The 55,529-nt window shown below is 42.1% G+C and carries 70 protein-coding genes, 1 rRNA gene, 1 pseudogene and 2 other annotated features (1 of these 74 running past the window's edge); all 72 genes and pseudogenes read left to right on the plus strand.

Translation table 11 applies throughout. The annotated features are described in order from the left end of the window. Positions 1 to 9 precede the first annotated feature (9 nt). Positions 10 to 125: ribosomal RNA gene (gene rrf, locus ACLGGR_RS18130) — 5S ribosomal RNA — on the plus strand. 177 nt (positions 126 to 302) lie between these two features. Further along, a complete protein-coding gene (locus ACLGGR_RS18135) occupies positions 303 to 767 on the plus strand; it encodes a CtsR family transcriptional regulator (RefSeq protein WP_003217184.1) in 465 nt (154 codons plus the stop codon). 14 nt (positions 768 to 781) lie between these two features. Further along, entirely contained in the window at positions 782 to 1,339 is a 558-nt protein-coding gene (gene mcsA / locus ACLGGR_RS18140) for a protein-arginine kinase activator protein McsA (protein ID WP_024425862.1), read from the plus strand. Positions 1,340 to 1,343: 4 nt separating this feature from the next. Then, complete coding sequence (mcsB, locus tag ACLGGR_RS18145; protein WP_323650726.1) at positions 1,344 to 2,435, plus strand: protein-arginine kinase McsB; 1,092 nt, start codon at positions 1,344 to 1,346, stop codon at positions 2,433 to 2,435. Further along, a complete protein-coding gene (clpC, locus tag ACLGGR_RS18150) occupies positions 2,432 to 4,867 on the plus strand; it encodes an ATP-dependent protease ATP-binding subunit ClpC (protein WP_048240170.1) in 2,436 nt (811 codons plus the stop codon). The genes mcsB and clpC overlap by 4 nt, the downstream gene beginning before the upstream one ends. A 94-nt stretch (positions 4,868 to 4,961) precedes the next feature. Next, the gene (gene radA, locus ACLGGR_RS18155) at positions 4,962 to 6,341 is read left to right on the plus strand and encodes a DNA repair protein RadA (RefSeq protein ID WP_025092231.1); all 1,380 of its coding nucleotides are present in this window, start codon (positions 4,962 to 4,964) and stop codon (positions 6,339 to 6,341) included. Positions 6,342 to 6,343: 2 nt separating this feature from the next. Continuing rightward, positions 6,344 to 7,423 carry a DNA integrity scanning diadenylate cyclase DisA gene (gene disA, locus ACLGGR_RS18160; protein WP_024425581.1) on the plus strand — a complete coding sequence of 360 codons (1,080 nt, stop codon included), beginning with the start codon at positions 6,344 to 6,346 and terminating at the stop codon, positions 7,421 to 7,423. Positions 7,424 to 7,576: 153 nt separating this feature from the next. Continuing rightward, positions 7,577 to 8,677 (plus strand): PIN/TRAM domain-containing protein, encoded by a 1,101-nt coding sequence (locus tag ACLGGR_RS18165; RefSeq protein WP_041084746.1) that lies wholly within the window; start codon positions 7,577 to 7,579, stop codon positions 8,675 to 8,677. Between the two features lie 13 nt (positions 8,678 to 8,690). Next, positions 8,691 to 9,380 (plus strand): 2-C-methyl-D-erythritol 4-phosphate cytidylyltransferase, encoded by a 690-nt coding sequence (ispD, locus tag ACLGGR_RS18170; protein ID WP_003217158.1) that lies wholly within the window; start codon positions 8,691 to 8,693, stop codon positions 9,378 to 9,380. A gap of 3 nt (positions 9,381 to 9,383) precedes the next feature. After that, the gene (gene ispF / locus ACLGGR_RS18175; protein WP_003216928.1) at positions 9,384 to 9,860 is read left to right on the plus strand and encodes a 2-C-methyl-D-erythritol 2,4-cyclodiphosphate synthase; all 477 of its coding nucleotides are present in this window, start codon (positions 9,384 to 9,386) and stop codon (positions 9,858 to 9,860) included. 94 nt (positions 9,861 to 9,954) lie between these two features. Then, positions 9,955 to 11,406: a glutamate--tRNA ligase gene (gene gltX / locus ACLGGR_RS18180; protein ID WP_323650731.1), complete on the plus strand. Its 1,452-nt coding sequence runs from the start codon at positions 9,955 to 9,957 to the stop codon at positions 11,404 to 11,406. After that, positions 11,406 to 11,636 (plus strand) — a binding site (T-box leader). (Overlaps the previous gene by 1 nt.) An 82-nt stretch (positions 11,637 to 11,718) precedes the next feature. Continuing rightward, on the plus strand, positions 11,719 to 12,372 hold the full coding sequence (gene cysE, locus ACLGGR_RS18185) for a serine O-acetyltransferase (protein WP_034283914.1): 654 nt from the start codon (positions 11,719 to 11,721) through the stop codon (positions 12,370 to 12,372). Beyond that, a complete protein-coding gene (cysS, locus tag ACLGGR_RS18190; protein WP_034283904.1) occupies positions 12,369 to 13,769 on the plus strand; it encodes a cysteine--tRNA ligase in 1,401 nt (466 codons plus the stop codon). Before cysE ends, cysS begins: the two co-directional genes overlap by 4 nt. 3 nt (positions 13,770 to 13,772) lie before the next feature. Further along, a complete protein-coding gene (locus ACLGGR_RS18195; RefSeq protein WP_024425587.1) occupies positions 13,773 to 14,204 on the plus strand; it encodes a Mini-ribonuclease 3 in 432 nt (143 codons plus the stop codon). Beyond that, the gene (rlmB, locus tag ACLGGR_RS18200) at positions 14,188 to 14,937 is read left to right on the plus strand and encodes a 23S rRNA (guanosine(2251)-2'-O)-methyltransferase RlmB (protein WP_024425588.1); all 750 of its coding nucleotides are present in this window, start codon (positions 14,188 to 14,190) and stop codon (positions 14,935 to 14,937) included. Before ACLGGR_RS18195 ends, rlmB begins: the two co-directional genes overlap by 17 nt. A gap of 2 nt (positions 14,938 to 14,939) precedes the next feature. Further along, on the plus strand, positions 14,940 to 15,452 hold the full coding sequence (gene rae1 / locus ACLGGR_RS18205) for a ribosome-dependent mRNA decay endonuclease Rae1/YacP (RefSeq protein WP_024425589.1): 513 nt from the start codon (positions 14,940 to 14,942) through the stop codon (positions 15,450 to 15,452). Positions 15,453 to 15,515: 63 nt separating this feature from the next. Then, entirely contained in the window at positions 15,516 to 16,172 is a 657-nt protein-coding gene (sigH, locus tag ACLGGR_RS18210; RefSeq protein WP_008345424.1) for an RNA polymerase sporulation sigma factor SigH, read from the plus strand. Between the two features lie 76 nt (positions 16,173 to 16,248). Continuing rightward, entirely contained in the window at positions 16,249 to 16,398 is a 150-nt protein-coding gene (gene rpmG / locus ACLGGR_RS18215) for a 50S ribosomal protein L33 (RefSeq protein WP_008356502.1), read from the plus strand. 34 nt (positions 16,399 to 16,432) lie between these two features. Beyond that, positions 16,433 to 16,609 carry a preprotein translocase subunit SecE gene (secE, locus tag ACLGGR_RS18220; RefSeq protein ID WP_008345422.1) on the plus strand — a complete coding sequence of 59 codons (177 nt, stop codon included), beginning with the start codon at positions 16,433 to 16,435 and terminating at the stop codon, positions 16,607 to 16,609. A gap of 171 nt (positions 16,610 to 16,780) precedes the next feature. Beyond that, positions 16,781 to 17,314: a transcription termination/antitermination protein NusG gene (nusG, locus tag ACLGGR_RS18225; RefSeq protein ID WP_003217197.1), complete on the plus strand. Its 534-nt coding sequence runs from the start codon at positions 16,781 to 16,783 to the stop codon at positions 17,312 to 17,314. A gap of 171 nt (positions 17,315 to 17,485) precedes the next feature. Beyond that, on the plus strand, positions 17,486 to 17,911 hold the full coding sequence (gene rplK, locus ACLGGR_RS18230; protein ID WP_003216956.1) for a 50S ribosomal protein L11: 426 nt from the start codon (positions 17,486 to 17,488) through the stop codon (positions 17,909 to 17,911). A 99-nt stretch (positions 17,912 to 18,010) separates the two neighbouring features. Continuing rightward, positions 18,011 to 18,709 carry a 50S ribosomal protein L1 gene (gene rplA / locus ACLGGR_RS18235; RefSeq protein WP_003217271.1) on the plus strand — a complete coding sequence of 233 codons (699 nt, stop codon included), beginning with the start codon at positions 18,011 to 18,013 and terminating at the stop codon, positions 18,707 to 18,709. Positions 18,710 to 18,758: 49 nt separating this feature from the next. Next, positions 18,759 to 18,899 (plus strand) — a sequence feature (ribosomal protein L10 leader region). Positions 18,900 to 18,968: 69 nt separating this feature from the next. Next, positions 18,969 to 19,469, plus strand: coding sequence for a 50S ribosomal protein L10 (rplJ, locus tag ACLGGR_RS18240; RefSeq protein ID WP_041084739.1), 501 nt, complete (start codon positions 18,969 to 18,971; stop codon positions 19,467 to 19,469). A gap of 48 nt (positions 19,470 to 19,517) precedes the next feature. Further along, positions 19,518 to 19,883, plus strand: coding sequence for a 50S ribosomal protein L7/L12 (gene rplL / locus ACLGGR_RS18245; RefSeq protein ID WP_008345418.1), 366 nt, complete (start codon positions 19,518 to 19,520; stop codon positions 19,881 to 19,883). Positions 19,884 to 19,979: 96 nt separating this feature from the next. Beyond that, complete coding sequence (locus ACLGGR_RS18250) at positions 19,980 to 20,585, plus strand: class I SAM-dependent methyltransferase (RefSeq protein ID WP_142946785.1); 606 nt, start codon at positions 19,980 to 19,982, stop codon at positions 20,583 to 20,585. Between the two features lie 254 nt (positions 20,586 to 20,839). Then, positions 20,840 to 24,421, plus strand: a complete 3,582-nt coding sequence (rpoB, locus tag ACLGGR_RS18255; protein ID WP_007496297.1) for a DNA-directed RNA polymerase subunit beta — start codon at positions 20,840 to 20,842, stop codon at positions 24,419 to 24,421. A 61-nt stretch (positions 24,422 to 24,482) separates the two neighbouring features. Then, on the plus strand, positions 24,483 to 28,082 hold the full coding sequence (gene rpoC / locus ACLGGR_RS18260) for a DNA-directed RNA polymerase subunit beta' (protein ID WP_410973640.1): 3,600 nt from the start codon (positions 24,483 to 24,485) through the stop codon (positions 28,080 to 28,082). 145 nt (positions 28,083 to 28,227) lie between these two features. Further along, positions 28,228 to 28,476 (plus strand): 50S ribosomal protein L7ae-like protein, encoded by a 249-nt coding sequence (locus ACLGGR_RS18265; protein WP_024425593.1) that lies wholly within the window; start codon positions 28,228 to 28,230, stop codon positions 28,474 to 28,476. A gap of 113 nt (positions 28,477 to 28,589) precedes the next feature. Beyond that, positions 28,590 to 29,009, plus strand: coding sequence for a 30S ribosomal protein S12 (gene rpsL, locus ACLGGR_RS18270; RefSeq protein ID WP_003216962.1), 420 nt, complete (start codon positions 28,590 to 28,592; stop codon positions 29,007 to 29,009). A 122-nt stretch (positions 29,010 to 29,131) separates the two neighbouring features. After that, on the plus strand, positions 29,132 to 29,602 hold the full coding sequence (rpsG, locus tag ACLGGR_RS18275; RefSeq protein WP_003216884.1) for a 30S ribosomal protein S7: 471 nt from the start codon (positions 29,132 to 29,134) through the stop codon (positions 29,600 to 29,602). A 54-nt stretch (positions 29,603 to 29,656) separates the two neighbouring features. Continuing rightward, positions 29,657 to 31,735 carry an elongation factor G gene (gene fusA / locus ACLGGR_RS18280; RefSeq protein ID WP_048240166.1) on the plus strand — a complete coding sequence of 693 codons (2,079 nt, stop codon included), beginning with the start codon at positions 29,657 to 29,659 and terminating at the stop codon, positions 31,733 to 31,735. A 118-nt stretch (positions 31,736 to 31,853) separates the two neighbouring features. Next, positions 31,854 to 33,044 (plus strand): elongation factor Tu, encoded by a 1,191-nt coding sequence (tuf, locus tag ACLGGR_RS18285; RefSeq protein WP_142946783.1) that lies wholly within the window; start codon positions 31,854 to 31,856, stop codon positions 33,042 to 33,044. A gap of 109 nt (positions 33,045 to 33,153) precedes the next feature. After that, positions 33,154 to 34,113, plus strand: a complete 960-nt coding sequence (locus ACLGGR_RS18290) for an alpha/beta fold hydrolase (RefSeq protein ID WP_410973641.1) — start codon at positions 33,154 to 33,156, stop codon at positions 34,111 to 34,113. A 218-nt stretch (positions 34,114 to 34,331) separates the two neighbouring features. Further along, the gene (rpsJ, locus tag ACLGGR_RS18295) at positions 34,332 to 34,640 is read left to right on the plus strand and encodes a 30S ribosomal protein S10 (protein ID WP_003156464.1); all 309 of its coding nucleotides are present in this window, start codon (positions 34,332 to 34,334) and stop codon (positions 34,638 to 34,640) included. Positions 34,641 to 34,677: 37 nt separating this feature from the next. After that, positions 34,678 to 35,307 carry a 50S ribosomal protein L3 gene (rplC, locus tag ACLGGR_RS18300; protein ID WP_024425597.1) on the plus strand — a complete coding sequence of 210 codons (630 nt, stop codon included), beginning with the start codon at positions 34,678 to 34,680 and terminating at the stop codon, positions 35,305 to 35,307. Positions 35,308 to 35,334: 27 nt separating this feature from the next. Then, positions 35,335 to 35,958: a 50S ribosomal protein L4 gene (rplD, locus tag ACLGGR_RS18305; RefSeq protein WP_007496312.1), complete on the plus strand. Its 624-nt coding sequence runs from the start codon at positions 35,335 to 35,337 to the stop codon at positions 35,956 to 35,958. Beyond that, positions 35,958 to 36,245 carry a 50S ribosomal protein L23 gene (gene rplW, locus ACLGGR_RS18310; RefSeq protein ID WP_142946781.1) on the plus strand — a complete coding sequence of 96 codons (288 nt, stop codon included), beginning with the start codon at positions 35,958 to 35,960 and terminating at the stop codon, positions 36,243 to 36,245. Before rplD ends, rplW begins: the two co-directional genes overlap by 1 nt. Before the next feature lie 28 nt (positions 36,246 to 36,273). Continuing rightward, entirely contained in the window at positions 36,274 to 37,107 is an 834-nt protein-coding gene (gene rplB / locus ACLGGR_RS18315; RefSeq protein WP_024425599.1) for a 50S ribosomal protein L2, read from the plus strand. Positions 37,108 to 37,164: 57 nt separating this feature from the next. Next, a complete protein-coding gene (rpsS, locus tag ACLGGR_RS18320; RefSeq protein WP_410973642.1) occupies positions 37,165 to 37,443 on the plus strand; it encodes a 30S ribosomal protein S19 in 279 nt (92 codons plus the stop codon). Positions 37,444 to 37,460: 17 nt separating this feature from the next. Then, the gene (gene rplV / locus ACLGGR_RS18325; RefSeq protein WP_007496316.1) at positions 37,461 to 37,802 is read left to right on the plus strand and encodes a 50S ribosomal protein L22; all 342 of its coding nucleotides are present in this window, start codon (positions 37,461 to 37,463) and stop codon (positions 37,800 to 37,802) included. A gap of 3 nt (positions 37,803 to 37,805) precedes the next feature. Continuing rightward, positions 37,806 to 38,462 (plus strand): 30S ribosomal protein S3, encoded by a 657-nt coding sequence (rpsC, locus tag ACLGGR_RS18330; protein WP_003217241.1) that lies wholly within the window; start codon positions 37,806 to 37,808, stop codon positions 38,460 to 38,462. A 1-nt stretch (position 38,463) separates the two neighbouring features. Next, on the plus strand, positions 38,464 to 38,898 hold the full coding sequence (gene rplP / locus ACLGGR_RS18335) for a 50S ribosomal protein L16 (protein WP_003156478.1): 435 nt from the start codon (positions 38,464 to 38,466) through the stop codon (positions 38,896 to 38,898). Continuing rightward, positions 38,888 to 39,088, plus strand: coding sequence for a 50S ribosomal protein L29 (gene rpmC / locus ACLGGR_RS18340; protein WP_003217155.1), 201 nt, complete (start codon positions 38,888 to 38,890; stop codon positions 39,086 to 39,088). Before rplP ends, rpmC begins: the two co-directional genes overlap by 11 nt. 25 nt (positions 39,089 to 39,113) lie before the next feature. Further along, the gene (gene rpsQ / locus ACLGGR_RS18345; RefSeq protein ID WP_012008705.1) at positions 39,114 to 39,377 is read left to right on the plus strand and encodes a 30S ribosomal protein S17; all 264 of its coding nucleotides are present in this window, start codon (positions 39,114 to 39,116) and stop codon (positions 39,375 to 39,377) included. 39 nt (positions 39,378 to 39,416) lie between these two features. Next, the gene (gene rplN, locus ACLGGR_RS18350) at positions 39,417 to 39,785 is read left to right on the plus strand and encodes a 50S ribosomal protein L14 (protein WP_003216882.1); all 369 of its coding nucleotides are present in this window, start codon (positions 39,417 to 39,419) and stop codon (positions 39,783 to 39,785) included. Positions 39,786 to 39,820: 35 nt separating this feature from the next. Next, on the plus strand, positions 39,821 to 40,132 hold the full coding sequence (gene rplX, locus ACLGGR_RS18355; RefSeq protein ID WP_008356538.1) for a 50S ribosomal protein L24: 312 nt from the start codon (positions 39,821 to 39,823) through the stop codon (positions 40,130 to 40,132). A gap of 25 nt (positions 40,133 to 40,157) precedes the next feature. Continuing rightward, a complete protein-coding gene (gene rplE, locus ACLGGR_RS18360; RefSeq protein ID WP_003217159.1) occupies positions 40,158 to 40,697 on the plus strand; it encodes a 50S ribosomal protein L5 in 540 nt (179 codons plus the stop codon). A 22-nt stretch (positions 40,698 to 40,719) separates the two neighbouring features. Further along, on the plus strand, positions 40,720 to 40,905 hold the full coding sequence (gene rpsN, locus ACLGGR_RS18365; protein ID WP_008356542.1) for a 30S ribosomal protein S14: 186 nt from the start codon (positions 40,720 to 40,722) through the stop codon (positions 40,903 to 40,905). Positions 40,906 to 40,936: 31 nt separating this feature from the next. Continuing rightward, entirely contained in the window at positions 40,937 to 41,335 is a 399-nt protein-coding gene (gene rpsH / locus ACLGGR_RS18370) for a 30S ribosomal protein S8 (RefSeq protein ID WP_007496327.1), read from the plus strand. Positions 41,336 to 41,366: 31 nt separating this feature from the next. Beyond that, positions 41,367 to 41,903: a 50S ribosomal protein L6 gene (gene rplF / locus ACLGGR_RS18375; protein ID WP_142946780.1), complete on the plus strand. Its 537-nt coding sequence runs from the start codon at positions 41,367 to 41,369 to the stop codon at positions 41,901 to 41,903. Between the two features lie 32 nt (positions 41,904 to 41,935). After that, on the plus strand, positions 41,936 to 42,298 hold the full coding sequence (gene rplR / locus ACLGGR_RS18380; RefSeq protein ID WP_008356544.1) for a 50S ribosomal protein L18: 363 nt from the start codon (positions 41,936 to 41,938) through the stop codon (positions 42,296 to 42,298). A 24-nt stretch (positions 42,299 to 42,322) separates the two neighbouring features. Further along, positions 42,323 to 42,823, plus strand: a complete 501-nt coding sequence (rpsE, locus tag ACLGGR_RS18385; protein WP_007496332.1) for a 30S ribosomal protein S5 — start codon at positions 42,323 to 42,325, stop codon at positions 42,821 to 42,823. A 13-nt stretch (positions 42,824 to 42,836) separates the two neighbouring features. Beyond that, positions 42,837 to 43,019, plus strand: coding sequence for a 50S ribosomal protein L30 (gene rpmD / locus ACLGGR_RS18390; protein ID WP_003217067.1), 183 nt, complete (start codon positions 42,837 to 42,839; stop codon positions 43,017 to 43,019). 30 nt (positions 43,020 to 43,049) lie between these two features. Beyond that, positions 43,050 to 43,490, plus strand: coding sequence for a 50S ribosomal protein L15 (gene rplO, locus ACLGGR_RS18395; RefSeq protein WP_003216888.1), 441 nt, complete (start codon positions 43,050 to 43,052; stop codon positions 43,488 to 43,490). Position 43,491: 1 nt separating this feature from the next. Beyond that, the gene (secY, locus tag ACLGGR_RS18400) at positions 43,492 to 44,784 is read left to right on the plus strand and encodes a preprotein translocase subunit SecY (RefSeq protein WP_047203799.1); all 1,293 of its coding nucleotides are present in this window, start codon (positions 43,492 to 43,494) and stop codon (positions 44,782 to 44,784) included. 55 nt (positions 44,785 to 44,839) lie between these two features. Beyond that, entirely contained in the window at positions 44,840 to 45,493 is a 654-nt protein-coding gene (locus tag ACLGGR_RS18405; RefSeq protein ID WP_034283883.1) for an adenylate kinase, read from the plus strand. Further along, positions 45,490 to 46,236, plus strand: coding sequence for a type I methionyl aminopeptidase (map, locus tag ACLGGR_RS18410; protein WP_003217210.1), 747 nt, complete (start codon positions 45,490 to 45,492; stop codon positions 46,234 to 46,236). The genes ACLGGR_RS18405 and map overlap by 4 nt, the downstream gene beginning before the upstream one ends. 45 nt (positions 46,237 to 46,281) lie before the next feature. Continuing rightward, positions 46,282 to 46,571: pseudogene (locus ACLGGR_RS18415) on the plus strand (KOW domain-containing RNA-binding protein). Continuing rightward, a complete protein-coding gene (infA, locus tag ACLGGR_RS18420) occupies positions 46,549 to 46,767 on the plus strand; it encodes a translation initiation factor IF-1 (protein WP_003217190.1) in 219 nt (72 codons plus the stop codon). Before ACLGGR_RS18415 ends, infA begins: the two are co-directional and overlap by 23 nt. Before the next feature lie 31 nt (positions 46,768 to 46,798). Further along, entirely contained in the window at positions 46,799 to 46,912 is a 114-nt protein-coding gene (gene rpmJ, locus ACLGGR_RS18425; protein ID WP_003156543.1) for a 50S ribosomal protein L36, read from the plus strand. A 21-nt stretch (positions 46,913 to 46,933) separates the two neighbouring features. Then, positions 46,934 to 47,299, plus strand: a complete 366-nt coding sequence (rpsM, locus tag ACLGGR_RS18430) for a 30S ribosomal protein S13 (RefSeq protein WP_003217023.1) — start codon at positions 46,934 to 46,936, stop codon at positions 47,297 to 47,299. A 20-nt stretch (positions 47,300 to 47,319) separates the two neighbouring features. Beyond that, entirely contained in the window at positions 47,320 to 47,715 is a 396-nt protein-coding gene (gene rpsK, locus ACLGGR_RS18435; RefSeq protein WP_003217231.1) for a 30S ribosomal protein S11, read from the plus strand. Positions 47,716 to 47,890: 175 nt separating this feature from the next. Next, positions 47,891 to 48,835: a DNA-directed RNA polymerase subunit alpha gene (locus ACLGGR_RS18440; protein WP_003217009.1), complete on the plus strand. Its 945-nt coding sequence runs from the start codon at positions 47,891 to 47,893 to the stop codon at positions 48,833 to 48,835. A 75-nt stretch (positions 48,836 to 48,910) separates the two neighbouring features. After that, the gene (gene rplQ / locus ACLGGR_RS18445; RefSeq protein ID WP_003216944.1) at positions 48,911 to 49,273 is read left to right on the plus strand and encodes a 50S ribosomal protein L17; all 363 of its coding nucleotides are present in this window, start codon (positions 48,911 to 48,913) and stop codon (positions 49,271 to 49,273) included. Between the two features lie 124 nt (positions 49,274 to 49,397). Continuing rightward, a complete protein-coding gene (locus ACLGGR_RS18450; RefSeq protein WP_008356549.1) occupies positions 49,398 to 50,240 on the plus strand; it encodes an energy-coupling factor ABC transporter ATP-binding protein in 843 nt (280 codons plus the stop codon). Then, complete coding sequence (locus tag ACLGGR_RS18455) at positions 50,216 to 51,085, plus strand: energy-coupling factor ABC transporter ATP-binding protein (protein ID WP_046314386.1); 870 nt, start codon at positions 50,216 to 50,218, stop codon at positions 51,083 to 51,085. Before ACLGGR_RS18450 ends, ACLGGR_RS18455 begins: the two co-directional genes overlap by 25 nt. Beyond that, a complete protein-coding gene (locus ACLGGR_RS18460) occupies positions 51,082 to 51,879 on the plus strand; it encodes an energy-coupling factor transporter transmembrane component T family protein (RefSeq protein WP_034283880.1) in 798 nt (265 codons plus the stop codon). The genes ACLGGR_RS18455 and ACLGGR_RS18460 overlap by 4 nt, the downstream gene beginning before the upstream one ends. Before the next feature lie 11 nt (positions 51,880 to 51,890). After that, the gene (gene truA / locus ACLGGR_RS18465; RefSeq protein ID WP_410973643.1) at positions 51,891 to 52,634 is read left to right on the plus strand and encodes a tRNA pseudouridine(38-40) synthase TruA; all 744 of its coding nucleotides are present in this window, start codon (positions 51,891 to 51,893) and stop codon (positions 52,632 to 52,634) included. Positions 52,635 to 52,800: 166 nt separating this feature from the next. Then, positions 52,801 to 53,238: a 50S ribosomal protein L13 gene (gene rplM / locus ACLGGR_RS18470; RefSeq protein WP_003217042.1), complete on the plus strand. Its 438-nt coding sequence runs from the start codon at positions 52,801 to 52,803 to the stop codon at positions 53,236 to 53,238. A 20-nt stretch (positions 53,239 to 53,258) separates the two neighbouring features. After that, entirely contained in the window at positions 53,259 to 53,651 is a 393-nt protein-coding gene (rpsI, locus tag ACLGGR_RS18475) for a 30S ribosomal protein S9 (RefSeq protein ID WP_034283876.1), read from the plus strand. 540 nt (positions 53,652 to 54,191) lie between these two features. Further along, positions 54,192 to 55,031 (plus strand): HNH endonuclease, encoded by an 840-nt coding sequence (locus tag ACLGGR_RS18480; protein ID WP_410973644.1) that lies wholly within the window; start codon positions 54,192 to 54,194, stop codon positions 55,029 to 55,031. A 293-nt stretch (positions 55,032 to 55,324) separates the two neighbouring features. Then, positions 55,325 to 55,529, plus strand: partial view of a GNAT family N-acetyltransferase gene (locus tag ACLGGR_RS18485; RefSeq protein WP_410973645.1) — the 5' portion only. It continues 320 nt past the right edge of the window; 205 of the gene's 525 nt are visible here — the first part of the coding sequence; its start codon is at positions 55,325 to 55,327; the stop codon falls past the right edge of the window.

Genomic DNA, 55,529 nt, shown 5'->3' on the forward strand with positions numbered 1-55,529 from the left:
TCCATCAGGTTTGGTGGCGATAGCGAAGAGGTCACACCCGTTCCCATACCGAACACGGAAGTTAAGCTCTTCAGCGCCGATGGTAGTTGGGGGTTTCCCCCTGTGAGAGTAGGACGCCGCCAAGCTTCTATAAGGATCAGTTCCATGCGGAACTGGTCTTTTTTGTGTTTTTGAGAGGTTTGACACCATATAAATGTGGAAATAATGTTGTTAGTTGAGCGATTATCTTGAAAAATCGATCGAAAAAATTTATAGTAAGATTAAAGTCAAATATAGTCAAAGTCAATGGAGGAGGAGGCGGAGTGGCACAAAATATTTCTGATATCATCGAGCAGTATTTGAAGGAAGTCTTGGATCAGAACGGTCGAGAAATATTAGAAATTAAACGCAATGAAATTGCAGATAAGTTTCAATGCGTACCTTCACAAATAAACTATGTTATCAATACACGCTTTACGAGCGAGAGAGGCTATATCGTTGAAAGTAAGCGTGGCGGCGGTGGCTATATCCGCATCATTAAAGTCAAAATGAATGATGAAGTCGACTTATTGAACAATATTATTTCCCAAATATATCATCGTTTATCACAGGCTGCATCTGATCATATCATCATGCGTCTTGTTGAAAATAACATTTTATCTGAAAGAGAAGCTAAGATGATGATTAGTGTCATGGACCGTTCTGTATTGCATATTGATTTACCTGAACGAGATGAACTGCGGGCTCGAATGATGAAAGCGATGTTAAATGCTTTGAAATTAAAGTAAAGCGGGTGAAAAGATTGATTTGTCAAGAATGTAATGAGAGACCAGCCACTTTTCACTTTACGAAAGTTATAAATGGAGAAAAACAAGAAATGCACATATGTGAACAATGTGCAAAAGAAAACAGTGATTCATATGCTATGAGTGGAAACCAAGGTTTCTCGATTCACAACTTATTATCAGGCTTATTGAATATTGATCCTAGCTTCACCACAAGTGCGAACAAGGGCTCGTCTATTTTTCAAGAAGCGAAAGAAGTGGATCAATGTCCTAAGTGTGGCTTAACCTTTCAGCAGTTCAGAAAAACAGGCCGATTTGGCTGTGCAGAATGCTATCGTACATTTGATCAGTATCTGAACCCTGTTTTACGGAAAGTCCATAGTGGAAATACAGTCCATAATGGAAAAGTCCCTAAACGAATTGCCGGCAGCCTGCATGTCCGCCGGAAACTTGAGTTAATGCAGCAAGAGCTGAAGCAGCTGATTGAACAGGAAGAGTTCGAAAAAGCAGCGGAAGTTCGAGATCAAATTCGTGCATTAGAGCATGAGCAATCTCAGCAGAGGGAGGGAGATTAACGACATGTCGCTCCAGCATTTTATTCAAGACGCTTTAAGTCAGTGGATGAAACAAAAAGGACCAGAAAGTGACATTGTTCTAAGCAGTCGTATCCGGCTAGCGCGCAATCTAGAGCATGTTCGTTTCCCAACTCAGTTTTCTCAAGAAGAAGCTGAAGCTGTTCTCCAGCAATTCGAACAAAAGTTTGCTAGCCAGGAAGTGAAGGACATTGGAAACTTTGTTTTGATTCGAATGAATGAAACGCAGCCTTTAGCAAAAAGGGTACTTGTTGAAAAGCACTTGATTAGCCCAAATTTAGCTGAATCAAGATTTGGCGGCTGCTTGCTTTCTGAAAATGAAGAAATCAGTGTGATGCTGAATGAAGAAGACCATATTCGAATCCAATGCTTATTCCCTGGTTTTCAGCTAGCCAATGCACTAAAGGCGGCTAATCAGGTAGATGACTGGATTGAAGAGCAAGTGGATTATGCGTTTTCTGAAAAGCGAGGATACTTAACAAGTTGTCCGACCAATGTAGGTACAGGTATTAGGGCTTCGGTCATGATGCATTTACCAGCATTAGCGCTCACAAGACAAATGAATCGCATTATTCCCGCAATTAATCAATTAGGTCTTGTGGTCAGAGGAATTTATGGTGAGGGCAGCGAAGCAATAGGGAACATCTTTCAAATTTCAAATCAAATGACACTTGGTCAATCAGAAGAAGACATTGTAGATGACTTGAATAGTGTGACCGCTCAGCTCATTGAACAAGAGCGATCTGCACGAAAAGCGTTATATCAAACATCTAAAATTGAACTTGAGGACAGAGTGTACCGCTCTTTAGGGATTTTGGCCAATTGTCGTATGATTGAATCAAAGGAAACAGCAAAGTGTTTGTCAGATGTGCGGCTTGGAATTGATTTAGGTATCATTAAGGGGCTTTCAAGTAATATACTGAATGAACTCATGATTTTGACCCAGCCGGGCTTCCTTCAGCAATATTCAGGAGGAGCCTTGGAGCCAAATCAACGAGATATAAAACGAGCAGCGATCATAAGAGAAAGGCTGCGCTTAGAAATGCATAGGAATGGACAGGAGGATGAAACGATATGATGTTTGGAAGATTCACTGAAAGAGCTCAAAAGGTATTAGCACTTGCACAAGAAGAAGCCATTCGCCTAGGCCATAAGAATATTGGTACTGAGCACATTTTACTTGGCCTTGTACGTGAAGGCGAGGGCATCGCTGCCAAAGCGTTAGAAGCACTGGGCCTTGTTTCAGATAAAATCCAAAAAGAAGTCGAAAGCTTGATTGGAAGAGGGCAAGAGGTGTCTCAAGCTATTCCTCATTATACGCCTAGAGCGAAGAAGGTTACTGAGCTTTCAATGGATGAAGCAAGAAAGCTAGGTCATTCCTATGTAGGGACAGAACATATTCTATTAGGTCTTATTCGTGAGGGAGAGGGTGTCGCTGCCCGTGTCTTAAATAACCTCGGAGTGAGCTTAAATAAAGCACGTCAGCAAGTCCTGCAGCTGCTTGGAAGCAATGAAACAGGTGCATCTGCGGCAGGCTCTAATAGCAATGCAAATACACCAACACTAGATAGCTTGGCAAGGGATTTAACAGCTATCGCAAAAGAGGACAGCTTGGACCCTGTCATTGGGCGAAGCAAAGAAATTCAACGTGTCATTGAGGTCCTAAGTAGAAGAACAAAAAATAACCCTGTGCTGATTGGTGAGCCTGGTGTTGGTAAGACAGCCATCGCAGAAGGTCTTGCACAGCAAATTATTCATAACGAAGTGCCTGAAATCCTGCGCGATAAACGAGTGATGACACTGGATATGGGAACTGTTGTAGCTGGTACAAAATATCGTGGTGAATTCGAGGATCGTTTGAAAAAAGTGATGGACGAAATTCGTCAGGCAGGAAATATCATTCTCTTTATCGATGAGCTTCATACGCTCATTGGTGCTGGTGGAGCAGAGGGTGCGATTGATGCATCTAATATCTTGAAGCCATCCTTAGCACGTGGAGAGCTTCAATGTATCGGAGCGACAACGTTAGATGAGTACCGTAAATATATTGAAAAGGATGCTGCGCTTGAACGACGTTTCCAGCCAATTCAAGTAGATCAGCCGTCTGTTGATGAAAGTATTCAAATTTTAAGAGGGCTTAGAGACCGATATGAAGCACATCACCGTGTGTCTATTACAGATGAAGCGATTGAGGCGGCAGTGAAGCTGTCTGACCGTTATATTTCTGATCGTTTCCTTCCAGATAAGGCGATTGATTTAATTGATGAGGCAGGTTCGAAAGTCCGTTTACGTTCGTTCACAACACCGCCTAACCTAAAAGAACTAGAGCAAAAGCTGGACGAAGTACGCAAGGAAAAGGATGCGGCAGTTCAAAGTCAAGAATTTGAAAAAGCAGCTTCTCTTCGCGATACAGAGCAGCGTTTGCGTGAAAAAGTAGAAGTCACAAAGAAATCATGGAAAGAAAAGCAGGGACAAGAGAATTCAGAGGTATCTGTAGATGATATCGCAATGGTCGTTTCCAGCTGGACGGGAGTGCCTGTTTCGAAAATTGCTCAAACGGAGACAGATAAGCTTCTGAATATGGAACAATTGCTCCACTCTCGTGTGATCGGACAGGATGAAGCGGTTGTCGCTGTAGCAAAAGCGGTGAGACGTGCGCGTGCTGGTCTGAAAGATCCGAAGCGTCCAATCGGCTCCTTTATCTTCTTAGGTCCAACAGGGGTTGGTAAAACAGAGCTTGCAAGAGCGCTGGCTGAGTCTATTTTCGGTGATGAAGAAGCAATGATCCGTATTGATATGTCTGAATACATGGAGAAACACTCTACATCCAGACTTGTCGGATCACCTCCAGGCTATGTCGGCTATGATGAAGGTGGACAGCTGACTGAAAAAGTGAGAAGAAAACCTTATTCTGTCGTTCTTTTAGACGAGATTGAAAAGGCGCATCCAGATGTATTTAATATCTTACTGCAAGTGTTAGAAGATGGTCGTCTGACTGATTCTAAAGGGCGTACCGTTGACTTTAGAAATACGATTTTGATCATGACATCAAACGTTGGAGCTAGTGAGCTGAAGCGCAATAAATATGTTGGCTTTAACGTGCAGGATGAAGGTCAAAATTACAAGGATATGAAGGGCAAAGTGATGGGCGAGTTGAAACGTGCGTTTAGACCTGAATTTATCAACCGTATTGATGAAATCATTGTCTTCCACTCGCTTGAGAAGAAACATCTAAAAGAGATCGTGTCTCTCATGTCTGATCAATTGACAAAACGATTAAAAGAACAAGACCTATCAATTGAATTGACAGAAGCAGCAAAAGCGAAGATTGCCGACGAAGGTGTAGATCTTGAGTACGGTGCGCGTCCGTTAAGAAGAGCGATTCAAAAGCATGTGGAGGATCGTCTTTCTGAGGAGCTTCTGAAGGGCAATATTGAAAAGGGTCAACATATCGTATTAGATGTGGAAGATGGAGAAATTGTCGTAAAAGCGACGGCTGCTACGAACTAATATAGTAAGAAAAAAAGTGTGAGGCATACCAGCAAGGTGTATGCCTCCCTTTACTTATTTTCTGACCAGTATAAGGAGTTGTATTCTTCAATCTATGGCTAAGACAAAATCAAAATTTATATGCCAATCATGCGGTTATGAGTCAGCCAAATGGATGGGGAAATGTCCAGGCTGCGGCACGTGGAACAGTATGACAGAAGAGGTCGTTCGCAAAGAGCCGGCAAACCGTCGAAGTGCTTTTAACCATTCTGTTCAAACCATTCAAAAACCTTCACCTATATCTGCAATTGAAACATCCGAAGAACCCCGAATTAAAACGAATTTAGAAGAATTTAACCGAGTATTAGGAAGTGGAATTGTCAAAGGCTCTCTTGTTCTCATTGGCGGAGATCCTGGGATTGGGAAGTCCACATTATTATTACAAGTATCAGCACAGCTCTCAGACAAAAATCAGAATGTGTTATACATATCTGGTGAGGAGTCCATTAAACAAACGAAGCTAAGAGCGGACCGCCTTGGCATTGAAAGCGCCTCTTTACATGTTTTGGCTGAAACCGATATGGAGTATATAACGTCTGCTATACAGGAGATGAAACCTGCTTTTGTTGTGGTGGATTCGATTCAAACCGTTTATCAAAGCGATATTACGTCAGCTCCCGGTTCGGTATCTCAAGTAAGAGAATGTACAGCGCAGCTGATGAAGATTGCCAAGACAAATGGTATTCCTATTTTTATCGTTGGTCACGTGACCAAAGAAGGCTCGATCGCAGGTCCACGCCTTTTAGAGCATATGGTGGACACAGTTCTTTATTTTGAAGGCGAGCGTCATCATACGTTTCGTATCTTACGGGCGGTCAAAAACCGATTTGGTTCAACGAATGAACTAGGAATATTTGAAATGAGAGAGGAAGGGCTCACGGAAGTATTAAACCCATCAGAAATCTTTTTAGAAGAGCGGTCGGCAGGTGTATCTGGTTCGTGTGTTGTTGCCTCAATGGAAGGAACAAGACCCGTACTTGTCGAGATACAGGCGTTAATTTCCCCGACAAGCTTTGGGAATCCGCGAAGAATGGCCACTGGCCTTGATCATAATCGAGTATCGCTGCTTATGGCAGTTTTAGAAAAACGCGTGGGGCTGCTACTGCAAAACCAAGATGCGTATTTAAAGGTCGCAGGGGGTGTGAAGCTTGACGAACCGGCGATTGACTTAGCTATTGCCGTCAGTATTGCATCAAGCTTTAAAGACGCAGCGCCGCATCAAGCGGATTGCTTTATAGGAGAGGTCGGTCTGACGGGAGAAGTCAGAAGAGTATCAAGAATTGAACAGCGAGTGCAGGAAGCTGCGAAACTAGGATTTAAGCGAATGTTTATTCCTCAGGCGAATATAGACGGATGGAAAAAGCCGAGAGGGATTGAGTTAGTTGGTGTAGAAAATGTAGCGGAGGCACTTCGAATTTCACTAGGGGGATCATAGAAATGGAAAAAGAGAAAAAAGGAGCGAGAGAACTCGATCTCTTAGATATTGTACAGTTTGTGGCACCAGGAACTCCTCTGCGGGCAGGGATTGAAAACGTCCTGAGAGCCAATACTGGCGGGCTCATTGTTGTTGGTTATAATGACAAAGTAAAGAGTGTGGTAGATGGAGGATTTCACATTAATTCTGCCTTCTCCCCAGCACATTTATATGAATTGGCGAAGATGGACGGAGCCATTATTCTTAGCGATTCTGGTCAAAAAATCTTGTATGCGAATACACAGTTGATGCCAGATGCAACCATCCATTCATCGGAAACAGGCATGAGGCATCGTACGGCTGAACGTGTAGCGAAGCAGACAGGCTGCTTAATTATTGCCATTTCTGAACGGAGGAACGTCATTACCTTATACCAAGGGAATCGTCGTTATACGCTGAAAGATATTGGCTTTATTTTAACAAAGGCCAATCAAGCCATTCAGACACTTGAGAAATATAAAACCATTTTAGATCACGCCATTTCTGCGTTAAGCGCCCTAGAATTTGAAGAGCTTGTGACCTTTGGTGATGTATTATCCGTGCTGCACCGCTACGAAATGGTACTCAGAATCAAAAATGAAATCAATATGTATATCAAAGAGCTCGGAACAGAAGGACACTTGATTCGTCTGCAGGTCAATGAGCTGATTACAGATATGGAGCAGGAAGCGGCTTTATTTATTAAAGATTACGTGAAAGAAAAGATCAAAGATCCGTATGTGCTGCTTAAACAACTTCAAGATATGTCGAGCTTTGAGCTTTTAGATGATTCCATTCTGTACAAGTTACTTGGATATCCAGCTTCTACAAATATTGACGAATATGTGTACACAAGAGGATATAGATTGCTCCATAAAATCCCTAGACTGCCAATGCCAATCGTCGAAAATGTGGTTGAAGCATTCGGTGTGCTAGATCGAATTATGGAAGCAGATGTACAAGAATTGGATGAAGTAGAAGGAATTGGAGAAGTAAGAGCGAAAAAGATAAAAAAAGGATTAAAAAGGTTACAAGAAAAACATTACATTGACCGTCAGCTTTAAGAAGAGAAATTTTTCTCTATTACGGTTAAAAATGGATGAATATGGGTATATTAATGATGGTTTTGTTTTCTGTTACTCATGATAGGAAACTTAAACATATATTAATGTCAGATGAAGGTGGATTGACAGATGAAAAATAAAGGAGGTGAAGGTATGTTAAAAAGAATCGTTCAGGCGTTTTTTATCATTTTGGGTGCAGTTGTGGGGATTTTTATCATTCCAGAGTTATTTCTGCTTTTAAATGTAAAGGACATACCTTTCATAACAAATGCTTACTCTTCAGCACTAATAGGAGCCATTGTGTTCTTCATCATTGGTAAATGGTGCACAGGTTATGTGGTAAATTGGGTGAAATGGATCGAGGATTCTCTATTGAAGGCGCCTCTTCCTGATCTTATATCTGGAAGTTTCGGATTAGTATTTGGACTTATTCTAGCATATCTTATTGTAAACGTGATCCCGCTAAACAATATCCCATATCATATTTTTGGTACCATTATTCCGATTTTCCTGGCTTTCTTTTTAGGATACCTTGGATTTCAGGTAGGCTTTAAGAAGAAGGATGAAATGATAGGGCTGTTCTCCCGATCTGCAAAGGTCACAAAGAAAAAGGGAGCAGCTGATGATGAACCTGAAATAGAAGATAAAAAGCTGAAAATTTTAGACACAAGTGTTATCATTGATGGAAGAATCGCAGATATTTGCCAAACTGGATTCTTAGAAGGCGTTATGGTCATTCCTCAATTTGTGCTCGAGGAATTACAGCATATTGCAGACTCTTCTGATGTATTAAAGAGAAATAGAGGCCGAAGAGGTCTTGATATTTTAAATCGTATTCAAAAAGAATTGGATATCAAAGTTGAAATTTACGAAGGTGACTTCGAAGACATTCAAGAGGTTGATAGCAAGCTTGTGAAGCTCGCTAAATTAACTTCAGGTGTTGTTGTGACCAATGATTTTAATTTAAATAAAGTATGCGAACTTCAAAAAGTAGCAGTGTTAAACATCAATGATCTAGCCAATGCCGTTAAACCGGTTGTACTGCCTGGGGAAGAAATGAAGGTACAGGTCATTAAAGACGGGAAAGAGCATAACCAAGGTGTTGCTTACTTAGATGACGGTACAATGATTGTGGTCGAAGAAGGACGCAATTACATTGGAAAAGACATCGATGTGCTCGTCACTAGTGTGCTGCAGACTGCTGCTGGAAGAATGATTTTTGCGAAGCCAAAACTTCTGGAGAAGGCGCTCTAAAGGGAGAACGAACATGTATTATGAAGTAGTTATTCCGGCTGCGGGGCAGGGGAAACGAATGAAGGCCGGCCGCAATAAGCTTTTTATTGAGCTGAAAAGAATGCCGGTCATCATTCATACACTAAAGGTGTTTGACGCTCATGCGCAATGCAAACGCATGATCCTAGCGATCAATGAAGAGGAGCGTCAAGACTTTGAAAGGCTACTCAAGGTACACGCTTTTCAAACGCCTGTTTCACTTGTCACTGGCGGTGAAGAACGTCAGCAAAGTGTATACGAAGGATTAAAGGCTGTGAAAGATGCGGACATCGTGCTTGTTCATGATGGGGCAAGGCCTTTTATTAAGCATACACAGATTGACTTGCTCGTTAAAGCAGCGATTGAAAAAGGCTCCGCAGTTGTAGCGGTACCAGTGAAAGACACAATCAAACGCGTTCAAGAAGGCAAAGTGGAACAAACCATTGAACGTCAGAGCTTGTGGGCAGTCCAGACCCCACAAGCTTTTCGTCATTCTATTTTAAAAGAGGCGCATGAATATGCGGAGCGGACAGGCTTCCTTGGAACAGACGACGCCAGCCTTGTTGAACAATTACATGGCGAGAATGTGTATATTGTCCAAGGAGACTATACCAATATTAAGCTGACAACACCGGATGATTTATTGGTTGCCAAGGCTATTATGGATGCGGAAAGAGGGTACTAGATCATGTTGAGAATAGGACAAGGCTTTGATGTACATCAATTAACAGAGGGGAGACCTCTGATTATCGGCGGGGTCACCATCCCTTATGAAAAGGGACTGCTAGGGCATTCAGACGCTGACGTACTGCTTCACACAGTGGCAGATGCCTGCCTAGGTGCGATTGCTGAAGGAGATATCGGCAGACATTTCCCGGACACTGACCCTGAGTTTAAGGATGCAGATTCTTTTAAATTATTGCAGCATGTGTGGGCACTTGTGAAAGAAAAGGGCTACACACTTGTGAATATTGACTGCACCATCATGGCGCAAAAGCCAAAAATGGCACCTTACATTCAACCAATGTGTGAGAAAATCGCAGAAGCACTTGAGGCAGATGTCACACAGGTGAATGTCAAAGCAACAACGACAGAAAAACTCGGTTTTACAGGAAGAGGCGAAGGAATTGCTTCTCAGGCAACAGTGCTTCTTCAGAAAAAGTAAAATCCATTTTGATGAGAATGGGTTTTGATGATAAAATACGTTTATAAAAAATTGGTGTCAGACAACATGATGCAGATGAAAGGAAGTTAAACTCATGGGAAATGAAGTGCGTGTTCGTTATGCACCGAGTCCAACTGGTCATTTACATATTGGGAATGCTAGAACGGCTCTTTTCAACTATTTGTTCGCACGCAGCCAAGGCGGCAAATTTATTATTCGAATCGAGGATACGGATCAAAAGCGTAATGTAGAAGGCGGGGAGGAAAGCCAGCTTCGCCACCTGCAATGGCTCGGTATTGATTGGGATGAGAGCATTGATAAAGATGGCGGTTACGGTCCTTACAGACAATCAGAGCGTAATGATATTTATAAAAAATATTATGATGAGCTGCTAGAGAAGGACTTGGCGTATAAGTGCTATTGTACAGCAGAAGAGCTAGAGGCAGAGCGTGAAGCACAGATCGCCCGCAGCGAAATGCCTCGATATTCTGGTAAATGCAGTCATTTATCAAAAGAAGAAGAGGACAAGTTGATTGCTGAAGGAAGAGAGCCAAGCATCCGCTTCCGAGTACCAAAAGGAGAAATCATCAAATTTGACGACATGGTCAAAGGTGATATTTCATTTGAAACAGACGGCATTGGTGACTTTGTTATTGTGAAGAAAGATGGCACGCCAACTTATAACTTTGCAGTAGCCGTGGATGATCATTTGATGGAAATGACTCACGTTCTTCGCGGAGAGGATCATATTTCAAATACCCCTAAACAAATCATGATTTTTAATGCATTTGGCTGGGATGTTCCGCTATTCGGACATATGACGTTGATTGTGAATGAGAACCGCAAGAAATTAAGTAAACGTGATGAATCGATTATTCAATTCATCGAGCAATATAAGAATCTAGGCTATTTACCTGAAGCACTGTTTAACTTCATTGCATTACTTGGATGGTCTCCAGTAGGCGAAGAAGAACTGTTTACAAAAGAGCAATTCATCGACATTTTTGATGTGAACCGACTTTCTAAGTCACCAGCTCTATTCGATATGCATAAACTAAAATGGGTGAACAACCAATACGTGAAAGCACTTGATCTTGATCAGGTTGTGGCATTAACACTTCCGCATCTTCAAAAGGCAGGCAAGGTAAGTGAGCAGCTGACTGAAGAAGAAAACACGTGGGTACGCAAGCTTATTTCTCTGTATCACGAACAATTAAGCTACGGAGCAGAAATTGTTGAGTTGACAGAGTTGTTCTTTAAGGAGCAAATTGAGTATAATCAAGAGGCAAAGGAAGTTCTAGCAGAGGAGCAAGTACCAGAAGTCATGGCATCTTTTGCAGGTCAGCTTGAACAGCTTGAGTCTTTCACACCTGATGAAATCAAGGCTGCCATTAAAGCGGTACAAAAAGAAACAGGGCATAAAGGCAAGAAACTATTCATGCCGATTCGTGTAGCTGTCACAGGACAAACGCATGGCCCAGAACTTCCGCAAAGTATTGAATTACTAGGTAAAGAAACGGTATTAAACCGCATTAAACAAATATAAGGAAATCGTTGCGAGGGAGAAGTACAATGTACTCGGCCATCACAGAAAGAGTCTCCACCGGCTGAAAGAGACTTATGGGCAGACGTTGGAAATGCACCCTCAAGACCCTTGAGGAACACGTAAGTTAGTATGCAAGGGCGGTACCCTCCGTTATGGGATTAAGTTGAGAAGGCTTCAAGATAAGTGGCTTTCTAAACAGAGTGGAACCGCGTTTTCAAAACGTCTCTGTCATATGGCAGAGGCGTTTTTTATTTGTCCAAAAAAAGAGAGCAAGTCCTAAGAGAGATTGATGGGGAAGAACGGGGGGAGCATGTGTTTTTCAAAATGCTGAAAGAAGATATTGATACTGTGTTTGATCAAGATCCTGCTGCTAGAAGCTATATTGAAGTAGTGCTAACCTATTCAGGGCTTCATGCGATTTGGGCTCACCGTATTGCGCACGCATTTTATAAGCGGAAGCTGTATTTTATTGCGCGGATCATTTCTCAGGTCAGCCGCTTTTTCACAGGGGTGGAGATTCACCCAGCGGCAACCATTGGCAGGCGGTTCTTCATTGATCACGGCATGGGCGTCGTGATCGGGGAAACATGTGAAATTGGAGACAACGTCACTGTTTTCCAAGGCGTGACATTAGGGGGAACAGGGAAAGAAAAGGGAAAACGGCATCCGACCATTTTAGACGATGCCCTCATTGCGACAGGTGCAAAGGTGCTAGGTTCCATTACAGTTGGAAAAGGAGCCAAGATTGGAGCAGGGTCGGTCGTGTTAAAGGACGTACCCGACCATTCCACCGTTGTCGGTATACCTGGGCGAGTCGTCGTTCAAAATGGAAAGAAAATCAATCGTGATCTCAATCATCAAGATTTGCCAGATCCAATTTCCGATCGTTTCAAAGAATTGGAACGAGAAATGGAAAAGCTAAAAGGTGAGCTGGCTTCATTGAGCAGAAAGGAAGAACAATCATGACAATCAATATTTATAATACATTGACACGGAAGAAGGAAGAATTTGTCCCGCTTGAGCCAGGAAAGGTCAAGATGTATGTGTGTGGACCAACGGTTTATAACTACATTCATATCGGGAATGCTAGACCTGCTATTGTTTATGACACTGTACGTAAGTATTTGGAATACAGCGGTTACGATGTGAACTTTGTATCAAACTTTACAGATGTGGATGATAAACTCATCAAAGCAGCCAACGAACTCGGAGAAGATGTGCCGACAATTGCTGACCGGTTTATCCAGGCCTACTTCGAAGACGTCAGTGCACTAGGGTGCAAAAAAGCAGACCTTCACCCTCGAGTGACGGAAAACATGGATGATATTATTGCGTTTATTGCCACATTGATTGAAAAAGGCTACGCCTATGAAGCAGATGGCGACGTGTATTACAGCACACGCTCATTTGAAGGTTATGGAAAGCTTTCTCACCAATCAATTGATGAGCTGAAGACAGGTGCCCGTATTCGTGTAGGTGAAAAGAAACGAGATGCACTGGACTTTGCTCTTTGGAAGGCTGCAAAGGATCAGGAAATCTCTTGGGATAGCCCGTGGGGCGAAGGACGCCCAGGCTGGCACATTGAATGCTCGGCAATGGTCAAAAAATATTTAGGTGATACGATCGATATTCATGCTGGCGGACAGGATTTAACATTCCCGCACCATGAGAATGAAATTGCCCAATCTGAGGCTTTGACAGGGAAGCCTTTTGCGAAGTATTGGATGCATAACGGGTATATTAATATCGATAATGAAAAAATGTCAAAATCACTTGGCAACTTTGTGCTGGTGCATGACATTGTGAAAGAACAAGATCCTGATGTGCTCCGCTTCTTTATGTTGTCGGTTCACTATCGTCACCCAATTAACTACTCAATGGATTTATTAGAAAGTACAAAGAGTGCGTTTAACCGACTCAAGACATCGTATGCGAATTTACATCATCGTCTAGAGAGCAGCACAAATATCACGGAAGACAATGCTGAATGGCTGGCAAAAATTGAAGAGCAGCGTGCGACATTTATTTCTGAAATGAATGATGACTTCAATACGGCAAATGCGATCTCTGTTTTATTCGAATTAGCGAAACAGGCGAATTATTATATGGAAAATGATCATACTTCGGAGGAAGTGATCAAGGCATTTATCGGCTTGTTCCAAGAAATCACGTCTGTTCTTGGCTTCTCATTAGAAGAAAAGCACACGCTTGACGAAGAGGTTGAAGCGTTAATTGAAAAACGTAATGAAGCTAGAAGAAATCGTGACTTTGCTCTATCTGATCAAATACGTGATCAATTAAAGAACATGAATATTGTGTTGGAGGACACTCCTCAAGGTACTCGCTGGAAAAGAGGAGAATAGGCAATGTTGAATTTTGAAAAGCTGAAAGACGGTAAACAGCTGAACGGACTTGCGCTAGCTTATATGGGTGATGCCATTTTTGAAGTATATGTGAGGCATCACCTCCTCCAAACGGGGGCGACAAAACCAAATGAGCTGCACAAACGAGCAAGCAAAATTGTTTCAGCTAAATCACAGGCTGCTATTTTATTTACGCTTCAGCAGCAAGGCTTTTTCACTGAAGCAGAGGAAGCGGTGCTGAAAAGAGGAAGAAACGCAAAATCAGGCACAGTGCCTAAAAACACAGACGTTCAAACGTATCGTTATAGTACAGCGTTTGAAGCGCTCATGGGTTATTTATTTATCGAAAAGCAGGACGAACGCTTAGAAGAGCTGATTGGTCAGGCGATTGAAATCGGAACGTCAGGGAGGAAGACAAATGAGTCAGCAACATGATTATGTCATTGGGAAAAATGCAGTGATTGAGACACTGAAGTCAGATCGGGAGTTATACAAGCTCTGGATGGCAGAAAACACTGTAAAAGGACAAGCCCAGCAGGTCATTGAACTCGCTAAAAAGCAAAATATCACCATTCAGTATGTTCCGAGGAAAAAGCTTGATCAAATGGTTACAGGTCAGCACCAGGGAATCGTTGCACAAGTAGCAGCATATGAATATGCAGAATTGGACGACCTGTATCAAATCGCTGAAAAGCGGAATGAGCAGCCTTTCTTTCTGATTTTAGATGAAATTGAAGACCCGCATAATTTAGGATCTATTATGCGTACAGCAGATGCTGTAGGTGCACACGGGATTGTCATTCCGAAAAGGAGAGCGGTCGGTCTAACAACAACAGTTGCTAAGGCATCGACTGGAGCAATTGAGCATATTCCTGTCGCAAAAGTGACCAATCTTTCAAGAGCCCTTGATGAAATGAAAGAAAGAGGAATCTGGGTTGCGGGAACAGATGCGTCTGCTAAACAGGATTACAGACAATTTGATGGCACAATGCCGCTGGCTCTTGTGATTGGCAGTGAAGGAAAAGGAATTGGCCGATTGATAAAGGAAAAGTGTGATTTTCTGATTAAATTGCCTATGGCCGGGAAGGTTACTTCGTTAAACGCATCAGTTGCCGCTGGTTTATTGATGTATGAAGTGTATCGAAAACGTTATCCGTTAGGAGAATAGAGATGGATATCCTCTTAGTCGATGGATACAACATGATAGGTGCATGGCCTCAGCTGCAGCACTTAAAGGAAAACAGCTTTGAAGAAGCCAGAGACGTGCTGATTCAACATTTAGCAGAATATCAAGCATACACAGGGTATCGAGTCATTGTCGTATTCGATGCCCATATGGTCAAAGGAATTGAAAAAAAGCGGACCAACCACCGAGTAGAGGTCATTTTTACAAGAGAGAATGAAACAGCGGATGAGCGGATTGAAAAGCTGGCGCAGGATTTGAATAATATTCGGACGCAAATTCATGTGGCAACCTCAGATTTTACGGAACAATGGGCTATTTTTGGACAAGGAGCTCTTCGGAAGTCGGCTCGTGAGCTTTTAAGAGAGATTGAAGTGATAGAACGAAAGATTGAAACGAGGGTCAAAAAGATTACTTCTGATAAACCAGCATCTAAAATTGAATTGTCAGAAGATGTATTGAAAACGTTTGAAAAATGGCGGCGTGGGAATCTGGAATAGCTTGACGATATTTCAACCATTAATGTATAATATTTCTATCTAGGTGCGGTCGGGGGGATCGAAGTGAATCTAAACAACAGCAAGGGTAAGTCCATCAGAGAGCAATTTTGCCAGTTGGAAGATGAACAAGTCATTGAAAGGGTTCATGTCGGAGATAGTGATGCGCTAGATTATTTAATAACGAAATACCGCAATTTTGTACGTGCGAAAGCAAGATCCTATTTCTTGATAGGAGCGGATCGAGAGGACATTGTCCAAGAGGGAATGATCGGACTTTATAAGTCTATCCGCGATTTCAGAGAGGACAAGCTTACTTCATTTAAGGCTTTTGCAGAATTATGTATTACCCGCCAAATTATCACCGCAATTAAAACAGCTACTCGCCAAAAACATATCCCGTTAAATTCCTATGTATCATTAGACAAGCCGATCTACGATGAAGAATCGGACAGAACATTATTGGATGTCATTTCCGGTGCTAAAGCGCTTAACCCAGAAGATTTAATTATTAGCAAAGAAGAATTTGATGATATCGAAATGAAGATGGGTGAACTGCTAAGCGAGCTGGAAAGAAAGGTACTTGTGCTTTATCTTGATGGCAGATCCTATCAAGAGATTTCTGAAGATTTAAACCGTCATGTGAAATCAATTGATAACGCACTCCAAAGAGTAAAGAGAAAATTAGAGAAATATTTAGAGCTTCGCGAGATTAGTCTCTAATCAAACCTATATTGACAGCTTTTTCGACACTGTGATAAGGTACTAATGAAATGATGTCGAGAAAATAGGTGTAAATATGAGGAAAAAGATTACTCTAGCCTGTAAAGACTGCGGAAGCCGCAATTATACGACAATGAAAAGTGTTGCTTCAGCAGCTGAAAGATTAGAAGTTAAGAAATATTGCAAGACTTGTAATTCACATAAAACACATTTAGAAACGAAGTAAGATTTGCGTTCTTTAATCTGTGGAGGTCTTTTACATGCGTATTATCAGTTTCTTAAAAAGTGTCGGAAAAGAAATGAAAAAGGTCAGCTGGCCAAAGAAGAACGAAATGGTCCGCTACACAATCACTGTTATTTTAACAGTCGTATTCTTTGCCATCTTTTTCTCTTTTCTTGATATAGGAATCTCACAATTAATCGAATTAATTCATTAATACTTGAATAATGGTCTGCTGAACGTGCTATAATAGATCATAATATGACTTGCCAAAAAACCCGTTTTACGGGTTTTTTCAATTGCTTGAAAATATTTACCGGTACTCGAGATTCGTCAAATAGACATTATGAAATGTGGGGAGGGAAGGACTAAATAGTCCTGAACGAAAATGGAAAAGAATTGGTATGTTGTGCATACGTACTCTGGCTATGAAAACAAAGTAAAAGCGAACTTGGAAAAGCGTGTTGAATCAATGGGCATGCAGGATAAAATCTTCCGCGTAGTCGTACCAGAAGAAGAAGAAACGGATATTAAAAATGGTAAGAAAAAAGTTGTCAAAAAGAAAGTATTCCCTGGCTATGTCCTAGTGGAAATCGTGATGACTGACGACTCTTGGTATGTCGTTCGTAATACACCAGGTGTCACTGGATTCGTTGGATCAGCTGGATCAGGCTCAAAGCCGACTGCGCTGCTGCCAGGCGAAGCTGAAACCATTCTGAAGAGAATGGGTCTTGAAGAACGCAAAACAGAAATCGACTTTGAACTGAAAGAAACAGTTAAGGTCATCGATGGACCATTTGCTAACTTCACTGGCTCTATTGAAGAAATTGATTACGATAAAAGCAAAGTCAAAGTATTCGTTAATATGTTTGGTAGAGAAACACCTGTTGAACTTGAGTTCACGCAGATCGATAAATTGTAATTCAAAAGAGCTTGAAATGAGTGTATAGAAGTGGTAATATAGCAAAGGTACGTCTTGAGTTCGCTCAAGATCGCTAGCTAGTTATTTCGTCATTCATATAAAGAATGAAGTTGTTGAGTGGGAGGGGGATTCCCCTATTACCACATCACGGACTTTAAGGAGGTGTGTCTCGTGGCTAAAAAAGTAGTTAAAGTTGTTAAATTGCAAATTCCTGCTGGAAAAGCTAACCCAGCTCCACCAGTTGGACCTGCACTAGGTCAAGCCGGTGTTAATATCATGGGATTCTGTAAGGAGTTTAACGCTCGTACAGCTGACCAAGCTGGTCTTATCATTCCTGTTGAAATTTCGGTTTTTGAAGACCGTTCATTTACATTTATTACTAAAACTCCACCTGCTGCAGTTTTACTTAAAAAAGCAGCTGGTATTGAGTCTGGTTCTGGTGAACCTAACCGTAATAAAGTGGCAACTGTTAAGCGTGATAAAGTACGCGAAATCGCGGAAACAAAAATGCCTGACTTAAACGCTGCTAGCGTTGAATCAGCTATGCGCATGGTTGAAGGTACTGCACGCAGTATGGGTATTGTCATCGAAGATTAATTTTTTGTCTTGTTGGGTTGCGAGTTTGGTTTTGACAAGTTCGCAACCCTTATTCGTGGGAGGTTATTCCGCTAAAACCACATAAGGAGGATTTTTATAATGGCTAAAAAAGGTAAAAAGTATGTAGAAGCTGCTAAGCTGATCGAACGTACTAAAGCGTATGATGTAGCTGAAGCTGTTTCTCTTACAAAAAAAGCAAATACAGCGAAATTTGATGCGACTGTAGAAGTTGCTTTTCGTTTGGGCGTAGACCCTCGTAAAAACGATCAACAAATCCGCGGTGCAGTTGTACTTCCTAACGGAACTGGTAAAACTCAACGCGTTCTTGTGTTCGCTAAAGGCGAAAAAGCAAAAGAAGCAGAAGCTGCTGGAGCAGACTACGTTGGAGATTCTGATTACATCACTAAAATCCAACAAGGCTGGTTCGATTTCGATGTAATCGTTGCGACACCTGACATGATGGGTGAAGTTGGTAAGATCGGTCGTGTACTTGGACCAAAAGGTCTTATGCCAAACCCTAAAACAGGAACTGTAACGTTCGAAGTTGAAAAAGCAATCAATGAAATCAAAGCTGGTAAAGTAGAATACCGCGTTGATAAAGCTGGTAATATCCACGCGCCAATCGGAAAGGTTTCTTTCGAGGACGAAAAGCTTGTTGAGAACTTTGCAACAATCTATGACACAATCCTTAAAGCAAAACCTGCAGCGGCTAAAGGTGTATACGTGAAAAACGTTTCTGTTACATCTACTATGGGCCCTGGCGTGAAAGTGGATCCATCTTCTTTCTCTGCAAAATAATTCTTGACTTATGACAACCATTTTGATAATATCAAAATGTTGTAAAATAGAATAATGTCCATTTATACCGTAGACAGCAGGGGCCTTATGGCTTAATTAACCCGCCGAGGTGTATATGTCACAGTCTTACGTTAACGTATGCTTGTATATACAGCCTCCATGTCTTAATGGAGGCTTTTTATATGGAGAACCGTTCGTTAGGAACGTGATGGCCTAATCGGTATAAGTGTTACACAAAGAATGTACAGGAGGTGTAACCATGAGCAATGCAATCGATACTAAAAAAGTTGTCGTTGATGAAATTACTTCTAAATTTAAAGATAGTATGTCTACTGTCATTGTAGATTACCGCGGTCTTTCAGTTTCTGAAGTGACTGAACTTCGTAAACAGCTTCGTGAAGCTGGCGTAGAATTCAAAGTTTACAAAAACACTTTGACTCGCCGTGCAGTTGAACAAGTTGAACTAACGGGTTTAAACGATTTCTTAACAGGTCCAAACGCTATCGCATTCAGTAACGAAGATGTTATCGCACCTGCGAAAATCATCAACGAATTTGCGAAAAGCCACGAAGCTTTAGAAATCAAAGCTGGTGTCATCGAAGGAAACGTAGCGACTGTAGAAGAAGTGAAGGCTCTTGCGGAACTTCCGTCTCGCGAAGGCTTACTTTCTATGTTGCTTAGCGTTCTTCAAGCTCCAGTTCGTAACCTTGCTCTTGCTACTAAAGCAGTTGCAGAACAAAAAGAAGAACAAGGCGCTTAATGCCTACTTTACGTTTACGTAAAAAAACTTAAAATGGAGGAATTACAAATGGCTTTAAATATCGAAGAAATCATTGCTTCAGTTAAAGAAGCAACTGTACTTGAGTTAAACGACTTAGTAAAAGCAATCGAAGAAGAATTTGGCGTAACTGCTGCTGCTCCTGTAGCTGTAGCTGCTGGTGGCGGTGCTGCTGCTGAAGAAAAAACTGATTTTGATCTAGTACTTGCTGGTGCTGGAGACCAAAAAATCAAAGTTATCAAAGTGGTTCGTGAAATCACTGGTCTTGGCTTGAAAGAAGCTAAAGAACTTGTTGACAACACTCCAAAACCACTTAAAGAAGGTATTGCTAAAGAAGAAGCTGAAGAACTTAAAGCTAAGCTTGAAGAAGTTGGCGCTTCTGTAGAAGTTAAGTAATCTTCGCCTAATCTTTTGGGAAAGCTCGCTTTTACTGGCGGGCTTTTTCTTTTCTAATCTCCTGAAACGATTGAATCCAGAGGAGGTCCATTCACCATGAGTGACCACTATTATACGGAAAAGCCATCAGTGAAAAGCAATAAACAGACATGGGACTTCACCTTGAGAAACCGTACCTATACTTTTACAAGTGACAGTGGAGTGTTTTCTAAGAAAGAAGTCGACTTTGGTTCGAGGCTTTTAATTGAAGCTTTTGAAGAACCTGACGTGGATGGCGATATCTTAGATGTCGGTTGCGGTTATGGACCGATTGGCTTATCGTTAGCAAACGAAATGACGAGCCGCACCATTCATATGATTGATGTGAACGAAAGAGCAGTCGAACTTTCAAAGGAAAACGCTAAACATAATCGCATTGATAATGTCCGCATCTATCAAAGTGATTTGTTCTCGAATGTTCATTCATCAGCTGCTTTTGCCTCTATACTGACCAATCCCCCAATACGGGCAGGGAAGAAAGTTGTACATGCGATCTTTGAAAAAAGTGCTGATCATTTATTGCCGGAAGGTGAGTTGTGGGTGGTTATTCAGAAAAAGCAAGGTGGACCATCTGCGATTGAGAAATTAGAGCAGCTCTTTGGAGAAGTCGAAGTTGTATTGAAAAAAAAGGGCTACTATATTATCAAAGCTAAAAAAGTTTGACGCAGTTTCCTAGCTGTGTTAACATTATAAAATGCCAATGTGTATATTTTGCTTGATAGGCTTAAAAAACAACTATTTTGTATAAATTATGCATACTTGGGAAAACTAATAAAATCGGTATTTGTTTTTGGATGTGGTTTTCTTATTTAGAAACCCTTTTTTCTTTTGTCTTGTAAAAGTATTTCTTTACTGACATTTGAAAGACAGAAATACTTTTTACACATATAATACGCATGATTTGAGGGGTGAATCAGTTGACAGGTCAACTAGTTCAGTATGGACGACACCGCCAGCGCAGAAGCTACGCACGCATAAGCGAAGTGTTAGAATTACCAAATCTCATTGAAATTCAAACCTCTTCTTATCAGTGGTTTCTTGATGAGGGTCTTAGAGAGATGTTTCAAGATATATCCCCAATTGAGGATTTTACTGGTAACCTTTCTCTTGAATTCATTGATTACAGCCTAGGGGATCCTAAGTATCCTGTAGCAGAATCAAAAGAACGTGATGTAACTTACTCTGCTCCACTAAGAGTAAAAGTTCGTTTAATTAACAAAGAAACTGGAGAAGTAAAAGACCAAGATGTGTTCATGGGGGATTTCCCAATCATGACAGACACAGGTACTTTTATCATTAATGGTGCGGAACGTGTAATCGTTTCTCAGTTAGTGCGTTCTCCAAGTGTATATTTCAGTGGTAAAGTAGACAAAAACGGTAAAAAAGGTTTTACTGCGACTGTCATTCCAAACCGTGGCGCATGGTTAGAATACGAAACTGATGCGAAGGATGTAGTCTATGTACGCATCGATCGCACACGTAAGTTGCCGGTTACGGTTCTTTTGCGTGCTCTCGGCTTCAGCTCTGATCAAGAGATTCTTGACCTCATTGGTGAGAATGAATACTTACGCAATACGCTGGAAAAAGACAATACAGAGAATGCAGATAAAGCACTTCTCGAAATCTACGAGCGCCTCCGTCCTGGAGAGCCGCCAACTGTTGAAAATGCGAAAAGCTTGCTAGACTCTCGCTTCTTCGATCCGAAGAGATATGACTTAGCAAATGTTGGACGCTACAAGATTAATAAGAAGCTTCATATTAAAAATAGACTGTTCAATCAAAAATTGGCTGAAACGTTAGTTGATCCTGAAACAGGTGAAATTCTAGCAGAAAAAGGTCAAATTTTAGACAGAAGAGTTCTTGATAAAGTTCTTCCATACTTAGAAAACGGCATCGGATTTAGAAAGCTTTATCCTAATGGTGGCGTAGTAGAAGATGAAGTAGAACTTCAATCTATTAAGATTTATGCACCGACTGATCAAGAAGGCGAGCAAGTGATCAACGTGATTGGAAATGCTTATGTAGAGGAAGCTGTGAAAAACATCACGCCTTCTGACATCATTGCATCAATCAGTTACTTCTTCAACCTTCTTCATGGTGTAGGTGACACAGATGATATCGACCACCTTGGTAACCGTCGTCTGCGTTCTGTAGGTGAACTTCTGCAAAACCAATTCCGTATTGGTTTAAGCAGAATGGAGCGTGTTGTTCGTGAAAGAATGTCAATTCAAGACACAAACACGATCACACCTCAGCAGCTGATCAACATTCGTCCTGTGATCGCTTCTATCAAAGAGTTCTTTGGTAGTTCTCAGCTTTCTCAGTTCATGGATCAAACAAACCCGCTTGCTGAATTGACGCACAAACGTCGTCTGTCAGCGCTTGGACCGGGTGGTTTGACACGTGAGCGTGCAGGAATGGAAGTTCGTGACGTTCACTACTCTCACTATGGACGTATGTGTCCGATTGAAACACCAGAGGGTCCAAACATTGGTTTGATCAACTCTCTATCTTCATTTGCAAAAGTGAATCGCTTCGGATTTATTGAAACACCTTACCGCCGGGTTGATCCTGAAACTGGTAAAGTGACACCGAGAATCGATTACTTAACTGCTGATGAAGAGGATAACTACGTAGTAGCACAAGCGAACGCTATATTAGGTGAAGATGGTTCGTTTATCGATGATAATATCATTGCTCGTTTCAGAGGGGAAAACACCGTTGTTCCTCGAAACCGCGTTGACTACATGGACGTTTCGCCAAAGCAGGTTGTTTCTGCAGCGACAGCATGTATCCCATTCTTAGAAAACGATGACTCTAACCGTGCTCTAATGGGAGCGAACATGCAGCGTCAGGCTGTGCCTTTGATGCAGCCAGAATCACCGATTGTTGGTACAGGTATGGAGTACGTATCAGGTAAAGACTCTGGTGCTGCTGTCATCTGCCGCTACCCAGGTGTTGTAGAACGTGTAGAAGCAAAAAATATTTGGGTTCGCCGTTATGAAGACGTTGACGGACAACAAGTCAAAGGAAACCTAGACAAATACAGCTTGCTGAAATTTGTCCGCTCTAACCAAGGGACTTGCTACAACCAGCGTCCTATCGTAAGTGTTGGAGATGAAGTCGTTAAAGGAGAAATCCTTGCAGACGGACCTTCTATGGAAAAAGGTGAATTGGCTCTAGGACGTAACGTTATGGTCGGATTCATGACTTGGGACGGTTACAACTACGAGGATGCGATCATCATGAGTGAGCGCCTTGTAAAAGATGACGTCTACACGTCTATTCATATTGAAGAATATGAATCAGAAGCTCGTGATACGAAGCTTGGACCAGAAGAAATCACTCGTGATATTCCAAACGTTGGGGAAGATGCTTTACGCAACCTTGACGAGCGCGGAATCATCCGTATTGGTGCAGAAGTAAAAGACGGAGACCTTCTTGTAGGAAAAGTAACGCCTAAAGGTGTAACTGAACTAACAGCTGAAGAACGTCTATTACATGCAATCTTCGGTGAAAAGGCTCGTGAAGTTCGTGATACGTCACTGCGTGTTCCACACGGCGGCGGCGGAATTATCCACGATGTAAAAGTCTTTAACCGTGAAGATGGAGATGAATTACCTCCAGGTGTAAACCAGTTAGTCCGCGTATACATCGTTCAGAAGCGTAAGATTTCTGAAGGTGACAAAATGGCCGGACGACATGGTAACAAAGGGGTTATCTCTAAAATCCTTCCAGAAGAAGATATGCCTTATCTTCCAGACGGAACACCGATTGATATCATGTTGAACCCTCTAGGGGTACCATCTCGTATGAACATCGGTCAGGTACTTGAGCTTCATATGGGTATGGCTGCACGTTACCTTGGCATCCACATTGCGTCACCAGTATTTGATGGTGCGCGCGAGGAAGATGTTTGGGAAACGCTTGAAGAAGCAGGTATGTCCCGTGATGCGAAAACAGTCCTTTATGACGGTCGAACTGGTGAACCATTCGACAACCGTGTATCTGTCGGAATCATGTACATGATCAAACTGGCTCACATGGTTGACGATAAACTTCACGCTCGTTCAACTGGACCATATTCACTTGTTACGCAGCAGCCACTTGGCGGTAAAGCACAGTTTGGTGGTCAGCGTTTCGGAGAGATGGAAGTATGGGCACTTGAAGCTTACGGTGCAGCATATACACTTCAAGAGATCTTAACAGTTAAATCGGATGACGTTGTGGGTCGTGTGAAAACATACGAAGCCATCGTCAAAGGGGATAACGTACCTGAACCAGGTGTCCCTGAATCATTCAAAGTGTTAATCAAAGAACTTCAAAGTTTAGGTATGGATGTCAAAATCCTATCTGGCGATGAAGAAGAGATAGAAATGAGAGATTTAGAAGACGATGAGGAAACGAAGAAAGCAGACGGATTAGCGTTATCTAATGACGAAGATGCTGCAGACCTCGCACCTGTCGATCTTGAACGTGACGCAGTCACAAAAGAATAGCAGAAACGATTAGAGCAAGTGACTAGGGTATAACCCGAAGATTAAAAGGGAGGTAGGCCCCTTGCTAGATGTGAACAATTTTGAGTATATGAACATCGGTCTCGCATCACCTGATAAAATCCGTTCTTGGTCTTTTGGTGAAGTGAAAAAGCCTGAAACGATTAACTATCGTACACTGAAACCTGAAAAAGATGGTCTCTTTTGTGAACGTATCTTCGGACCGCAAAAAGACTGGGAATGTCATTGTGGGAAGTATAAACGCGTTCGGTATAAGGGTGTTGTATGTGACCGTTGTGGTGTAGAAGTAACACGGGCAAAAGTCCGTCGTGAGAGAATGGGGCATATCGAACTGGCTGCCCCAGTTTCCCACATTTGGTATTTCAAAGGTATCCCAAGCCGTATGGGTCTTGTTCTTGATATGTCACCACGTGCGTTAGAAGAAGTGATCTACTTCGCTTCTTACGTCGTGACAGATCCGGGCAACACACCGCTTGAGAAAAAACAACTTCTTTCTGAGAAAGAATTCCGTGCTTATTTAGATAAATACGGTAATACATTCCAAGCAGCTATGGGTGCAGAAGCAATCAACAAACTTCTTCAAGATATCGATCTTGTAAAAGAAGTAGATACACTGAAAGAAGAGCTGAAAACTGCTCAAGGACAGCGCCGTACACGTGCGATCAAACGCCTTGAAGTATTAGAAGCCTTCCGTAACTCAGGAAACAAACCATCTTGGATGATTCTTGATGTACTTCCGGTTATTCCGCCAGAATTACGTCCAATGGTTCAACTTGATGGTGGACGTTTTGCTACTTCTGACTTGAACGACCTTTATCGTCGTGTCATCAACCGTAACAATCGTCTGAAGCGTTTATTAGATCTTGGCGCGCCAAGCATCATCGTTCAGAACGAGAAGCGTATGCTTCAAGAAGCTGTCGATGCCTTGATTGATAATGGACGTAGAGGCCGACCAGTAACAGGACCAGGAAATAGACCATTGAAATCTCTTTCTCACATGCTGAAAGGGAAACAAGGACGTTTCCGTCAAAACTTGCTTGGTAAACGTGTTGACTATTCTGGACGTTCCGTTATCGTCGTAGGACCACATTTGAAAATGTATCAGTGTGGACTTCCGAAAGAAATGGCTCTTGAATTATTCAAACCATTCGTGATGAAGGAGCTTGTTGAAAAAGGATTAGCTCACAACATCAAGAGTGCGAAGCGTAAAATTGAGCGCGTGCAGCCGGAAGTATGGGATGTTTTAGAATCAGTTATTCGTGAGCATCCAGTCTTACTAAACCGCGCACCGACTCTTCACAGACTTGGTATTCAAGCGTTTGAACCTACACTTGTGGAAGGACGCGCAATTCGTCTTCATCCACTTGTATGTACAGCCTACAACGCTGACTTTGACGGTGACCAAATGGCGGTTCACGTACCATTATCTGCTGAAGCTCAAGCTGAAGCTCGTATCTTAATGCTTGCTGCTCAAAACATTTTGAACCCGAAAGATGGAAAACCAGTTGTTACGCCATCTCAGGATATGGTGCTTGGTAACTACTACCTTACACTTGAGCGCAAAGGTGCTATCGGAGAAGGTATGGTCTTCAAAGATACTGACGAAGCCCTTCTAGCTTATCAAAATGGTTATGTGCATCTTCATACACGTGTAGCTGTTGCAGCTAGCTCGTTGAAGAATGTGACATTTACTGATGAACAGCGTTCTAAATTGTTGATTACAACAGTTGGAAAACTGATCTTTAACGAAATCTTACCGGAATCATTCCCATACATGAATGAGCCGACAAAGAGCAATATTGAAGAAAAAACGCCTGATCGTTTCTTCCTTGAAAAAGGTGAGGATGTAAAAGCTGCGATCGAGAAACAAGAAATCAATGCGCCGTTCAAAAAAGGTATTTTAGGGAAAATCATTGCGGAAATCTTTAAGAGATTCCATATCACTGAGACATCTAAAATGCTTGACCGCATGAAAAATCTTGGTTTCAGATACTCTACTAAAGCCGGTATTACGGTTGGTGTGTCTGATATCGTCGTACTAGATGATAAGCAGAAGATCCTTGAAGAAGCACAAGCGAAAGTAGATAACGTCATGAAGCAATTCAGACGTGGTTTGATTACTGAAGAAGAGCGTTATGAGAGAGTTATTTCAATCTGGAGTTCTTCTAAAGATGTCATCCAAGGTAAACTGATGAAGTCCCTTGATGAAGTCAACCCAATCTACATGATGAGTGACTCTGGAGCGCGTGGTAACGCATCTAACTTCACTCAGCTGGCTGGTATGCGTGGTCTGATGGCCAACCCGGCTGGACGTATCATTGAACTTCCGATTAAATCTAGTTTCCGTGAAGGTTTAACCGTATTGGAATACTTTATTTCCACTCACGGTGCGCGTAAAGGTCTTGCCGATACAGCCCTTAAAACAGCTGACTCAGGTTACCTCACGCGTCGTCTCGTTGATGTTGCACAGGATGTCATCATCCGTGAAACAGATTGCGGTACAGACCGTGGAATCTTGGCGAAGTCCATTAAAGAAGGAAATGAAATTATTGAGAAACTTGAAGAACGTCTGATCGGGCGTTTTGCAAGAAAACCAATTGTTCATCCTGGAACAGGCGAAGTCATCGTAGCCGAAAACGAACTAATTGATGAAGATAAAGCACTTGAAGTAGTTGAAGCAGGAATTGAGGAAGTATGGATCCGTTCTGCATTTACATGTAACACGCCTCATGGTGTATGTAAACGATGCTACGGCCGTAACCTTGCAACTGGTACTGACGTTGAAGTCGGTGAAGCAGTTGGAATCATCGCTGCACAATCAATCGGTGAGCCAGGAACACAGCTTACAATGCGTACGTTCCACACCGGTGGGGTAGCAGGAGACGATATCACACAAGGTCTACCTCGTATCCAAGAGCTATTTGAAGCGCGTAATCCGAAAGGGCAAGCGACAATTTCTGAAATTGATGGTGTCGTTGCTGAAATTAACGATGTTCGTGACAAGCAGCAGGAAATTGTGGTTCAAGGCGAAGTTGAAACTCGTTCTTACACAGCTCCTTACAATGCACGTCTGAAAGTTGTTGAAGGTGACACAGTTACTCGAGGTCAAGTACTTACAGAAGGTTCGATCGATCCAAAAGAACTTCTTAAAGTGACTGACATGACAGCTGTTCAAGAATATCTGCTTCATGAAGTACAAAAAGTATACCGTATGCAAGGGGTAGAAATCGGAGATAAGCACGTAGAGGTAATGGTTCGCCAAATGCTTCGTAAAGTGCGTGTCGCTGATGCAGGGGATACAGACGTATTACCAGGCACACTTCTTGATGTACATCAATTCACTGAAGCGAACAAAAAAGTACTATTCGAAGGCAAACGTCCTGCAACAGGCCGTCCAGTTCTTCTTGGTATTACAAAAGCTTCACTTGAAACAGACTCATTCTTGTCTGCGGCATCCTTCCAAGAAACGACTCGTGTCCTAACAGATGCGGCGATCAAAGGAAAACGTGATGAACTGCTTGGCTTGAAAGAGAATGTTATCATCGGTAAACTTGTTCCTGCTGGAACGGGAATGCCAAACTACCGTAAAGTTAAGCCGGTTTCGCAAGTGCAGCCGTCTGACGACATGGTTCCTGTAGAGTAATCTTTCTCGTGAGATTCCTATAAAATCATCAAAAAATGGTGAAGGATGTCAAGATAATCTGTTATACGATATTGACATCCTTCTGCCATGATGATAATATAACCAAGGTGCTCAAAATAAAACCTGTTACTTTGGAGGATATTCGATGTCTTATGATAAAGTATCACAGGCTCAATCCATTATTATTGGTACGAAGCAAACAGTAAAAGCTCTGAAACGAGATTCAGTTAAGGAAGTCGTCGTAGCGAAAGATGCTGATCCTGCTTTAACCGCTAGTGTATTGAAACTAGCGCAAGAGAAGGGTGTAGACATCTTAGTGGTAGATTCCATGAAAAAGCTCGGCAAGGCCTGCGGAATTGAAGTTGGGGCAGCAGCTGTTGCCATTATGTTATAGCGTACTTGTTTTGTTTTTGCATGTATAAAATGCAAAAGCATTGTTTTTTGCCTTTTGATGAACCACCTGGGTATGTGGGTTATAAAAAAAGTAATGAAGGGAGGAATAACAACATGCCTACAATTAATCAGCTAATACGCAAAGGACGCGTGAGTAAAGTTGAAAACTCAAAGTCACCTGCACTTAACAAAGGATACAACAGTTTCAAAAAAGAGCACACTAACGTAACATCTCCACAGAAGCGCGGGGTTTGTACACGTGTCGGTACAATGACACCGAAAAAACCAAACTCAGCACTACGTAAATATGCTCGTGTACGTTTGTCTAACCTGATTGAGGTAACAGCTTACATTCCTGGTATCGGACATAACCTACAAGAGCACAGTGTAGTACTTATCCGTGGCGGACGTGTAAAAGACTTACCGGGTGTACGTTACCACATCGTTCGTGGTGCGCTTGATACTGCCGGAGTTGACGGTCGTATGCAAGGACGTTCTAAATACGGAACAAAACGCCCTAAACAAAGCAAATAATACAAACAAACATAAGGGTTTTTAGAAGTTGATATCAGATCAGTGGAGTCAGGCAGCTGACAATGATATTTGAGATGAGAGACAGATAGAAATCCTTTTAAAAGAGAAGGGAGGCTATTCAGATGCCACGTAAAGGTCCTGTAGCAAAAAGAGACGTATTGCCAGATCCAATTTACAATTCTAAACTTGTATCTCGTTTGATCAACAAAATGATGATCGACGGTAAAAGAGGAAAGTCACAAACAATCCTCTACAAGTCTTTTGATATCATCAAAGAACGTACTGGTAATGAAGCGATGGAGGTTTTCGAACAAGCCTTGAAAAACATCATGCCAGTTCTTGAAGTTAAAGCACGTCGTGTAGGTGGAGCTAACTACCAAGTTCCTGTAGAAGTTCGCCCAGACCGTCGTACTACTTTAGGTCTTCGCTGGTTAGTAAACTATGCTCGTCTTCGTGGAGAAAAAACGATGGAAGAGCGTCTTGCTAACGAAATCCTTGACGCAGCTAACAACACTGGTGCTGCTGTTAAGAAACGTGAAGATACACACAAAATGGCAGAAGCGAACAAAGCATTCGCTCACTACCGCTGGTAGGATTTATACCAAACTAAAAAAACTATTCCCTAATGAGGAAGGAGAAATTACCCAATGGCAAGAGAGTTCTCCTTAGACAAAACTCGTAATATTGGTATCATGGCTCACATCGATGCCGGTAAAACGACAACGACTGAGCGTATCTTATACTACACTGGTCGTATCCATAAAATTGGTGAAACTCACGAAGGAGCTTCACAAATGGACTGGATGGAGCAGGAGCAAGAACGTGGTATTACAATCACTTCTGCTGCTACTACAGCACAATGGAAGGGTTACCGTGTAAACATCATCGATACACCAGGACACGTAGACTTCACTGTTGAAGTTGAACGTTCTTTACGTGTACTTGATGGTGCGGTTGCTGTTCTTGATGCACAATCAGGTGTAGAGCCACAAACTGAAACAGTTTGGCGCCAAGCAACAACTTACGGAGTACCTCGTATCGTATTCGTTAACAAAATGGATAAAACAGGTGCGGACTTCCTTTACTCTGTAAGCACATTAAGAGATCGTCTTCAAGCGAACGCTCATGCAATTCAATTGCCGATCGGCGCTGAAGATCAATTCGAAGGAATCATCGACCTTGTAGAAAACGTAGCATACTTCTACGAAGATGACCTTGGAACTCGCTCTGATGCACAAGAAATCCCTGCTGAGTATAAAGACAAAGCTGAAGAGCTTCGCAGCAGCCTAATTGAAGCTGTCGCTGAGCTTGATGAAGAGCTTATGGAAAAATACCTTGAGGGTGAAGAAATCACAATTCCTGAATTGAAAGCTGCAATCCGTAAAGGAACGTTGAATGTTGAATTCTACCCAGTTCTTGTTGGATCTGCTTTCAAAAACAAAGGTGTTCAGCTTGTACTTGACGCTGTGCTTGACTACCTTCCTGCACCAACTGATGTTGCTGCAATCAAAGGTATCCTGCCAGATTCAAATGAAGAGGTTGTTCGTGAGTCTACTGATGACGCACCATTCGCAGCTCTTGCATTTAAAGTTATGACTGACCCTTATGTTGGGAAACTAACTTTCTTCCGCGTATACTCTGGAACACTTGATTCTGGTTCATACGTGAAGAACTCTTCTAAGAACAAGCGTGAACGTGTTGGACGTATCCTTCAAATGCACGCAAACAGCCGTGAAGAAATCTCTACTGTATACGCAGGGGATATCGCAGCAGCTGTAGGTCTTAAAGATACATCTACTGGTGACACTCTTTGTGACGAGAAAGATCTTGTTATCCTTGAGTCTATGGAATTCCCAGAGCCAGTTATCGATGTAGCTATCGAGCCTAAATCAAAAGCTGACCAAGATAAAATGGGTATCGCTTTAGCTAAACTAGCTGAAGAGGATCCAACATTCCGTACACAAACAAACCCTGAAACTGGTCAAACGATCATCTCTGGTATGGGTGAGCTTCACCTTGATATCATTGTTGACCGTATGAAGCGTGAGTTCAAGGTTGAAGCTAACGTAGGTGCTCCTCAAGTTGCGTACCGTGAAACATTCCGTTCTGGTGCAAAAGTTGAAGGTAAATTCGTACGTCAGTCTGGTGGACGCGGTCAGTTCGGACACGTTTGGATCGAATTCGAACCAAACGAAGAAGGCGCAGGCTTCGAATTTGAAAATGCAATCGTCGGTGGGGTTGTTCCTCGTGAATACATCCCAGCAATTCAAGCAGGTCTTGAAGATTCACTTGAAAATGGTGTATTAGCTGGATTCCCATTAATCGACATCAAAGCAAAATTATTTGATGGATCTTACCACGATGTTGACTCGAACGAAATGGCGTTCAAAATTGCTGCATCTATGGCATTGAAAAATGCTGTCAGCAAATGTAACCCAGTTCTACTTGAGCCAATGATGAAAGTGGAAGTTGTTATCCCTGAAGAATACATGGGAGACATCATGGGTGATATCACATCTCGTCGTGGACGTGTAGAAGGTATGGAAGCTCGCGGTAACGCTCAAGTTGTTCGCGCTATGGTTCCACTTTCTGAAATGTTCGGATATGCAACTGCACTCCGTTCTAACACACAAGGACGCGGTACTTTCACTATGCACATGGATCACTACGAAGAAGTGCCTAAGAGCATCAGTGAAGAAATCATCAAAAAAAATAAAGGTGAATAATTGATTTTGCCTTTAAACTAAAGTATAACTACTATTGAAGATCAGAAAGTGAGAGGTAACTCTTCACTTTCTATCACTCTATACCAAATACAATGAACCTTTAAGGAGGATTTTTAGAATGGCTAAAGAAAAATTCGACCGTTCCAAATCACATGCTAACATTGGTACAATTGGACACGTTGACCATGGTAAAACAACTCTAACTGCTGCTATCTCAACAGTTCTTCATAAGAAATCTGGTAAAGGTACAGCTATGGCTTATGACCAAATCGATGGTGCTCCAGAAGAGCGCGAGCGTGGAATCACAATCTCAACTGCACACGTTGAGTATGAAACTGATTCTCGTCACTATGCACACGTAGACTGCCCAGGACACGCTGACTATGTTAAAAACATGATCACTGGTGCTGCTCAAATGGACGGCGCGATCTTAGTAGTATCTGCTGCTGACGGTCCAATGCCACAAACACGTGAGCACATCCTACTTTCTCGTAACGTAGGTGTACCATACATCGTAGTATTCCTTAACAAATGTGACATGGTTGACGATGAAGAGTTACTTGAACTTGTTGAAATGGAAGTTCGTGACCTTCTTTCTGACTATGACTTCCCTGGTGACGATGTACCAGTTATCAAAGGTTCTGCTCTTAAAGCTCTTGAAGGAGATGCTGATTACGAAGCAAAAATCTTTGAACTTATGGATGCGGTTGATGAGTACATCCCAACTCCAGAGCGTGACACTGAGAAGCCATTCATGATGCCAGTTGAGGACGTATTCTCAATCACTGGTCGTGGAACAGTTGCTACTGGTCGTGTTGAGCGTGGACAAGTTAAAGTCGGTGACGAAGTTGAAATCATCGGTCTTCAAGAAGAAAACGGTAAAACAACTGTTACAGGTGTTGAAATGTTCCGTAAACTTCTTGACTATGCTGAAGCTGGTGACAACATCGGTGCACTACTTCGTGGTGTATCTCGTGAAGATATCCAACGTGGTCAAGTACTTGCTAAACCAGGTACAATTACTCCACATAGCCGTTTCAAAGCTGAAGTTTATGTACTTTCTAAAGAAGAGGGTGGACGTCATACTCCATTCTTCGCTAACTACCGTCCGCAGTTCTACTTCCGTACAACTGACGTAACTGGTATCGTACATCTTCCAGAAGGTACTGAAATGGTAATGCCTGGCGATAACACTGAGATGGAAGTTGAACTTATCTCTACTATCGCTATCGAAGAAGGAACTCGTTTCTCTATCCGTGAGGGTGGACGTACTGTAGGTTCTGGCGTCGTTTCAACTATCATTAAGTAATAAACATACAAAAGAGACTCCTTGCAAAAGGGTCTCTTTTTTTGCTTTTCCAGATCAGAACGGCTACTATAAGCTATAGAATCTAAATGGAACCGAGAGGATCGCTGGAATGGCAAAGACATATTTGAAAAAATGGTTGATCGGCGGGGTTGACCAATGGATTATGATGAAAGAAGATCAGGCGAGTGAATCGAAGCCTGTACTTTTATTTTTACACGGCGGGCCCGGCTCGGCTCAAATCAGTTATATTGATTCCTTTCACGAGGAACTTGATCAGGACTTTACAGTTGTGCATTGGGATCAGCGAGGCGCAGGACTTTCTTATCAAGAGAATCTTCCCGATGGATCGATGACCATTCAGCAATTTATTGAAGACACGATTGAACTGACTGAGAAGATCCTATCTTATTTAGGTCATTCAAAATTGTATATTGCGGGATACTCGTGGGGATCATTAATTGCCATACAAGCAGTACATAAGCGTCCAGATCTATATTATGCTTATTATGGGATTAGTCAGGTAGTAGATGTGTTAAAGGAAGATATCGTATCGTACGAGCTCCTTTTGAAGAAATACCATCGCAATCGGCTGTTTACTGGGTGTCTGCGATTACTGACTCCTCCTCCATGGAAACGGACATCAGCTCATGCCTTGTTTTCACTATATAAAGAATTCGCAAGCGTGGGTCTCACACATAGATGGAAGCCCGTTTTTCAAATGCTAAAAGGGTTTCTTTTTAGTAAGCAATATCAGCTGAAAGATAAATGGAAGTTCATGAAAGGGCAGAAGTTTAGTCAAGACAAGCTATGGGATCAGCTAATGAATGAGAGTATTCAATACCGAGTTTCTACTATATTAATACCGTGCTACTTTCTCATTGGCGACCACGACATGATTACACCAGCTGCTGTATCAAAACCATATGTTGATCAATTACAAGCTCCACTCAAAGAATGGTTTACCTTTAAAGAATCTGCGCATTCCCCGCATATCGAAGAGCCAGATGAATTTATACGCATCATAAGAAAGACTGCTATACATCATCTTCAAGGAAAGCTTGATTTATAGGCTGAATCCCTGTATAATATGAAAAGTGTGCAAATCATAAATTTATCCGATTTATTATTGCAACACGCAGGCCAATTTGGTACAATAGTGCATGTTGGTCTTTGACTGCGATGAAGTGAGAGGTTGCTGACACACCCGGCCGCTTTGCCATGGCGAGGTGATCAGGTTTTTCTCACGGAGAACTGTCTAACGTAAGTAGGCGAAAAGGAGGGAAAATAATGGCAAAACAAAAAATTCGTATTCGTTTAAAAGCATATGATCATAGAATTCTTGATCAATCTGCTGAGAAGATTGTTGAAACGGCTAAGCGTTCTGGTGCTAGTGTATCTGGTCCAATCCCGCTTCCAACTGAAAAATCAGTTTACACAATCCTTCGTGCGGTGCATAAGTACAAAGATTCTCGTGAGCAATTCGAGATGCGTACTCACAAACGTCTAATCGACATCGTGAATCCAACTCCACAAACAGTTGATGCACTTATGCGTTTAGATTTACCATCTGGTGTAGATATCGAAATCAAACTTTAATTCAAATAGAAAACACATATTATAGGAGGTGTGACTAATGACCAAAGGAATCTTAGGTAGAAAAATTGGTATGACGCAAGTATTCGCAGAAAACGGTGATCTTATCCCTGTAACTGTTGTTGAGGCTGCTGCTAACGTTGTTCTTCAAAAGAAGACTGTTGACACGGATGGCTATGAAGCAATCCAAATCGGTTTTGATGACAAACGTGAAAAGCTTTCTAACAAACCAGAGAAAGGCCACGTTGCTAAAGCGGAAACTGCTCCTAAGCGCTTCGTAAAAGAATTACGCGGTGCGGAGTTAGATGCGTATGAAGTTGGTCAGGAAGTCAAAGTTGATATTTTCGCAAATGGAGATATCGTAGATGTAACAGGAACATCAAAAGGTAAAGGATTCCAAGGGGCTATCAAACGCCACGGACAATCACGCGGACCAATGACTCACGGTTCACGTTACCATCGTCGTCCTGGTTCAATGGGACCTGTTGATCCAAACCGTGTATTCAAAGGTAAACTTCTTCCAGGTCGTATGGGCGGAGAGCAAATCACTGTCCAAAACCTTGAGATCGTTAAAGTTGATGCAGAACGCAATCTTCTATTGATCAAAGGAAACGTACCAGGAGCTAAAAAATCTCTAGTAACTGTAAAGAGTGCAGTTAAATCTAAATAACTCTCTTAGGAAAGGAGGAAACAAGTCATGCCAAAAGTAGCATTATTTAACCAAAACGGTTCTACTAACGGTGAAATCGAATTAAACGCTTCTGTGTTTGGAATTGAGCCAAACGAAAGCGTAGTATTCGATGCTATTCTTATGCAAAGAGCTTCCTTACGTCAAGGAACTCACAAAGTGAAAACTCGTTCTGAAGTACGTGGCGGAGGTCGTAAACCTTGGAGACAGAAGGGTACAGGTCGTGCTCGTCAAGGTTCTATCCGTTCACCACAATGGCGCGGAGGCGGTATCGTATTCGGTCCAACACCACGCAGCTATTCTTATAAATTACCTAAAAAAGTTCGCCGCTTGGCTATCAAGTCAGTATTGTCTTCTAAAGTAATCGACAACAACATCATCGTTCTTGAAGATCTGACTCTTGATGCAGTGAAAACGAAAGAATTCGCAGGCATCCTTAAAGGATTATCTGTTGAGAAGAAAGCGTTGATCGTCACTGCGGATGCAAACGAAACAGTTGCTTTATCTGCTCGTAACATCCCTGGAGTAACAGTTGTTGAAGCTAACGGTATCAACGTTCTTGACGTTGTCAACCACGACAAACTTCTGATCACTAAAGCAGCGGTTGAAAAAGTAGAGGAGGGACTTGCATAATGAAAGATCCTCGTGATGTTCTAAAGCGCCCTATCATTACTGAACGTTCTGCTGATCTAATGACAGAGAAGAAGTACACGTTCGAAGTTGATGTCAGAGCTAACAAAACAGAAGTGAAAGACGCTGTTGAAACTATCTTTGGAGTGAAAGTTGAGAAAGTCAACGTTCAAAACTACAAAGGGAAATCTAAACGCGTTGGACGCTACACTGGTATGACTAGCCGTCGCAGAAAAGCGATCGTGAAATTAACTGCTGACAGCAAAGAAATCGAAATTTTTGAAGCGTAAATCTTAAAAAGAAGGAGGGAAATTCAAAATGGCGATTAAAAAGTATAAACCAACCAGTAATGGTCGTCGTGGCATGACTACTTCAGATTTTGCTGAAATCACGACTGACAAACCAGAAAAATCGTTGCTTGCACCGCTACACAAAAAAGGCGGACGTAACAACCAAGGTAGATTGACTGTTCGTCATCAAGGTGGCGGTCACAAACGTCAATACCGTATCATCGACTTTAAGCGTGATAAAGACGGTATACCTGGACGCGTTGCTACAATCGAGTATGATCCAAACCGTTCAGCGAACATCGCTCTTGTAAACTATGCAGATGGTGAGAAACGTTACATTCTTGCTCCGAAAGGAATCCAAGTTGGTACTGAAGTTACTTCTGGACCAGAAGCTGACATCAAACCAGGTAATGCTCTTCCACTTATCAACATCCCAGTTGGTACAGTTGTGCATAACATTGAATTAAAACCAGGTAAAGGTGGACAATTAGTTCGTTCTGCTGGTACTTCTGCTCAAGTTCTTGGTAAAGAAGGTAAATACGTTCTTGTACGTTTGAACTCAGGAGAAGTTCGCATGATTCTTTCTGCTTGCCGTGCGACTATCGGTCAAGTTGGAAACGAGCAACACGAATTAATTAACATCGGTAAAGCTGGACGTTCTCGCTGGAAAGGCGTACGCCCAACAGTTCGTGGTTCTGTAATGAACCCTAACGATCACCCACACGGTGGTGGTGAAGGACGCGCTCCAATCGGACGTAAATCACCAATGTCTCCATGGGGTAAACCGACTCTTGGATTCAAGACTCGTAAGAAAACCAACAAGTCTGATAAATTCATTGTACGTCGTCGTAAAAACAAGTAACGGGGTTGTCTACGGTTCATTTAGGACCGTAGTTCAATCACGAAGGGAGGTTCCACAATGGCTCGCAGCTTAAAAAAAGGACCATTTGTTGATGATCATTTGATGGCTAAAGTCGAGAAATTGAAAGAAACTGACAAAAAGCAAGTCGTAAAAACTTGGTCTCGTCGTTCTACAATTTTCCCACAATTCATCGGTCACACAATCGCTGTCTATGACGGACGCAAACATGTACCTGTTTTCATTTCTGAAGATATGGTAGGTCACAAATTGGGCGAATTCGCACCAAGCCGTACTTACAAAGGTCATGCTAGTGACGATAAAAAAACAAGACGCTAATGAGAGGAGGCTTTTAAATGCAAGCTAAAGCTGTCGCAAGAACAGTCCGTATTGCTCCTCGTAAAGCACGTCTAGTAATGGACCTGATCCGAGGTAAGCAAGTAGGAGAAGCAGTTTCTATCTTAAACCTTACACCTAAGGCTGCTTCACCAATTATTGAAAAAGTATTAAAATCTGCTATCGCAAACGCTGAGCACAACTACGAGTTGGACGCTAACAGCCTAGTGATTACTCAAGCATTCGTTGACGAAGGTCCAACACTTAAGAGATTCCGTCCACGTGCTATGGGTCGTGCGAGCGCAATTAACAAACGTACTAGCCACATTACAATCGTTGTATCAGAAAAGAAGGAGGGATAATCCGTGGGTCAAAAGGTAAATCCAGTAGGTCTTCGTATTGGCGTCATTCGTGATTGGGAATCTAAATGGTTCGCAGGAAAAGATTACGCTGACTTCTTACATGAAGACTTGAAAATCCGTGAATTCATCAGCAAGCGTTTGTCTGACGCGTCTGTTTCTAAAGTAGAAATCGAACGTGCTGCAAACCGCGTAAATATCACAATCCACACGGCTAAACCAGGTATGGTAATTGGTAAAGGCGGATCTGAAGTTGAAGCACTTCGTAAAGCTCTTAACAGCCTAACTGGCAAACGTGTACACATCAACATTCTTGAAATCAAGAGAGCAGATCTTGATGCTCAGCTAGTTGCTGAAAACATCGCTCGTCAACTTGAAAATCGTATTTCATTCCGTCGTGCACAAAAACAAACAATCCAACGCACAATGCGTGCTGGAGCACAAGGAATCAAAACAATGGTTTCTGGTCGTCTTGGCGGTGCAGATATTGCTCGTTCTGAATATTACAGTGAAGGTACTGTTCCATTGCACACACTTCGTGCTGACATCGACTATGCTACTGCTGAAGCTGACACTACTTATGGTAAGCTTGGCGTAAAAGTATGGATCTATCGTGGAGAAGTCCTTCCAACTAAGAAGAATACTGCGGAAGGAGGAAAATAATATGTTATTGCCAAAACGCGTGAAGTATCGCAGAGAACATCGTGGAAAAATGCGTGGTCGTGCAAAAGGCGGTACTGAAGTACATTTCGGTGAGTACGGTATCCAAGCTCTTGAAGCTTCTTGGATCACAAACCGTCAAATCGAAGCTGCTCGTATTGCTATGACTCGTTACATGAAACGTGGCGGTAAAGTTTGGATTAAAATTTTCCCTTCTAAGCCATACACAGCTAAACCTCTAGAGGTCCGCATGGGTTCCGGTAAAGGTGCTCCAGAAGGATGGGTAGCTGTAGTAAAACCGGGCAAAGTTTTATTTGAAATTTCTGGTGTATCTGAAGAAGTTGCTCGTGAAGCTCTTCGTCTTGCATCTCACAAATTGCCAATTAAAACGAAGTTCGTAAAACGTGAAGAAATTGGTGGTGAATCAAATGAAAGCTAATGAAATTCGTGACCTTACCACTGCTGAAATTGAACAAAAAGTAAAGTCTCTTAAAGAAGAACTTTTCAATCTTCGTTTCCAATTAGCGACTGGGCAGCTTGAAAATACTGCTCGCATTCGTGAAGTGCGTAAATCAATCGCACGCATGAAAACTGTGATTCGTCAAAGAGAAATCGCTGCTAATAAATAATAATTAGAGGGGAGGCCCCGCAAACATGAGCGAACGTAACCAACGTAAAGTGTATCAAGGTCGTGTTGTTTCTGACAAAATGGATAAAACCATCACTGTTGTAGTTGAAACATACAAAAAGCATTCACTTTATGGAAAACGTGTAAGATACTCTAAAAAGTTAAAAGCACATGATGAAAACAACCAAGCAAAAATCGGAGACATCGTAAAGGTCATGGAAACTCGTCCTTTATCTGCGACTAAACGCTTTCGTCTAGTTGAAGTTGTCGAAGAAGCTGTTATTATCTAATAAAGTTCGGATTTCTTTTTCCGAAAGGAGGTAACATTAATGATTCAACAGGAGACTCGTTTAAAAGTAGCTGACAACTCTGGCGCACGCGAAGTACTAACGATTAAAGTTCTTGGTGGCTCTGGACGTAAGACGGCTAACATCGGTGATGTCATTGTTTGTACGGTTAAACAAGCAACACCTGGAGGCGTTGTCAAAAAAGGTGAAGTTGTGAAAGCAGTTATCGTTCGTACTAAGAGCGGAGCTCGCAGAAACGATGGATCTTACATCAGTTTCGACGAAAATGCTTGTGTCATCATCCGTGACGACAAGAGCCCACGTGGAACTCGTATCTTCGGACCAGTAGCACGTGAACTTCGTGAAAACAACTATATGAAAATTGTTTCTCTAGCACCAGAAGTACTTTAATGAATACAATCCGCGACTCAAGGAGGTGCGATTAAATGCATGTTAAAAAGGGCGATAAAGTAGTGGTTATCTCTGGTAAAGATAAAGGTAAACAAGGTGTCATCCTTGCTGCTTTCCCTAAAAAGGAACGTGTTTTAGTAGAAGGTATTAACCTTGTGAAAAAACACTCTAAACCAACCCAAGCTAACCCTCAAGGCGGAATTTCTGAACAAGAAGCGCCGATCCACGTATCAAACGTTATGCCGCTTGATCCTAAAACAGGTGAAGTGACACGTGTTGGGTATAAAGTTGAGGACGGAAAGAAAGTCCGTGTAGCGAAAAAATCTGGGCAAGTTCTAGATAAATAGTAAATAAGGAAGGGAGGTCTTTCTCATGAACCGCCTTAAAGAAAAGTATGTAAAAGAAATTACACCTGCATTAGTTTCTAAGTTTGAATACAAATCAGTAATGCAAGTGCCAAAAATCGAAAAAATCGTGATCAACATGGGTGTTGGTGACGCCGTTCAAAACGCTAAAGCAATCGATACTGCTGTTGAAGAATTAACGTTTATCGCTGGTCAAAAACCTGTCGTTACTCGTGCGAAGAAGTCTATTGCTGGATTCCGTCTACGTGAAGGAATGCCAATCGGTGCGAAAGTAACACTTCGCGGAGAGCGCATGTATGATTTCCTTGATAAACTTATTTCTGTGTCTTTACCACGTGTACGTGACTTCCGCGGGATTTCTAAGAAATCTTTCGACGGTCGTGGAAACTACACGCTTGGTATTAAAGAACAGTTAATCTTCCCAGAAATTGATTACGATAAAGTAACAAAGGTCCGCGGTATGGATATCGTTATCGTTACTACTGCCAATACGGACGAAGAAGCACGTGAGTTATTAACTCAAGTAGGTATGCCGTTCCAGAAATAATCAATGAAAGGGAGGCGAAATCGTGGCTAAAAAGTCTATGATTGCGAAACAACAACGCAAACAAAAGTTTAAAGTTCAAGAGTATACGCGCTGCGAACGATGTGGTCGTCCACATTCAGTTATTCGTAAGTTTAAACTTTGCCGTATTTGTTTCCGCGAACTTGCATATAAAGGACAAATTCCTGGCGTTAAAAAAGCCAGCTGGTAATCCCCATAAATGGGAAGGAGGTTATTAAATAATGGTTATGACAGATCCGATTGCAGATTTGCTGACTCGTATTCGCAATGCGAACATGGTACGTCATGAGAAGCTAGAAGTACCGGCTTCAAAAATCAAAAGAGAAATTGCTGAAATCTTAAAGCGTGAAGGTTTTATCCGTGACGTTGAGTACGTCGAAGACAGCAAACAAGGAATTATCCGTTTGTTCCTTAAATACGGCCAAAACAACGAACGTGTTATCACTGGTCTTAAAAGAATCAGTAAACCTGGTTTACGCGTATATGCGAAATCAAATGAAGTACCACGTGTACTTAACGGACTTGGAATCGCAATTATTTCTACATCACAAGGTGTTTTATCGGACAAAGAAGCCCGTGCTAAACAAGCTGGTGGAGAAGTACTTGCTTACGTATGGTAAAAAAAGTTTAAGATGAATGGAGGTGCTTGGTATGTCTCGTATAGGTAAAAAACTAATCGAGATCCCTTCAGGAGTTACTGTGACAAACAACGATAACACAGTGACAGTAAAGGGACCAAAAGGTGAACTAACTCGTGCATTTCACCCTGATATGGAAATTAAAATTGAGGACAACGTCTTAACTGTAAGCCGTCCGTCTGAAAATAAAGAACACCGTGCATTACATGGTACAACACGTAGCTTGATTGCAAACATGGTTGAAGGTGTATCTAAAGGTTTCGAAAGAGGTTTAGAACTTATCGGTGTCGGTTACCGTGCAGCTAAATCTGGAAACAAACTTGTTCTTAACGTTGGATACTCTCATCCAGTTGAAATCGTTCCTGAGGCTGGAGTTGAAATCGAAGTTCCATCTCAAACGAAAGTAGTCATTAAAGGTATCGATAAAGAGCGTGTAGGAGCTCTAGCTTCTAACATCCGCGCTGTCCGTGCTCCAGAGCCTTACAAAGGTAAAGGAATTCGTTACGAAGGTGAATTTGTTCGCCGTAAAGAAGGAAAAACTGGTAAGTAAGATCGCTTAATGTGAAGAAAGGAGTGACTCGGATGATTACGAAAACTAGCAAAAACGCTACTCGTCTTAAAAGACATGCTCGTGTTCGTGCGAAACTTTCAGGTACTGCTGAAAGACCTCGCCTTAACGTTTTCCGTTCTAACAAGAATATCTACGCTCAAGTAATTGATGATGTTAACGGTGTAACACTTGTAAGTGCTTCTACTCTTGATAAAGAGTTAAAGATCGAGAATAGTTCTGACACTGCAGCTGCTACTAAAGTTGGCGAACTTGTTGCAAAACGTGCTGTTGAAAAAGGAATCTCTAACGTGGTATTTGACCGCGGAGGATACCTATATCATGGACGTGTAAAAGCTCTAGCTGAAGCTGCTCGTGAGGCTGGACTTAAATTTTAATAAAAGAAGGAGGGACACATCCGAATGAGTCGTATTGACCCAAGCAAATTAGAGTTAGAAGAACGCTTAGTTACGGTTAACCGCGTAGCGAAAGTTGTTAAAGGTGGACGTCGTTTCCGTTTTGCAGCTTTAGTTGTTGTCGGTGACAAAAACGGTCATGTAGGTTTCGGTACTGGTAAAGCACAAGAAGTACCAGAAGCGATCCGCAAAGCTGTTGAAGATGCGAAAAAGAATTTAATTGAAGTACCAATGGTTGGAACTACAATTCCACATGAAATCATCGGTCGATTCGGTGCAGGAAACGTTCTATTGAAGCCTGCTTCAGAAGGTACAGGAGTTATCGCTGGAGGCCCAGTGCGTGCGGTACTTGAGCTTGCTGGTCTAGCTGATATCCTTTCTAAATCTCTAGGTTCTAATACACCGATCAACATGATCCGCGCAACACTTCAAGGTTTAAGTGAGCTTAAACGTGCTGAAGATGTAGCGAAGCTTCGTGGAAAATCTGTAGAAGACCTGTTAGGATAAGGAGGGAACAATAATGGCAAATAAATTAGAAATTACCCTCAAACGCAGTGTAATCGGTCGCCCTGAAGATCAGCGTGTCACTGTTCGTACTCTTGGTCTTAAGAAAACAAACCAAACAGTCGTACATGAAGACAATGCAGCGATCCGCGGCATGATTAACAAGGTGTCTCATTTAGTTTCTGTTAAAGAACAATAAAACATTTTTAATCGATAAGGAGGTGCCCAAATGAAACTTCATGAATTGAAGCCTTCAGAAGGTTCACGTAAAGTACGCAACCGTGTTGGTCGTGGTATTGGATCAGGTAACGGTAAAACTTCTGGTAAAGGTCATAAAGGTCAAAACGCTCGTTCTGGCGGCGGTGTACGCCCTGGTTTCGAAGGTGGTCAGATGCCTTTATTCCAACGCCTTCCAAAACGTGGTTTTACAAACATCAACCGTAAAGATTACGCGGTAATCAACTTAGACAGATTAAACAGTTTTGACGAAGGAACGGAAGTAACTCCTGAACTTCTTCTAGAGACTGGTGCAATAAGCAAGTTAAAAGCAGGAGTAAAAATTCTTGGCAACGGTAAATTAGAAAAAAAATTAACTGTAAAAGCCAATAAATTCTCTGCTTCTGCGAAAGAAGCGATTGAAGCTGCTGGCGGTACAGCCGAGGTGATCTAACTTGTTTAAGACAATCTCCAATTTTATGCGCGTGAAAGATATACGGAATAAGATTATATTCACACTTTTAATGTTAGTCGTCTTTCGTATAGGTGCTTTCATCCCTGTGCCTAATGTGAACGCCGAAGTTCTCCAGGCACAGGATCAAATGAGTGTTTTCGGAATCCTCAACACGTTTGGGGGCGGGGCACTTTTCCAATTCTCCATTCTTGCAATGGGGATTATGCCGTATATCACTGCTTCGATCATCATTCAGCTCTTGCAGATGGATGTTGTTCCGAAGTTTACTGAGTGGTCAAAGCAAGGAGAGGTTGGCCGCCGAAAATTAGCACAATTCACAAGGTATTTTACAATTGTTCTAGGATTTATCCAGGCGTTAGGAATGTCATATGGATTCAACAATATGGCAGGAGGCATGCTGATTGAAAACCCTGGTGTTTCAACGTATCTCTTAATTGCGGTCGTACTCACTGCGGGAACAGCATTTTTAATGTGGCTGGGTGAGCAGATTACTGCTCACGGTGTTGGTAACGGGATTTCGATTATTATCTTTTCCGGTATTATCGCTGGTATCCCTCAAACATTAAAACAAGTGTACGCTCAACAATTTGTAGGTGGAGATGGACAGCTGTTCATGCAAATCCTTAAAATTGCCCTTATTGTAATTGCCATTCTTGTCATTGTTATCGGTGTTATTTACATTCAAATGGCAGTGAGAAAGATTGCAATTCAATATTCAAAAGGAACTGGCCGTGCACAAATGTCTGCTAGTCAAGCAACGCACCTTCCATTGAAAGTGAATCCAGCAGGGGTGATTCCAGTCATCTTTGCCGTTTCGTTCATTATTACTCCGCAGACGATCGCATCGTTCTTCGGAACCAATAATGTGACAACTTGGATAACCAACAACTTTGACTATACTAAGCCAATCGGTATGACGATTTATGTAGCACTGATTGTTGCTTTCACATATTTTTATGCCTTTGTCCAAGTCAATCCTGAACAAATGGCTGAAAATCTGCAAAAGCAGGGTGGCTATATCCCGGGAGTTCGTCCAGGGAAAATGACTCAAGATAGAATTACGAGCATTTTGTACCGACTCACGTTTGTGGGCGCCATTTTCTTAGCCGTGATTTCAATACTTCCTATCTTTTTCATTCAATTCGCTGGATTACCTTCCGCTGCACAAATTGGCGGCACAAGTCTTCTCATTGTTGTAGGTGTTGCACTTGAAACGATGAAACAGCTTGAAAGCCAATTAGTGAAACGAAACTACCGTGGATTTATGAAATAAAACAGAGGGCTGGGCAGCTGCCCAACCTCTCTAAGTAAGGAAGGGGAAATCCGAAATGAACTTAGTCTTAATGGGGCTTCCGGGTGCTGGTAAAGGCACTCAGGCAGAACGAATTGTTGATGATTATGGGATCCCTCATATCTCAACAGGAGATATGTTCCGCGCTGCTATGAAAGAGGAGACACAACTTGGGCTCGAAGCAAAATCCTTTATCGATAAAGGAGAGCTTGTTCCTGATGAGGTCACAATCGGTATTGTTAGAGAAAGACTTGGCAAAAATGATTGTGAACAAGGTTTTCTTCTGGACGGATTTCCGCGAACAGTCGCTCAGGCTGAAGCTTTAGAAGAAATTCTAAAGGACCTTGGCAGAACGATTGATTATGTCATTAATATTAAAGTCGATAAAGATGCTTTGATGGAGCGTCTGACTGGCCGAAGAATTTGCAAAAATTGCGGAGCAACATATCATTTAGTATTCAATCCACCTGCGAAAGAAAATGTTTGCGACAAGTGTGGAGGCGAGCTTTATCAACGTGCAGATGATAATGCAGAAACTGTTTCGACTAGGCTTGAAGTAAACTTAAAGCAGACTGAACCTTTACTGAATTTCTATTCAGAAAAAGGATATCTTGTAAACATTGATGGTGCGAAGCACATTAACGATGTATATGCAGATATCAAGGACCTGCTTGGAGGATTAAATAAATGATTATCTGTAAAACTCCTCGCGAGCTTGAGATTATGAGGGAAGCTGGACGTATTGTCGCACTGACTCATGAAGAGCTGAAGAAACATATAAAACCAGGTATTTCGACAAAAGAATTGGATCAAATTGCCGAACGTTTTATTACAAAGCAGGGTGCAATCCCATCTTTTAAAGGGTATAATGGTTTTCGCGGGAGCATTTGCGTTTCGGTGAATGAAGAACTCGTTCACGGTATTCCTGGTAAACGGGTTTTACGTGATGGTGACATCATTAGTATCGATATTGGCGCAAAGTTAAATGGCTATCATGGTGACTCTGCTTGGACTTATCCAGTTGGGGTAATCAGTGATGAAGACCGCAAACTACTGGAAGTCACAGAGGAATCTCTATATAAAGGCTTACAGGAAGCAAAGCCAGGCGAACGTCTGTCGAACATTTCCCATGCCATACAAACGTATGTTGAAAATGAGAATTTTTCAGTTGTTAGAGAATATGTTGGACATGGGGTCGGACAGGATCTTCATGAGGACCCTCAAATTCCTCATTATGGTCCGCCCAACAAAGGCCCGCGGCTAAAACCTGGGATGGTGTTGGCCATCGAACCGATGGTGAACGCAGGCAGCCGATATGTGAAAACATTGGCTGATAACTGGACGGTTGTAACGGTTGATGGGAAAAAGTGTGCTCACTTCGAGCATACGATTGCGATTACAGATACAGGTTTTGATATACTGACTAAGATTTAGGTCTTCACTGAAGCCTTTCAGGCCCAAATCGGGCAGGTTGTCTGTATAGTCCAAAGAAAGAACAAGATCAGTATACAGGTGTCATCGGCATGTTTCGTTGGCTGCCATGTACTAATCGCAGACGGAGAAAAGCGTAAATTTCATTCTCCTAAGAAAAAATATCAATCATATAACCTTTTATGATTGCGTATCTCCGGAAGTTCAGAACAGTATATTCAAAACAGGTCGGGTGATAGATGGACAATTGAGAGATTCTCATTTGGACATTTGTCAGAGAGCAAGTTACTGATTTGAAGAAGGGAGAACACTTGAATGGCGAAAGACGATGTAATTGAAGTGGAAGGTACTGTAGCAGAAACTTTGCCAAATGCAATGTTCAAAGTTGAACTAGAGAATGGTCATACAGTTTTGGCTCATGTATCAGGAAAAATCCGTATGCACTTCATTCGCATTTTACCTGGAGACAAAGTTACGGTAGAATTATCTCCATATGACTTAACTCGTGGTAGAATTACGTACCGTTACAAATAAAGCAACTCCGGAAGAAGGAGGTTGGAAACACATGAAAGTGAGACCATCTGTTAAACCTATCTGTGAAAAATGTAAAGTGATTCGCAGAAAAGGAAAAGTAATGGTGATCTGTGAAAACCCAAAACATAAACAAAAACAAGGCTAATAACAAGGAGGTGCCCAAATCATGGCTCGTATTGCTGGTGTAGATATTCCACGTGATAAGCGTGTTGTCATTTCTTTAACATATGTTTTTGGAATTGGTCGTACGACTGCGCAACAAGTCCTTAAAGAAGCAGGTGTTTCTGAAGACACTCGCGTTCGCGATCTAACTGAAGACGAACTTGGTAAAATCCGTGATATCATTGACAAACTTAAAGTAGAAGGTGACCTTCGTCGTGAAGTTTCACTTAACATTAAGCGTCTAATTGAAATCGGAAGCTACCGCGGAATCCGTCATCGTAGAGGACTTCCTGTTCGTGGACAAAACACAAAAAACAACGCGCGTACTCGTAAAGGTCCGCGTCGTACTGTAGCTAACAAGAAAAAATAAGTAAAGGAGGTAGTTAAAGAATGGCTGCTGCTCGTAAACAAAATACGCGTAAACGTCGCGTGAAAAAGAATATTGAAGCTGGAATCGCTCATATCCGTTCCACTTTCAACAACACGATTGTAACGATTACTGATGTTCATGGAAACGCAATTTCTTGGTCAAGTGCTGGTGCATTAGGATTCAGAGGTTCTCGTAAATCTACTCCTTTTGCTGCACAAATGGCTGCTGAAACTGCTGCTAAAGGTTCTATCGAACATGGTCTTAAAACACTTGAAGTAACTGTTAAAGGTCCTGGTTCTGGTCGTGAAGCTGCAATTCGTGCGCTTCAAGCTGCAGGTCTTGAAGTTACTGCAATTAGAGACGTAACTCCAGTTCCTCATAACGGATGCCGTCCACCAAAACGTCGCCGCGTGTAATTTGTTTGTATAGATTTTGTGTCCCTGTCAATAATGGGTTATGATACAGTTATTTATGAGACGAATACACGACTCGTTGCCTGAGCACATACGGGACTAAACAATGAGGAATTTCGGATGGAATCTCATATGATTCTATTCGAGGTTTCGACGTTTTGAAGGAGGGTTTTATTAGATGATCGAAATTGAAAAACCAAAAATCGAAACGGTTGAAATCAGCGACGATGCCAAGTATGGCAAGTTTGTCGTAGAGCCACTTGAGCGTGGATATGGTACCACTTTAGGGAACTCCCTTCGTCGTATCCTTTTATCCTCACTTCCTGGTGCAGCTGTAACATCGATCCAGATAGATGGTGTCTTACACGAATTCTCAACGATCGAAGGCGTGGTTGAAGATGTTACAACGATTATCTTAAACATTAAAAAGCTTGCACTCAAAATCTACTCTGAAGAAGAGAAGACGCTTGAAATTGATGTACAAGATGAAGGTACTGTAACAGCTGCTGATATTACACACGACAGCGATATTGAAATCTTAAATCCAGATCTTCACATCGCAACTCTTGGCAAGAATGCGAGCTTCCGTGTTCGTTTAACTGCACAAAGAGGTCGCGGATATAATCCTGCTGATGCAAACAAAAGAGACGATCAGCCAATCGGTGTGATTCCGATCGACTCAATCTATACACCTGTATCTCGTGTGACTTATCAAGTGGAGAACACCCGTGTTGGGCAAATCACAAACTATGATAAACTAACACTAGATGTATGGACTGATGGAAGCACAGGACCGAAAGAAGCGATCGCTCTAGGTTCTAAGATTTTAACTGAACACCTGAATATTTTCGTTGGGTTAACTGACGAAGCTCAGCATGCTGAAATTATGGTTGAGAAAGAAGAAGACCAAAAAGAAAAAGTGCTTGAAATGACAATTGAAGAGCTTGATCTTTCTGTTCGTTCTTACAACTGTTTGAAGCGTGCGGGTATTAATACTGTTCAAGAGCTTGCTAACAAGACAGAAGAGGATATGATGAAAGTTCGTAACCTTGGACGTAAATCTCTTGAAGAAGTGAAAGCGAAACTAGAAGAACTTGGACTGGGTCTTCGTAAAGACGATTGACTAGTTTCATTGTGAACTAGGATTTTCGTGTGTTTTTTATTCATACAGCATCTCTAATTAAGGAGGGGACATCACATGGCATACAGAAAGCTAGGACGCACTAGTGCACAACGTAAAGCAATGCTTCGTGACCTAACGACTGATTTGATCATCAACGAACGCATCGAAACAACTGAAACACGTGCGAAAGAACTTCGCTCTGTAGTTGAAAAAATGATCACTCTTGGCAAACGCGGAGATCTTCATGCTCGCCGTCAAGCTGCAGCTTACATTCGTAATGAAGTAGCTAACGCTGAAACAAACCAAGATGCACTTCAAAAATTATTCGCTGACGTTGCAACTCGCTACGAAGATCGCCAAGGTGGATACACTCGTATCATGAAGCTTGGACCTCGTCGCGGCGATGGCGCACCAATGGCTGTCATTGAATTAGTTTAATCACATATCGTGTATCTAAGAAAGGGCGGGACAGTTCATAACTGGATCTATGCCCTTTTTTAGGTACTACGGCTTTTTAGGAATAAGCAAAGAAGAGGTTGAGCTGAGAGGAGGTCCGGTAGAGATGGGGAAGACATTAATTGACGTAAAGGACATTGTATTTCGTTATCACAAGGATGCGGACAAGCCCGCATTAGATCAAGTGTCACTGCATGTGAATCAAAATGAATGGCTCGCCATTGTTGGTCATAACGGTTCAGGTAAATCCACACTTGCCCGTGTGCTGAATGGGCTCATTTTACCGGATGCTGGTACGGTCAAGGTTGGAGAGATTGAGCTCAAAGAAGAAAGTGTGTGGGATATTCGCAAAAAGGTCGGAATGGTCTTTCAAAACCCAGATAACCAATTTGTGGGCTCAACGGTTCGTGATGATGTGGCTTTTGGTTTAGAAAATAACGGGGTTGAGCGGGAATTGATGATAGAACGTGTAGATTGGGCTGTCAAACAGGTCAATATGCAGGAGTTTCTTGATCAAGAGCCGCACCATCTATCAGGCGGGCAGAAGCAGAGAGTCGCTATTGCAGGTGTGCTTGCCGCAAGCCCTGACATCATGATCTTGGATGAAGCAACATCAATGCTTGATCCGATTGGCCGTGAAGAAGTGTTAGAGACTGTTAGACTACTGAAGGAACAAGGAACAGTCACAGTCATTTCCATCACACATGATTTAGACGAGGCTGCCAAGGCAGACCGCGTCATTGTGATGAATGGCGGGAAGAAATTTGCCGAGGGAACGCCAGAGGAAGTATTTGAACTAGATGAACAGCTGGTTCAGATTGGACTTGATCTGCCATTCTCCTATCGATTGAGCAAGCAATTGAAGCAGCAAGGTGTGCCGCTTGCAAATGCCCATTTGACACAAGAAGGATTGGTGAAAGAGCTATGGACATTACGATCAAAGAATTAGAGCATCGTTATCAAATGAAAACGCCGTTTGAGCGTCTCGCTTTGTATGATGTCAATGCTTCCATCAAAGAGGGCAGCTATGTTGCTGTCATTGGTCATACGGGCTCTGGCAAGTCCACATTGCTGCAGCATTTAAATGGATTGCTCAAACCAACGAAGGGGAGCATTGCGCTTGGAAAGACAGTTTTACAAGCCAATAAAAAGCAGAAGGATATGAAACCCCTCCGGAAAAAGGTAGGCATCGTGTTTCAGTTTCCTGAGCATCAGCTCTTTGAGGAAACCATCCTCAAGGATATCTGCTTTGGTCCGATGAACTTCGGCGTTCCTCAAGAGAAGGCAGAAGCGAAGGCGAAGGAGATGCTGAAACTGGTTGGTCTTCCTGAGTCCCTGTTATCTCGATCTCCCTTTGAACTAAGCGGCGGTCAAATGAGACGTGTGGCGATTGCAGGCGTTTTAGCGATGGAGCCAGAGGTGCTTGTGCTTGATGAGCCGACTGCTGGGCTGGATCCACGCGGGCGGAAGGAAATCATGGACATGTTCTATGACCTTCATCAAAAGGCAAACCTCACCACGATTCTTGTCACACACAGTATGGAAGATGCCGCTCATTATGCGGATCAAATGATTGTGATGCATAAAGGGACAGTGAAGGCGACAGGTACGCCGAGAGAGTTGTTTGCCAATCGTACAGACATGTCTTCGTTTGGTCTCGACCTCCCAGAAACGATTAAATTCCAGCAGACTGTAGAAGAAAAGCTTGGTATTACGTTTCCAAGGCCGCTTCTGACCATGGATGAAATGGCAGAAGCCTTAACAGCTCTTTATCAGGAGGACACGACATCATGATGGATAGTATGATTATCGGCAAATATGTGCCAGGTTCATCCTTTGTCCATCGTCTTGATCCAAGGACAAAGCTGTTATCAATTTTCTTTTTTGTTTTTATTGTCTTTTTTGCTAATAATTACATCACTTACGGGCTTTTAGGTGTCTTTACCATCCTTGTGGTGATGGTTTCTCAGGTGCCGCTATACTTTATTCTCAAGGGAATGAAGCCGATCCTATGGATTGTCCTGTTTACCTTTATTCTGCATATTTTCATGACAAAGGATGGCGCCTTGCTATTCCACTTTGGTTTTCTGAATATTTATGAAGAAGGTTTAAAGCAGGGAATATTCATTTCACTCCGTTTTGTCTATCTCATCATGATGACGACACTTCTTACGTTAACCACAACGCCTATAGAAGTGACAGACGGGATGGAGAAGCTGCTGCACCCATTCCGTAAAATCAAACTGCCTGTTCATGAGCTTGCTCTCATGATGTCCATCTCTCTTCGGTTTATTCCGACGTTATTAGAAGAGACGGACAAAATCATGAAGGCACAAATGGCACGAGGCGTTGATTTTACAAGCGGACCTTTAAAGGATCGCATGAAAGCCATCGTTCCTTTGCTTGTTCCGCTTTTCGTCAGTGCGTTTAAGCGTGCAGAAGAACTGGCGACCGCGATGGAAGCGAGAGGCTACCGCGGGGGAGAAGGACGGACGAAATACCGTCAGCTTGTCTGGGGCATGAAGGACACGTTCACGCTGCTTCTATTCATCCTGTTAACAGCACTCCTTGTGCTGCTTAGAAATTAGGTGATTCCTAGATGAAGGTCAAATGTACCGTATCCTACGATGGGACACATTTTAAAGGCTATCAGGTGCAGCCAGGGCAGCGAACCGTTCAGACGGAGATAGAGTCAGCCCTTGCAAGAATGCACAAACAGGATGAACTAATTCCGATTGTGGCTTCCGGCCGGACGGACAGCGGTGTCCATGCAAAGGGACAGGTCATCCATTTTGACACTCCGCTCTCGATCCCGATGGAGAGATGGCCTTTTGCCCTTAACAGCTTGCTGCCGGATGATATCCGTGTTCTAAAGGCTGAGGAGGTCGATGACTCGTTTCATGCCAGATTTGGTGTTGTTTCGAAGGAGTACCGTTATAAGGTCTCAACGGAAACGCACCAAAATGTGTTCACGAGACAGTATGCCTGCCACTATCCTTACCGGCTGGATATCGATAAAATGAGAAAAGCCGCTGAGCACCTGATTGGGACGCATGACTTTACAAGCTTTTGCGCGGCCAATACAGAGGTTCAGGACAAGGTGAGGGTTATTTATGCCCTCGAGTGGAAAAACGTCTCAGGCGGGCTTGAAATGCGTGTGAGAGGGAATGGTTTTTTATACAACATGGTGCGGATTATCGCTGGAACGTTGCTTGAAATCGGTTCTGGTAAATTTCACCCTGAGGAGATAAAAGCTATGCTTGCCGCCCGAAATCGCGAAGCGGCAGGCAAGACTGCGCCTAGTCACGGACTGTATTTATGGGAAGTTTTCTATGACAACTAAACCAGGTGTAACATGTTCTTGACACAGGAAGCAGAAAGTTATAAGATATCATATGGTATGTATTTCAACCCCACAAATAAGCCCCGGAAGACTTATCTTGTGTTTTGAAATAGAACGTAGCATTTGATTCAAGGAAAATTCATTGATTTATTTAGGAGGGAAACTCATGCGTACAACACCAATGGCGAACGCAAGCACAATTGAGCGCAAATGGCTAGTTGTTGATGCGGCAGGCAAGACTCTAGGTCGTCTTTCTACTGAAGTAGCATCACTTTTGCGCGGTAAGCACAAACCAACTTATACACCACACGTTGATACAGGTGATCACGTCATCATCATCAATGCTGAGAAAATTGAATTAACAGGTAAGAAATTGACGGACAAAATTTACTACCGTCACACGATGCACCCAGGCGGTTTGAAACAAAGAACTGCTCTTGAGATGCGTACAAACTACCCTGAGAAAATGTTGGAGCTTGCTATCAAAGGTATGCTTCCAAAGGGTCCACTAGGTCGTCAAATGTTCAAAAAATTAAATGTGTACCGTGGTTCTGAGCATCCACATCAAGCACAACAACCTGAAGTTTACGAACTTCGCGGTTAATTATAAGGGAGGTTAACAATTTGGCACAGGTTCAATATTACGGTACAGGTCGTCGTAAAAGTTCTGTAGCGCGCGTTCGCTTAGTTCCAGGTGAAGGCCGTATCGTCGTTAATAATCGTGAAATTACTGAATACATTCCATTCGCTGCTTTAATCGAAGACGTGAAACAGCCTTTGAACATCACAGAAACAGCTAACAGCTACGATGTTCTTGTAAATGTTCACGGTGGTGGATTCTCTGGTCAAGCTGGAGCAATTCGTCACGGTATCTCTCGTGCTCTTCTAGAAGTAGATCCTGAGTACCGTACACCACTTAAACGTGCTGGACTTCTTACTCGTGACCCTCGTATGAAAGAGCGTAAGAAATACGGTCTTAAAGGCGCACGTAGAGCTCCTCAGTTCTCAAAACGTTAATTCTATTACGTTTCTCAAAGGCTCTCAAGCTTATGCTTGGGGGTCTTTTTTTAGGCTCTAAAAAAATAGGAACACGAGAAATTTATTGCTGGTTATAATTCTATACCTTTGAAACTTTTGAGCGGTTTGATCTTTTAGAGTATCTGTTACGAATTTATAAATGTTTATAGTCATTGGATGCCTAATCGAGTCTGTACTTCTTTAATGCCTGATCCCGCTTCAAATAAACACTTAATATGAAAATAGGTCATTACTGCTAATGCCTCAGAGCGGATGTATTTTCCGTAATCAGCAGAGGTAAACTCACTGCTTTTCCTCACTAATGAGACAGCATTTTATTCCATAATTTGATGAGTTCTCGTGTAGCAAAACTCGCCAATTTTTGTTAGTCGATTTATGATGTATGGTGAGAGGAAAATAATTTATTTTTGCTATATACTTTGCCTAAAGGTCTTTGAATCACCTTTATTGACCACGTAAGTATGTTGAACTGGAGATGCGGGTCTACGTGACGTTATTAAATTATAGGTAGGTGCAAGAGTGAGTTTAGTGAAAATAGAGCCCATAAGTACACTTAATAATCGTGAGATAACTGAAATTTTTAAATGTGCTCCTCAAGGAGGTATGAGGCGCTCGCATGAAACGAATACCTTAGTTTTAGTATCGGATCATACAAAAGCATTGTATGAAGACCGATGGGACGGAAATGTTTTTCATTATACTGGTATGGGTAGAACGGGAGATCAGACATTGACATCTCAAAATAAAACTGTGGCTGAATCATTAAGTAATAAAGTGGAGATGCATTTATTCGAAGTGTTTGAAGCGAAGAAATATGTGTATCGTGGTGTAGTGAAACTAGCTGATGAACCATATCAAGAAGAGCAGCTAGATAATAATGACCAACTGCGGCAAGTATGGGTCTTCCCTCTTGTGTTGGCAGACGATCAAAAGATAATCATTCCAGATAAGTTGATAAAAAAGAAACAAGTGTTGAGGGAAAAGAAGGTAAGAAAACTGGATGAGAGCGTTTTAGAAAACAGAGCTAGAACCGCCAGAAGAAAAAGTAGTAAACGTAAGACTATCTCAACTACATATGAACGTGACCCATATGTTACAGAATTTGCAAAACGCTGGGCAAAGGGAGTTTGTCAGTTATGTGATCAACCGGCTCCATATTTAAATATGAATGGGGAGCCTCATTTACATACCCATCATATCAAATGGCTATCACGTGGTGGAGAGGATTCAATATACAACACTATTGCTCTTTGTCCTAATTGCCATGATAAAATGCATATTTTAGATTTGGAAGAGGACGTAAGAAAACTTCAAGAGAAAGTTTTAAAGTGCGTAGAAGTAGGCACAATCAAAATTTGAACCAATTGGCTCAGATTAATTTTGATCACATTTTGACACCAAATATACAGTACGACATTCATTTTTTTGCTGATGCAAAAATAGCCCGTTAAATTAGCGCGTCTCGCACTTCGTTAATCAATTTTATAGTGTATGGACGTTTTACAAAGGTTTGTTACAGACAAACCATATAAGAAAAGCATCAGCATCCTGCTGGTGCTTTTTTTATTTGTGTTTTTTTCTGTTTGGAAACATATAAAATAGGATCATAGCAAGGTTTTTGTTTAAAACACGAAGTCTATGGAGGGTGTCATATGAATCTAACAACAGAAAGGTGTATCATTCGATCATTTGCTGAGAATGATTGGCAGGATGTCTATGCATATACATCTGATCCGGCAGTGATGAAGTATATTCCAGAAGGTGTTTTTTCAAAAGAAAATGCGCAGGAATTTGTTAAAAATAATCGTCTTAAAAAAGCCAAGAATTTTGCTGTCCTATTAAAAGAGGATCAAACAT

The organism is Bacillus sp. BD48, from assembly GCF_046566805.1.
GTDB lineage: Bacteria > Bacillota > Bacilli > Bacillales > Bacillaceae > Bacillus > Bacillus safensis.

What these genes read in the sequence shown, in the direction of transcription:
- rpsM (WP_003217023.1), top strand. Translation starts at nt 46,934, where the DNA reads ATGGCTCGTATTGCTGGTGTAGATATTCCACGTGATAAGCGTGTTGTC.
- secE (WP_008345422.1), top strand. Translation starts at nt 16,433, where the DNA reads ATGCGTATTATCAGTTTCTTAAAAAGTGTCGGAAAAGAAATGAAAAAG.
- rplO (WP_003216888.1), top strand. Translation starts at nt 43,050, where the DNA reads ATGAAACTTCATGAATTGAAGCCTTCAGAAGGTTCACGTAAAGTACGC.
- rae1 (WP_024425589.1), top strand. Translation starts at nt 14,940, where the DNA reads ATGGATATCCTCTTAGTCGATGGATACAACATGATAGGTGCATGGCCT.
- ACLGGR_RS18265 (WP_024425593.1), top strand. Translation starts at nt 28,228, where the DNA reads ATGTCTTATGATAAAGTATCACAGGCTCAATCCATTATTATTGGTACG.
- disA (WP_024425581.1), top strand. Translation starts at nt 6,344, where the DNA reads ATGGAAAAAGAGAAAAAAGGAGCGAGAGAACTCGATCTCTTAGATATT.
- map (WP_003217210.1), top strand. Translation starts at nt 45,490, where the DNA reads ATGATTATCTGTAAAACTCCTCGCGAGCTTGAGATTATGAGGGAAGCT.
- infA (WP_003217190.1), top strand. Translation starts at nt 46,549, where the DNA reads ATGGCGAAAGACGATGTAATTGAAGTGGAAGGTACTGTAGCAGAAACT.
- gltX (WP_323650731.1), top strand. Translation starts at nt 9,955, where the DNA reads ATGGGAAATGAAGTGCGTGTTCGTTATGCACCGAGTCCAACTGGTCAT.
- truA (WP_410973643.1), top strand. Translation starts at nt 51,891, where the DNA reads ATGAAGGTCAAATGTACCGTATCCTACGATGGGACACATTTTAAAGGC.
- rplJ (WP_041084739.1), top strand. Translation starts at nt 18,969, where the DNA reads ATGAGCAATGCAATCGATACTAAAAAAGTTGTCGTTGATGAAATTACT.
- rpsG (WP_003216884.1), top strand. Translation starts at nt 29,132, where the DNA reads ATGCCACGTAAAGGTCCTGTAGCAAAAAGAGACGTATTGCCAGATCCA.
- rpsL (WP_003216962.1), top strand. Translation starts at nt 28,590, where the DNA reads ATGCCTACAATTAATCAGCTAATACGCAAAGGACGCGTGAGTAAAGTT.
- rplV (WP_007496316.1), top strand. Translation starts at nt 37,461, where the DNA reads ATGCAAGCTAAAGCTGTCGCAAGAACAGTCCGTATTGCTCCTCGTAAA.
- rplB (WP_024425599.1), top strand. Translation starts at nt 36,274, where the DNA reads ATGGCGATTAAAAAGTATAAACCAACCAGTAATGGTCGTCGTGGCATG.
- rplL (WP_008345418.1), top strand. Translation starts at nt 19,518, where the DNA reads ATGGCTTTAAATATCGAAGAAATCATTGCTTCAGTTAAAGAAGCAACT.
- rpsH (WP_007496327.1), top strand. Translation starts at nt 40,937, where the DNA reads ATGGTTATGACAGATCCGATTGCAGATTTGCTGACTCGTATTCGCAAT.
- rplP (WP_003156478.1), top strand. Translation starts at nt 38,464, where the DNA reads ATGTTATTGCCAAAACGCGTGAAGTATCGCAGAGAACATCGTGGAAAA.
- rpmG (WP_008356502.1), top strand. Translation starts at nt 16,249, where the DNA reads ATGAGGAAAAAGATTACTCTAGCCTGTAAAGACTGCGGAAGCCGCAAT.
- ACLGGR_RS18455 (WP_046314386.1), top strand. Translation starts at nt 50,216, where the DNA reads ATGGACATTACGATCAAAGAATTAGAGCATCGTTATCAAATGAAAACG.
- nusG (WP_003217197.1), top strand. Translation starts at nt 16,781, where the DNA reads ATGGAAAAGAATTGGTATGTTGTGCATACGTACTCTGGCTATGAAAAC.
- ACLGGR_RS18165 (WP_041084746.1), top strand. Translation starts at nt 7,577, where the DNA reads ATGTTAAAAAGAATCGTTCAGGCGTTTTTTATCATTTTGGGTGCAGTT.
- ACLGGR_RS18290 (WP_410973641.1), top strand. Translation starts at nt 33,154, where the DNA reads ATGGCAAAGACATATTTGAAAAAATGGTTGATCGGCGGGGTTGACCAA.
- ACLGGR_RS18450 (WP_008356549.1), top strand. Translation starts at nt 49,398, where the DNA reads ATGGGGAAGACATTAATTGACGTAAAGGACATTGTATTTCGTTATCAC.
- rpmJ (WP_003156543.1), top strand. Translation starts at nt 46,799, where the DNA reads ATGAAAGTGAGACCATCTGTTAAACCTATCTGTGAAAAATGTAAAGTG.
- rpsJ (WP_003156464.1), top strand. Translation starts at nt 34,332, where the DNA reads ATGGCAAAACAAAAAATTCGTATTCGTTTAAAAGCATATGATCATAGA.
- mcsB (WP_323650726.1), top strand. Translation starts at nt 1,344, where the DNA reads ATGTCGCTCCAGCATTTTATTCAAGACGCTTTAAGTCAGTGGATGAAA.
- rpsS (WP_410973642.1), top strand. Translation starts at nt 37,165, where the DNA reads ATGGCTCGCAGCTTAAAAAAAGGACCATTTGTTGATGATCATTTGATG.
- ACLGGR_RS18460 (WP_034283880.1), top strand. Translation starts at nt 51,082, where the DNA reads ATGATGGATAGTATGATTATCGGCAAATATGTGCCAGGTTCATCCTTT.
- ispD (WP_003217158.1), top strand. Translation starts at nt 8,691, where the DNA reads ATGTATTATGAAGTAGTTATTCCGGCTGCGGGGCAGGGGAAACGAATG.
- rplM (WP_003217042.1), top strand. Translation starts at nt 52,801, where the DNA reads ATGCGTACAACACCAATGGCGAACGCAAGCACAATTGAGCGCAAATGG.
- rlmB (WP_024425588.1), top strand. Translation starts at nt 14,188, where the DNA reads ATGAGTCAGCAACATGATTATGTCATTGGGAAAAATGCAGTGATTGAG.
- rplE (WP_003217159.1), top strand. Translation starts at nt 40,158, where the DNA reads ATGAACCGCCTTAAAGAAAAGTATGTAAAAGAAATTACACCTGCATTA.
- ACLGGR_RS18195 (WP_024425587.1), top strand. Translation starts at nt 13,773, where the DNA reads ATGTTGAATTTTGAAAAGCTGAAAGACGGTAAACAGCTGAACGGACTT.
- radA (WP_025092231.1), top strand. Translation starts at nt 4,962, where the DNA reads ATGGCTAAGACAAAATCAAAATTTATATGCCAATCATGCGGTTATGAG.
- rplA (WP_003217271.1), top strand. Translation starts at nt 18,011, where the DNA reads ATGGCTAAAAAAGGTAAAAAGTATGTAGAAGCTGCTAAGCTGATCGAA.
- rpsQ (WP_012008705.1), top strand. Translation starts at nt 39,114, where the DNA reads ATGAGCGAACGTAACCAACGTAAAGTGTATCAAGGTCGTGTTGTTTCT.
- rplF (WP_142946780.1), top strand. Translation starts at nt 41,367, where the DNA reads ATGTCTCGTATAGGTAAAAAACTAATCGAGATCCCTTCAGGAGTTACT.
- ACLGGR_RS18440 (WP_003217009.1), top strand. Translation starts at nt 47,891, where the DNA reads ATGATCGAAATTGAAAAACCAAAAATCGAAACGGTTGAAATCAGCGAC.
- rplC (WP_024425597.1), top strand. Translation starts at nt 34,678, where the DNA reads ATGACCAAAGGAATCTTAGGTAGAAAAATTGGTATGACGCAAGTATTC.
- rplN (WP_003216882.1), top strand. Translation starts at nt 39,417, where the DNA reads ATGATTCAACAGGAGACTCGTTTAAAAGTAGCTGACAACTCTGGCGCA.
- rplR (WP_008356544.1), top strand. Translation starts at nt 41,936, where the DNA reads ATGATTACGAAAACTAGCAAAAACGCTACTCGTCTTAAAAGACATGCT.
- rpsK (WP_003217231.1), top strand. Translation starts at nt 47,320, where the DNA reads ATGGCTGCTGCTCGTAAACAAAATACGCGTAAACGTCGCGTGAAAAAG.
- tuf (WP_142946783.1), top strand. Translation starts at nt 31,854, where the DNA reads ATGGCTAAAGAAAAATTCGACCGTTCCAAATCACATGCTAACATTGGT.
- rpmD (WP_003217067.1), top strand. Translation starts at nt 42,837, where the DNA reads ATGGCAAATAAATTAGAAATTACCCTCAAACGCAGTGTAATCGGTCGC.
- rplW (WP_142946781.1), top strand. Translation starts at nt 35,958, where the DNA reads ATGAAAGATCCTCGTGATGTTCTAAAGCGCCCTATCATTACTGAACGT.
- ispF (WP_003216928.1), top strand. Translation starts at nt 9,384, where the DNA reads ATGTTGAGAATAGGACAAGGCTTTGATGTACATCAATTAACAGAGGGG.
- rpmC (WP_003217155.1), top strand. Translation starts at nt 38,888, where the DNA reads ATGAAAGCTAATGAAATTCGTGACCTTACCACTGCTGAAATTGAACAA.
- fusA (WP_048240166.1), top strand. Translation starts at nt 29,657, where the DNA reads ATGGCAAGAGAGTTCTCCTTAGACAAAACTCGTAATATTGGTATCATG.
- rpsE (WP_007496332.1), top strand. Translation starts at nt 42,323, where the DNA reads ATGAGTCGTATTGACCCAAGCAAATTAGAGTTAGAAGAACGCTTAGTT.
- ACLGGR_RS18405 (WP_034283883.1), top strand. Translation starts at nt 44,840, where the DNA reads ATGAACTTAGTCTTAATGGGGCTTCCGGGTGCTGGTAAAGGCACTCAG.
- rplQ (WP_003216944.1), top strand. Translation starts at nt 48,911, where the DNA reads ATGGCATACAGAAAGCTAGGACGCACTAGTGCACAACGTAAAGCAATG.
- cysS (WP_034283904.1), top strand. Translation starts at nt 12,369, where the DNA reads ATGACAATCAATATTTATAATACATTGACACGGAAGAAGGAAGAATTT.
- rplX (WP_008356538.1), top strand. Translation starts at nt 39,821, where the DNA reads ATGCATGTTAAAAAGGGCGATAAAGTAGTGGTTATCTCTGGTAAAGAT.
- rplD (WP_007496312.1), top strand. Translation starts at nt 35,335, where the DNA reads ATGCCAAAAGTAGCATTATTTAACCAAAACGGTTCTACTAACGGTGAA.
- ACLGGR_RS18250 (WP_142946785.1), top strand. Translation starts at nt 19,980, where the DNA reads ATGAGTGACCACTATTATACGGAAAAGCCATCAGTGAAAAGCAATAAA.
- clpC (WP_048240170.1), top strand. Translation starts at nt 2,432, where the DNA reads ATGATGTTTGGAAGATTCACTGAAAGAGCTCAAAAGGTATTAGCACTT.